Genomic DNA, 54036 nt, shown 5'->3' on the forward strand with positions numbered 1-54036 from the left:
GAAAAGTTCGAACGGACGAAGCCGCACGTAAACGTAGGTACTATCGGCCACGTTGACCACGGCAAGACCACCCTGACCGCTGCAATCACCACCATTCTGTCCAAGAAGTTCGGTGGCGAAGCCAAGGGTTACGATCAGATTGACTCCGCTCCGGAAGAAAAGGCGCGCGGCATTACCATCAACACCGCTCACGTTGAATACGAAACCGAATCCCGTCACTACGCTCACGTAGATTGCCCGGGTCACGCTGACTATGTGAAGAACATGATCACTGGCGCGGCTCAGATGGATGGCGCGATTCTGGTTTGTTCCGCTGCTGATGGCCCGATGCCGCAAACCCGCGAGCACATCCTGCTGTCTCGCCAGGTTGGCGTTCCGTACATCATCGTCTTCCTGAACAAGGCTGATCTGGTTGATGATGCTGAACTGCTCGAACTGGTTGAAATGGAAGTGCGCGAGCTTCTGTCCAAGTACGACTTCCCGGGCGATGATTGCCCGATCATTACCGGTTCCGCCCGCCTGGCGCTGGAAGGTGATCAATCCGAATATGGTGAGCCGGCGATCTTCCGTCTGGCTGATGCGCTGGATTCCTACATTCCGACTCCGGAGCGTGCTGTTGACGGCGCCTTCCTGATGCCGGTTGAAGATGTGTTCTCCATCTCCGGTCGTGGTACCGTGGTTACCGGTCGAGTTGAGCGCGGTATCGTCAAGGTTGGTGAAGAAATCGAGATCGTTGGTATCAAGCCGACTGTCAAGACTACTTGCACTGGCGTTGAAATGTTCCGCAAGCTGCTGGACCAAGGTCAGGCTGGCGACAACATCGGCGCGCTGCTGCGTGGTACCAAGCGTGAAGACGTAGAGCGTGGTCAGGTTCTGGCCAAGCCGGGTTCCATTACTCCGCACACCAAGTTCGGTGGCTCCGTGTACGTTCTTTCCAAGGAAGAGGGTGGTCGTCATACTCCGTTCTTCAATGGCTATCGTCCGCAGTTCTACTTCCGTACTACCGACGTGACTGGTGCTGTAGAGCTGCCGGCTGGTACTGAAATGGTAATGCCGGGTGATAACGTGGAAGTGACTGTATCGCTGATCGCACCGATTGCGATGGAGCAGGGTCTGCGATTCGCTATCCGCGAAGGTGGTCGTACCGTTGGTGCTGGCGTCGTTGCCAAGATCATCGAATAAGGGGTTTTGAGAATGCAAAGCCAGAAAATTCGCATCCGCCTGAAAGCTTTCGATTATCAGCTGATTGATCGCTCTGCTCAGGAAATTGTTGAGACTGCCAAGCGTACCGGCGCTGTTGTCAAGGGCCCGGTTCCCTTGCCGACAAAAATCGAGCGTTTCGATGTGCTGCGGTCTCCACATGTGAACAAAACATCGCGTGACCAGTTTGAAATTCGCACGCATCTGCGCCTGATGGATATTGTCGATCCGACAGACAAAACCGTTGATGCTCTGATGAAGCTGGATCTGCCGGCTGGTGTGGATGTTGAAATCAAGCTGCAGTAAATAACCTGTTTCGCGAGTTTTTCTTGCGGAATAGCTTCTTGCTGTGCTAGTATCGCGGGCTTATCACTTTAGGGTGGTAAGCCCGTTTATTTTTTCGATCATAGCCAGTCAATCGTAACTGGCCCTGTTAAAGGGAATAACTATGAGCTTAGGTCTTGTCGGTCGCAAAGTCGGCATGACCCGCATTTTTGCTGAAGATGGTGCATCCATCCCGGTGACTGTGCTGGACATGTCTGCTAATCGCGTCACGCAAATCAAGTCCGTAGAAACTGATGGCTACAATGCTGTTCAGTTGTCTTTCGGTGTAAAGAAGGCTAACCGAGTCAATGCTGCCGAGGCGGGTCATTTCCGTAAGGCTGGTGTTGAGGCTGGCCGTGGTCTTGCCGAATTCCGCGTTGATGCGGAAAAGCTGGCTGAGCTGAAGGCTGGTGATCAGCTTTCTGTTGAAGTGTTTTCCGTTGGTCAATATGTTGATGTGACCGGAACCACCCAGGGTAAGGGCTTTGCTGGTGCTATTAAGCGCCACCACTTCTCCTCCAATCGTGCTTCACATGGTAACTCCCGCTCGCATAATGTACCTGGCTCTATCGGTCAGGCGCAGGATCCAGGTCGTGTTCTGCCAGGTAAGCGCATGCCGGGTCACCTCGGCAATGCAAAGCGTACCGTGCAGAATCTTGAAGTCGTTCGTGTTGATGCTGAGCGTCAGTTGCTTTTGGTCAAGGGTGCAGTGCCTGGCTCCAAAGGTAATGATGTCATGGTGCGTCCGAGTGTGAAGGCAGGTGCGTAATGGAACTTAAAGTCATTAATGCAAGTGGCGACGCGCAAGCCGCTGTTGCTGCTTCTGACGCACTGTTTGGTCGCGAATTCAATGAGGCGCTGGTTCATCAGGTGGTTACTGCCTATTTTGCCAACGCCCGTAGCGGTAATCGTGCTCAGAAAGATCGTGCTGAAGTAAAGCACACGACCAAGAAGCCTTTCCGTCAAAAGGGTACTGGTCGTGCGCGTGCAGGTATGCCGTCCTCGCCGTTGTGGCGTGGTGGTGGCCGCACCTTCCCCAATAGCCCGGATGAAAACTTCAGCCAGAAGGTAAACCGCAAGATGTATCGCGCTGGTATTGCGACCATCCTGTCGCAGCTGGTGCGTGAAGATCGTCTGGTGGTGGTTGACGGATTTGCCGTTGAAACACCGAAAACCAAGGCTTTTGCTGAAAAGCTCGATGCAATGAAGCTCGAAAGCGTCCTGATCATTACCAAGGAGCTTGACGAGAATCTGTATCTGGCATCGCGCAATCTGCCAAACGTACTGGTTCTGGAGCCTTCTCAGGCTGATCCGGTAAGTCTGGTTCGCTTCAAGAAGGTTCTGCTGACTCGCGAAGCGCTGGCGGCCTTTGAGGAGATGTTCGCATGACGCAATTTACTGAAAATCGCCTGCTGCATGTTCTGCTGGCCCCGGTAGTGTCCGAAAAGAGCACTTTCGTTGCCGAGAAGAGTGAGCAGGTTGTGTTCCGGGTGGCCAAAGATGCGACCAAGGCTGAGATCAAGGCTGCGGTCGAATTGCTTTTCAAGGTTCAGGTTGAAGATGTAACCGTCCTGAATGTCAAGGGCAAGAGCAAGCGTTTCAGTCGTTTTGTGGGTCGCCGCAAAGACTGGAAGAAGGCCTATGTTAGTTTGGCAAAGGGTCAGGAAATTGACCTGGCTGCTGCGCAATAAGGAGACTGAGTCATGGCATTGGTAAAAGTTAAGCCGACATCGCCTGGTCGCCGCGCGGTTGTTAAGGTTGTTAGTCCTGATTTGCATAAGGGTGCGCCGTACGCGCCTTTGCTCGAATCGCAAAGCAAGACGGCTGGCCGCAATAATAATGGCCACATCACTACCCGTCATAAAGGTGGTGGTCATAAGCAGCATTATCGTGTTATCGATTTCAAGCGCAACAAGGATGGTATCGTAGCCAAAGTTGAGCGCCTTGAGTATGACCCGAACCGTACTGCGAACATTGCCTTGGTGTGTTACGCCGATGGCGAGCGTCGCTATATTATTGCTCCTAAAGGCCTGAAGGCTGGTGCAACTATCGTGTCTGGCTCGGATGCCCCGATCAAGACTGGTAACGCCATGCCGATCCGCAATATTCCGGTGGGTTCTACAATCCATTGTGTTGAGTTGCAACCTGGCAAGGGTGCGCAGATTGCCCGCTCCGCCGGTACTTCTGTGCAGCTGCTGGCTCGCGAAGGCGCTTATGCCCAGCTGCGTCTGCGCTCTGGTGAGATCCGCAAGGTTCACATCGATTGCCGCGCGACTCTTGGCGAAGTTGGCAATGAAGAGCATAGCCTGCGTTCGTATGGCAAGGCTGGCGCTAAGCGCTGGCTGGGTATCCGCCCGACCGTCCGTGGTACGGCAATGAACCCTGTAGATCACCCGCATGGTGGTGGTGAGGGTCGTACCGGTGAAGGCCGTGTTCCTGTTAGCCCGTGGGGTCAGCCTACTAAGGGCTTCCGTACTCGCAGCAATAAGCGTACTGACAATATGATTGTTCGTCGCCGTCATGCGAATAAGGGGTAATTAAATATGGCACGTTCTGTTAAGAAAGGTCCATACGTTGATCTGCATCTGATCAAGAAGGTTGATGCGGCGAAGGCGTCGAATGACAAGCGTCCGATCAAGACTTGGTCGCGCCGTTCCACTGTGCTTCCGGACTTCGTGGGTCTCACGATTGCGGTTCACAATGGTCGTCAGCATGTACCTGTGTATGTAAATGAAAACATGGTTGGTCATAAGTTGGGTGAGTTTGCGCTGACTCGTACTTTCAAAGGCCATGCCGCCGACAAAAAAGCCAAGCGATAAGGTGAAGAAATGCAAGTATCTGCTGTACTGAGCAACGCTCGCCTCTCCGCCCAGAAAGCTCGGTTGGTTGCTGATCTAGTCCGCGGCAAGCCGGTTGACCAGGCGTTGAATATTCTCGCTTTCAGCCCGAAGAAGGGTGCTGTTCTCATCAAGAAAGTGCTGGAGTCTGCTATTGCAAACGCCGAGCACAATGAGGGTGCCGATATCGACGCTCTTGTGGTGACGACAATTTTCGTGGACAAGGGGCCTTCCCTGAAGCGTTTTTCTGCACGAGCCAAGGGCCGCGGCAATCGCATCGAGAAGCAGACCTGCCACATCACCCTGACTGTTGGTGATTAAGGAGCGAGTAATGGGTCAGAAAATTCATCCGACGGGTTTTCGTCTTGCCGTTACCAAAAACTGGGCATCGCGCTGGTTTGCCAGCAGCCGCAATTTTGCGGGGATGCTCACTGAGGATCTGCAAGTACGTGAATTCCTCAAGAAAAAGCTCGCAAATGCATCTGTGAGCCGCGTGGTTATCGAGCGTCCTGCCAAGAATGCCAAGATCACTATCTTCACTGCTCGTCCAGGTGTTGTGATTGGCAAGAAGGGTGAGGATATCGAGCTGCTGAAGAAAGAGCTGCAGAACATCCTGAAGGTTCCGGTTCATGTGAATATCGAAGAAGTTCGCAAGCCGGAAATTGATGCGCAAATTATTGCTGATAGCATTGCTTCTCAGCTGGAAAAGCGTGTCATGTTCCGTCGTGCCATGAAGCGTGCGATGCAGAATGCAATGCGTCTCGGTGCTCAGGGTATCAAGATCATGTCCTCTGGTCGCCTGAATGGTATTGAAATCGCGCGTACGGAATGGTATCGCGAAGGTCGTGTGCCGCTGCATACTCTTCGTGCCGATATTGATTACGCCACCTCGGAAGCCAAGACCACCTACGGTATCATTGGTATCAAAGTCTGGGTTTATAAGGGTGATGTCAAGCCGGGCGAACGGGCTGTAGCTGAGCCTGTTGAAGCACAGAAGAAGCCGCGCAAGGGAGGCCGCAATGCTGCAGCCAACTAGACTGAAGTATCGTAAAGTACAAAAGGGGCGTAATACGGGTGTCGCTACTCGTGGCAATGCGGTTTCCTTTGGTACTTTTGGCCTTAAGGCCGTTGCTCGTGGTCGTTTGACCGCGCGTCAAATTGAGTCTGCTCGTCGTGCGATTACTCGCTACATCAAGCGTGGTGGCCGCGTGTGGATTCGCGTATTTCCGGATAAGCCAATTTCCAAGAAGCCCGCAGAAGTCCGTATGGGTGGAGGGAAGGGTAGTCCTGAGTACTACGTGGCTGAAATTCAGCCGGGCAAGGTTATTTATGAGCTTGATGGTGTTGCTGAGCCCGTTGCTCGCGAGGCGTTCCGCCTTGCGTCTGCTAAGCTGCCATTCGCTGTAACATTCGTATCTCGTCAAGTGGGGCAATAATGAAAGCAAACGAACTGAATCAAAAGTCCGTTGCCGACCTGAAGGCCGAGCTGACGGAATTGCTGAAGGCCAAATTCAGCCTGCGCATGCAGCATGCTACTGGTCAGTTGGCTAAAACCAGCGAAATCAAGCGTGTGCGCAAGGATATTGCGCGCGTTCGTACCATCCTGGCACAGAAGGCTGCATAACCATGAGCGAAGCTAAACTGAAGCGTACGCTGACCGGTCGTGTGGTCAGCAACAAGATGGACAAGACTGTGACAGTGCTTGTTGAGCACCTGGTTAAGCACCCGCTCTACGGCAAGATGGTCCGCAAGTCCAAGAAGTATCATGCTCACGATGAGTCCAATGCCTTCAATGAAGGCGATCTGGTTGAAATCGTAGAAACTCGCCCGGTCTCCAAGACCAAGAGCTGGGCAGTGAGCAAATTGCTGGAAAAGGCTCGCACAGTTTAAGGTGTGAGTTTTGGTTGCACGGGCATTATACCTTGGGTATAATGCCCGTTTTTCATCCTCATTTCCGCCTCCGGGCGGGGTGAGATTTTCCCAACCGGGATCCAAAACTAGCCGCTTTAACCCGGCATGCCGGGTGGTCCGGTGTCTGGACTTTGGCGGATAAAGTTGGAGGTAATTTCTCATGATCCAAATGCAATCCAAGCTGGAGGTTGCTGACAATACCGGTGCGCGTTCTGTAATGTGCATCAAGGTGTTGGGTGGCTCCAAGCGTCGCTATGCTTCTGTTGGCGATATCATCAAGGTCAGTATCAAGGATGCTGCCCCGCGTGGTCGCGTCAAGAAGGGTGACGTTTACAATGCTGTCGTTGTTCGTACTGCCAAGGGTGTTCGTCGCGCAGACGGTTCGCTCGTGAAGTTCGATGGCAATGCTGCTGTACTCCTTAACAACAAACTCGAGCCTATCGGTACCCGTATCTTCGGACCGGTGACACGTGAGCTGCGTACTGAACGATTCATGAAAATCGTTTCTCTTGCGCCTGAAGTTCTGTAAGGAGTTGGCAGATGAACAAGATTCGTAAAGGCGACGAAGTTATCGTTCTTACTGGCAAGGATGCTGGCAAGCGCGGTGCCGTTCTTCGTGTTCTTCCTGCTGAAGATCGCGTTGTTGTTGAGGGTGTCAATATTGCTAAAAAGCATGTGAAGCCCAATCCGATGCGTGGTGTTCAGGGTGGTATTGTTGAAATCACAGTGCCTCTGCATGTGTCCAACGTTGCAATCTTCAATGCTGCTACTGGCAAGGCTGATCGCGTTGGTTTCAAAGTGCTTGAAGACGGCAAGAAAGTGCGCGTATTCAAGTCCACTGGCGAAGTAGTTGGCGGCTAAGGGGGGCACGATGGCTCGTTTGCAAGAGTTTTACAATGACAAGGTTGTGCCTGAGCTGGTCAAGCAGTTCGGCTACAAGTCAATCATGGAAGTGCCGCGCATTGAAAAAATCACCATCAACATGGGTGTTGGTGAGGCGGTAGCTGACAAGAAGGTGATGGAATTTGCTGTTGGCGATCTCCAGAAGATCGCAGGTCAGAAGGTTGTTGTGACCAAGGCCAAGAAATCCATTGCTGGTTTCAAGATTCGCGACGGTTATCCGGTTGGCTGCAAGGTGACGCTGCGTCGTGAGCGTATGTTCGAATTCCTGGATCGTCTGGTTACCGTGGCTCTGCCGCGCGTGCGTGACTTCCGTGGCGTTTCTGCCAAGTCTTTTGATGGTCGTGGCAATTACAACATGGGTGTTCGCGAGCAGATTATTTTCCCTGAGATCGAATACGACAAGATCGACGCGCTGCGTGGTATGAACATTACCATCACTACGACAGCCAAAACCGATGATGAAGCGCGTGCTCTGCTCGCTGCTTTCAAATTCCCGTTCAAGAGCTGAGGCGAATCATGGCAAAAGTCGCACTAATCCAACGCGAGGAAAAGCGTGCAGCAGTCGTTGCTAAGTTCGCTGCCAAGCGTCAAGCGCTGATGGCTATCATCAACGACGCCAATGCAAGTGACGAAGATCGCTTTCAGGCTCGTTTGAAACTGCAGCAGCTGCCGCGCAATGCATCTCCGGTTCGTCAGCGTAATCGCTGTCAGCTGACTGGCCGTGCACGTGGTGTTTATCGTAAGTTTGGCCTCGGTCGTGGCAAGCTGCGTGATCTCGCTTTCAAGGGCGAGATTCCGGGGCTGGTCAAGGCAAGCTGGTAATCGGAACAGGAGATAGATTATGGCAATGCATGATCCGATCGCCGATATGCTGACCCGCATCCGCAATGCGCAACGTGCAGACAAGACGTCTGTCGCAATGCCGTCTTCCAAGCTGAAGATTGCAATCGCTGCAGTACTGAAGGATGAAGGTTATATCGAATCGTTCGCTGTAACAGGCGAGAACAAGCCCGAGCTCTCGATTGAGCTGAAGTATTATGCCGGCCGTCCGGTTATCGAACGCATCGAACGCGTATCGAAGCCAGGTCTGCGTATTTACAAGGGCGTGGGTGAAATTCCCCAGGTAATGAATGGTCTTGGTGTGGCAATCCTGTCGACATCCAAGGGTGTAATGACCGATCGCAAAGCTCGTGCCAATGGTGTTGGTGGCGAACTTCTGTGCATCGTTGCTTAATGAGGTGTTGATATGTCTCGTGTAGCAAAGAATCCGGTCGCTATCCCGGCGGGTGTTGAAGTCAAGATCGAAAATGGCGTACTGCAGGTCAAAGGTGCTAATGGCATCCTGTCCCAGCCAGTCGGAAGCGATGTTGCTGTAACGGTTGAAAACAACGCGATTGTTTTCGAGGCTCGTAGTGGCTCCAAGCAGGCTCGCTCCATGTCAGGTACTCTGCGTGCTCTCGCTAATAACATGGTTACTGGCGTGTCCAAGGGTTTTGAGCGCAAGCTGACTCTGGTGGGTGTTGGCTATCGTGCCCAGGCTCAAGGTGAAGTGCTTAATTTGACGCTTGGTTTTTCGCATCCCGTCGCCCACAAGATGCCAGCTGGTGTAAAGGTGGAAACCCCGACCCAGACTGAAATTATCCTGAAGGGTGCCGACAAGCAAGCAATTGGCCAGGTCGCCGCAGATATCCGCGCTTACCGCGCTCCCGAGCCGTATAAGGGCAAGGGTGTACGTTATGCTGATGAAGTGGTTGTTCTGAAAGAAACCAAGAAGAAGTAATCGAGGCTAAATCATGGACAAAAATATCACTCGACTCCGCCGTGCACGTAAAACTCGTGCCAAGATTGCGGAGCTCAAGGTTGTGCGCCTTGCAGTGCATCGCACTAATAGCCACATCTACGCTCAAGTCTTTGATGAGACTGGCAGCAAAATTCTTGCTGCTGCCTCGACTCTGGAAGCAGAAGTGCGTGGCCAGATCAAGCATGGTGGCAATGTTGACGCTGCTGTGTTGATTGGCAAGCGCATCGCTGAAAAGGCAAAGGCAGCAGGTATCACAAATGTTGCTTTTGATCGTTCCGGTTTCCAGTACCATGGTCGCGTAAAGGCTCTTGCAGATGCCGCTCGCGAAGCCGGTCTGGTCTTCTAATTCGGTTTGGAGTTGAAAATGGCAAAGAACGAAATTGAAGATCGCCAAGACGGCCTTCGGGAGAAAATGGTTAGCGTTAATCGCGTAACCAAGGTCGTTAAGGGTGGTCGTATTCTCGGCTTCGCTGCGCTGACAGTTGTTGGTGATGGTGATGGCGGAGTTGGTATGGGCAAGGGCAAGTCGAAAGAAGTGCCGGTTGCCGTACAAAAAGCAATGGAAGAAGCGCGTCGCAAGATGTTCAAGGCTCCGCTGAAGAATGGCACCGTACCGCATACCATTATTGGTAAGCATGGTGCGACTACTGTCTTCATGCAGCCAGCCCCGGAAGGTACCGGCATTATTGCTGGCGGTCCGATGCGTGCGGTATTTGAAGTAATGGGTGTTCACAACATTACTGCCAAGTGTCACGGCTCGACCAATCCGTACAACATCGTACGCGCAACACTGGACGGTCTCTCCAAGCTGCATACTGTTGGCGATATCGCTGCAAAGCGTGGCAAGACTGTTGCCGAGATCTTGGGGGTTGCAAATGACTGATGCCAAGAAATTCAAGGTGACTCTGGTCAAGAGTCTGATTGGTCGCCTCGAAAGCCATAAGGCTTGCGCGCGTGGTCTGGGCCTGAAGAAGATGAATTCGACTTCCGAGGTGCTTGATACACCGGCAAATCGTGGCATGGCTAACAAAATCAGCTATCTGCTGAAAGTTGAGGGCTAAATGGAACTTAATAACCTCAAGCCTGGTGTAGGTGCCAAGCATGCCAAGCGTCGCGTTGGCCGTGGTATTGGTTCTGGTCTGGGTAAAACTGCAGGTCGCGGCCATAAGGGGCAAAAGTCCCGTGCTGGCGGCTTCCACAAGGTTGGCTTCGAGGGCGGTCAGATGCCGCTGCAACGCCGCCTGCCGAAGCGCGGTTTTGTTTCCCTGACCAAGGCTCGCAATGCTGAAGTGACTCTGTCCGAACTGAATCTGCTGCCGATCGATCAGATCGATGTGCTGGCTCTGGTTCAGGCTGGTCTCGTTTCACAGCGTGCACTGGTAGTTAAGGTAATCCAGTCCGGCAAGATCGAACGTGCAGTTACCCTGTCTGGTATCCAGGCAACCAAGGGTGCTCGTGCGGCGATTGAGGCGGCTGGTGGCAAAATCGCCGAGTAAACACGGCTAAGGACAGGGCAGTAACGTGGCTAATCCCGCTCAAGCAAGTGGCAGCAAATTTGCCGATCTCAAGAAGCGCATCTGGTTCCTGATTGGTGCGCTGATTGTGTATCGTATCGGTGCGCATATTCCGGTTCCCGGTATTAATCCCGATGAACTGGCTAAGCTTTTCGATAGCTCGCAGACAGGTCTGCTGAACATGTTCAACATGTTCTCCGGTGGCGCCCTTTCGCGCTTCACGGTTTTTGCGATCGGGATTATGCCGTATATTTCGGCATCCATTATTTTGCAGTTGGCTGCCGAAGTGCTGCCCAGTCTGAAACAGTTGAAGAAAGAGGGTGAGCAAGGTCGTCGCAAGATAACCCAATACACCCGTTATGCAACTGTCGTGCTGGCGACATTCCAGAGTATTGGTATTGCCTCGATGTTGCTGAAGCAGCCTAATCTGGTGGTTATCCCTTCTGCAGGTCTTTTCGTTGGGTTGGCTGTTATTACTCTGGTTACGGGGACAATGTTCCTGATGTGGCTTGGTGAGCAAATCACCGAGCGCGGCATCGGCAACGGAATTTCCATTATCATCTGTGCGGGTATTGCCGCTGGCGTGCCCTCGGCCATTGGCAAGACTTTGACACTGGCTAATCAGGGGCAGCTGCCTATTCCCCTTGTGCTAGTGCTGTTTATCGGCGTTGTGCTGCTGACAGCCGGTGTCGTCTTTGTCGAGCGCGGTCAGCGCAAGGTACCGGTGCATTATGCGAAGCGCCAGGTTGGCAATCGTGTCATGCAGGCGCAGAGCTCACACCTTCCGCTCAAGGTGAATATGGCCGGCGTAATTCCGCCGATCTTCGCTTCATCAATCATCCTGTTTCCGGCTACCGTGCTTTCCTGGACCGGGAATAGTGACAAGCTCGGGTTTTTGAAGTCGATTGGTGACATGCTCCATCCAGGTCAACCGCTCTATGTGTTCCTGTATGCGGCGGCAATCATCTTCTTCTGCTATTTCTATACGGCGCTTGTATTCAGCCCGAAGGAAACGGCCGATAACCTGAAGAAGAGTGGTGCGATGATTCCTGGCTATCGTCCGGGTGAGCATACCGCCAAGTACATTGAAAAGCTGATTCTGAAGCTGACCCTGATTGGTGCTGTTTATATTACTGTGATCTGTTTGATCCCCGAGTTCCTCATTCTCAAGTGGAACGTACCTTTCTACTTCGGCGGTACTTCTTTGCTGATCATGGTCGTGGTGACGATGGATTTCATGGCTCAGATGCAGTCGTATGTGCTGTCGCATCAGTACGAAGGCTTGCTGAAGAAAGCGAATTTCAAGGGCAACTGAAACCGCACTTAACTGTGGCGTGACCTGAGGTTGCGCCATTCAGATCCTGAGCAGGGTGTTTGAAACGTTCCCGAATGCAACGTTTCGTACCGGGCTCGATAACGGACATGTGGTTCTTGGTCGTGTTTCCTGCTGGGTGTGGATGCTTTGATTCATACCTCTGCCAAGAAACTTGATTGCTGTGGAGTTTACTCCCTGTGGTCTGAGCAAGATCTGCATCGTATTCCGGACCAGTTAAGTCCGGAATTTCATTTTGATCGAAAAGGAAAGACGATGAGAGTTCAAGCATCGGTCAAGAAAATCTGCCGCAACTGCAAGATCATTCGCCGCAACCGTGTTGTGCGTGTGATTTGTACAGATCCGCGGCACAAGCAACGCCAGGGCTGATTGAGTCAATCAGCTTCTGGTGGTAGAATCCACCTCTTTTTCAACCTGGGGTAAGTAATATGGCCCGTATTGCTGGGGTTAATATTCCTAATCATCAGCATACTGTGATCGGCCTTCAGGCTATTTATGGTATTGGTCGCACCCGTGCATATGCACTGTGTGCTACTACTGCCATCGAGCCTACTAAGAAGGTTAAGGATCTCAGCGATGCTGAACTTGACAAACTGCGCGACGAAGTCGGCAAGTACACCGTAGAAGGTGATCTTCGCCGTGAAGTCACGATGAGCATCAAGCGTCTGATGGACCTTGGCTGCTACCGTGGTTTCCGTCACCGCAAAGGCCTGCCGGTTCGCGGTCAACGCACTCGCACCAATGCTCGTACCCGCAAGGGTCCGCGCAAGGCGATTGCCGGCAAGAAGTAATTAAGGATTAAATAATGGCTAAAGCAAACACAGTACGTGTACGTAAGAAAGTCAAAAAGAGCGTGTCTGAAGGTATCGTGCATGTGCACGCATCCTTCAATAACACGATCATAACCATCACCGATCGCCAAGGGAATGCTTTGTCTTGGGCTACCTCGGGTGGTGCTGGTTTTAAGGGCTCTCGTAAAAGTACACCTTTTGCAGCTCAGGTAGCTGCAGAAGCTGCTGGTAAAGTTGCCCAAGAATATGGTGTAAAGAACCTCGAAGTTCGCATCAAGGGTCCGGGTCCGGGTCGTGATTCCGCAGTGCGTGCACTGAACGCACTCGGCTTCAAGATCACCAGCATCTCGGATGTGACGCCCATTCCGCACAACGGCTGCCGTCCGCCGAAGAAGCGTCGTATCTAATCCCGGAGTAAGTTATGGCACGTTATATTGGACCCAAGTGCAAGCTCGCACGTCGCGAAGGTACTGACCTTTTCCTGAAGAGTGCTCGCCGTTCTCTGGACAGCAAGTGCAAGCTGGAACAAGCCCCAGGCCAGCATGGCGCAAAAACTCCGCGTCTGTCTGACTTCGGTGTGCACCTGCGTGAAAAGCAGAAAATCCGTCGCATCTACGGCGTTCTCGAACGCCAGTTCCGTCGTTATTTCGAAGAAGCAGCCCGTCGCAAGGGCTCGACAGGTGAAAACCTGCTGAAGCTGCTCGAATCGCGTCTGGACAATGTTGTTTATCGTATGGGTTTTGGCTCGACTCGCGCCGAATCCCGTCAACTGGTTTCCCACAAAGCGATTACCGTTAACGGTCAAGTGGTCAACATTCCGTCTTACTCCGTTAAGGCTGGTGATGTCGTTGCTGTTCGCGAGAAATCCAAGAAGCAAGCGCGCGTTGTTGAAGCTCTGGCGCTGGCTGAAGGTATCGGCTTTCCTGGCTGGGTACAGGTTGACAGCAAAAAGATGGAAGGCGTGTATAAAAACATGCCGGAGCGTTCCGATCTGTCCAGCGACATCAATGAGTCGCTGGTGGTGGAATACTATTCCAAGTAATAACCTGACCCCGGTAAGGCAAGGGATACTGACTTATGCAAATTAACACAAACGAGTTGCTCAAGCCTCGCATCATTGATGTGCAAGCGCAAGGTGCGGCCCATGCCAAAGTGGTGATGGAGCCGTTCGAGCGCGGCTATGGCCACACGCTTGGTAACGCATTGCGCCGGATTCTGCTGTCCTCGATGACGGGTTATGCCCCCACCGAAGTCAAGATTGACGGTGTAGTGCATGAGTACTCCGCACTGGATGGTGTACAGGAAGATGTCGTCGACATCCTGCTGAATCTGAAGGGTGTCGTGCTCAAGCTGCATGGTCGGGACTCTGTCACGCTGAACCTCGTCAAGGAAGGTGAAGGCATCGTGACTGCGGCTGATATTCAGTTGCCGCACGATGTCGAAGTCATCAATCCGGAGCATGTGATTGCCCATCTGTCCGCAGGTGGCAAACTGAGCATGGAAATCACGGTCGAATCCGGCCGTGGTTACCAGCCTGCTCCGGCGCGCCTTGACAAGGAAGAAGGCCGCACTATTGGCAATATCGTTCTGGACGCCTCGTTCAGCCCGATCCGCCGTGTCAGCTACCAGGTTGAAAGTGCGCGTGTTGAACAGCGTACCGATCTGGACAAGCTGATCATCGACGTAGAAACCAATGGTGTGATCGAGCCTGAAGAAGCTGTGCGCCAAGCCGCACGCATGCTGATTGACCAGCTGTCGGTCTTTGCCGACCTGGAGGGTACGCCTGTTGAAGAGCCGGCTCCGCAAGCGCCGCAGATCGATCCGATCCTGCTGCGCCCGGTTGATGATCTTGAGCTGACGGTTCGTTCTGCGAACTGCCTGAAGGCCGAGAACATCTATTACATCGGCGATCTGATTCAGCGTACTGAAACCGAGCTGCTGAAGGCCCCGAACCTGGGTCGCAAGTCCTTGAATGAAATCAAGGAAGTGCTGGCCTCGAAGGGTCTCAGTCTTGGCATGCGTCTCGAAAATTGGCCTCCGGTCGGCTTGGAAAAGCCCTGATCGTTGGTTAAAGCTAAGGAACTGACAAATGCGTCACCGTCTTTCTAATCGTAAACTGAATCGCACGACATCCCATCGTCTGGCGATGCTGCGCAATCTGGCTAACGCCCTGTTGCGCCACGAGATGATCAAGACAACTCTGCCGAAGGCCAAGGAATTGCGCCGTGTGGCTGAGCCGCTGATCACTCTGGGCAAAAAGCCGTCGCTGGCAAACCGCCGTCTGGCTTTCTCCCGTACCCGTGACCGCGATATCGTGGTCAAACTGTTCGACGTTCTTGGTCCGCGTTATTCCGCCCGCAATGGTGGCTATCTCCGTATCATGAAGTGTGGCTTCCGCGTTGGTGACAATGCACCGATGGCCTACGTTGAACTGGTGGATCGTCCGGAAGATGCTGAAGTGGTTGAAGCAGCTGAATAACGCTGCCGTTACCCGACAAAACGCCCGCAATTTGCGGGCGTTTTGTTTTTCATGTCTTGGGTGTGCGGCTGTATCCCTTTGCTGATAAGGGCTGTAGGCATATAGTGGCGAGGGTATTGTCCGGTGGTCCGTATGGTTTATTTTGTCTCGGTGCAAAGCAATGGACGTATGCATGCCTTCGAGTGCCAGGAGGCTCGTGTGGGAATTGAACCTACACGCTGGATGAATGAGCAGCCAAAGCCGCTTTTCCACCGATCGAATTGCTGTTCTCTTGCAAGGGAGGGGGGGCTGCAAGAGGATGGTATTAGCGGCTCGTGTGTCTGCGGAAGTCGCGCGGGCGATAGCCAAGCGCGGCAAGGCTAACGAAATAGCTAAGAGCGCCGGCAACCACCAGAATCGATAGCCATCCAGTGCGCGCAAGCCGTGAGGCGTGCTCGAAGGTGGGGAGGAAGTGCTGCAGAATGATCAGTACGGCAGCCATGGACAGAACCGCAATTGTGAGTTTGCCCATGAAGGGGAGCCAGCCCGTCTGTGGAACGAAGTAATTTTTGCTGCGCAGGGTGGTGTAGAGCAGCCAGGCGTTCAGGCATTGCCCTAATGCAATGCCTAGCGTAAGTCCGGCCTGCTTGTAGGGCAGAGTGGTAATGAAAACGAGGTTGATTGCTAGCGTGCTGCCCAGCGTGATGCAGGCAATGCGTACCGGAGTGCGGATGTCCTTGCGGGCGTAGAAGCCGGGAGCAAGGATTTTCACCAGAATCATGCCCATCAGCCCGATGCTGTATCCGGTTAGGGCTTGCTGCGTCATCACGGCGTCGTGCAGGGTGAACTTCCCGCTCTGGAATACCGTCAATATCAGTGGTTTGGCCAATAGTCCCAGTGCAATGGTGGCGGGCAGGCAGAGTAGCAGGCACAGGCGTAGCCCCCAGTCGAGCAGGCGCGAATATTCGGCCTGGTCGTCGCTGGCGATGCTTTTCGACAGACTGGGCAGCAGGATGGTCCCAAGTGCAACGCCAAGTACACCGACCGGGAACTCCATCAGTCGATCGGCATAGAAAATCCATGAGATGCTGCCTGCCTCAAGAAATGAGGCCAGGTTGGAGTTGATCAGGATGCTGATTTGCGCGACCGACACAGCAAACAGTGCGGGCAGCATGTTTTTCATGACTTGCCGAACCGCTGGGTCGGCAAGATCCAGACGGGGCATGACCAGCATGTTGCAGCGGGCAAGCCATGGCAACTGGAAGGCGAGTTGGATCACTCCGCCGATCAGCACGGCAATCGCTAGCGCAAAGATGGGTTGTTCGAGATGAGGTGCCAGAAAGATGGCGCAGCCGATGAAGGACAGGTTCAGTAGCGTCGGAACAAAGGCCGGGATGGAAAAGGCATTCCAGGTGTTGAGAATGCTGCCGACGAAAGAGGCCAGTGAAATGAAGAGAATGTAGGGGAAGACCCAGCGCAGCAACTCGGTCGCTAGTGTGAATTTGGCGGGGTCACTGCTGAACCCTGCAGCCGACAGGTAAATGATGACTGGCGCGGCGATGATGCCAAGGGCTGTGATGACAAGCAGTGCCAGTGTCAGAGCTCCGCAGACCTTGGCTACGAAGATTCGGGTGGCTTCGTCACCATTGCGGGTTTTGTGTTCGGCAAGAATGGGGACAAAGGCCTGTGAAAAGGCGCCTTCGGCAAAAATGCGACGCAGCAGATTGGGAAGTTTGAATGCGGTGAAAAAAACGTCGGTGGCCGTGCCGGCGCCAAAGGTGTGCGAGATGATGATTTCGCGTACCAGCCCAAGGACCCGGGAGATCATGGTCATCGAGCTGACGGCGGCAAGGGCTTTGAGCAGGTTCATTGTGGCGCTTTCAGAAAATCAGGCGTGAATGATACCGTTATTGCTGCAGTTGATGTCGTGTGGTGTGGCGCTACTTGGTGGTTCTGCTTGCAAATGGTGGCGACTAACGCTATCATCGCGGGTTTCCGAGTCTGTGTGTCGGCTTTTGCAGTGGCAAACCGGCCGGGACACAAATTTCACAAATTCAGGAGTTTTACCATGGCAAACAGCGCCCAAGCTCGCAAGCGTGCGCGTCAGGCTGAAGTAGCCCGCCAGCACAACGCTAGCCAGCGTTCCGCTTTCCGCACCGCGATCAAGAAGGTGCTGAAGGCTATCGAGGCCGGTGACCAGTCCGCCGCCAAGACCGTATTCCAGGAATCGGTTGGTGTTATCGATCGCATCGCTGACAAGAAGATCTTCCACAAGAACAAGGCTGCCCGTCACAAGAGCCGCCTGTCTGCCGCAATTAAGGCCATGGCTGCCTGATTTGCGTTCACAGCTTGTAGGAAAGAAAAAGCCCCGCAATAGCGGGGCTTTTGTTTTTAGCGCTGCAGTGTTGGAGTAAAACGAAATTTTTGCATGACCGCGCGGTAGCTGGGTTCGTCCAGTATGTAGAGCTTGCCGTCCGGCGCCTCGTGCGGCGCAATGTCGATGCTGATGCAGGCAAAACGCCCCAAGGCCTGCCATATGCTGGCGGCTATCCGTTCGATGAACCAGTCAGCACTTTCGTCAACCCGCAGAAAGTCTTCATGCTGGACGGTCAGCAAGGCGATCATGTCGCCACTCAACTGCCGGTGAACACGGCTTGGCCGGCTCCAGCTGAGCCGGATTGCCTCAAGCGCCAGTTCGGCTTCACCCGGGCTAAGCATGGCGACACCCAGTTGCAGGCGATAAGTGCTTGCCATGAATGGTCTCCCGCAGGGAACGGTATTCCCTGCAGCGTACTCCAAATGCGCTTTTCCTGATAGCGCGAATATCGAGGTGTGACCGTCTGGCGGATTGTGCTAGATTGTCAGGGACTCACAATGGATTACGTGCCATGTCCCAGTCTCCTGATCTTGACCACCGTCCGCGGATTCTGATCGTCGATGATTCCCGCATCGTCCGGGCGACCATCCGCAAGCATCTGGGCGAGTTGTATGAATTGCTGGAAGAAGCTGATGGCGAAGCCGGCTGGCGGCGCTTGCAGGCAGATGAGGATATCAGTCTGCTGATCTCCGATCTGACCATGCCCGAGCTTGACGGGATGGGGCTGCTCTCCCGTGTGCGTCAGCAGCCCGAGGAACGTTTCCAGTATCTGCCCGTCATCATCATTTCCGGTGAAGAAGATGAAGAAACACGGCGGCATTGCGTCGAATCCGGTGCCAATGACTTCATCAGCAAATCTACGGATCGTAGCGAAATGCTCGCGCGAGTCCGGGCCAATCTTGATTTGGCTGCAACGCGCCGCGAGCTTGCGGCCAGCCGTGCGCTGCAGGAACAGCATGCACTGACTGACCATGCAACGGGTGTCGGTTCGTCAAACCTGATGGTGCTGCAGCTGGAGCAATCTCTGGCGTTTGCGATGCGCCACAACGGCGAAGTAACACTGCTGCTGCTTGAAGTGGATCATTTTCAGAGCCTGCGCGACAAGCTGGGCGAGCGGGCCGCCCAGCAGATGCTGGGCTTGCTGGCCAAGCTGCTTGAGGCCAAGCTGCGTCGTGAGGACACTCTGGCGCATCTCGAAGAAGCCCGTTTTGCCGTTGTATCACCCGCGACGACACTGACCGAGGCCCGCATTCTCGCCGAGCGTTTGCGGCTTGCCATGGCCAATGCCAGAATCAACTTCCGCAGCGAGCAGCTCAATATCACGGGCAGTGTTGCGGTAGCGAACTCGTGGCACGACGATGCCGCAACGGCTTCCAGCCTGATTGGGGTTGCCACGACCCGGCTGTATGCCGAGGCCGGCCAGGATCGGGTCATCATGCCGGATGTGACTGCCGTGCGTACGGCAACGCCGCTGGTGGCCGAGGCCATTGTGATGCTGCACAAGGGTATGCGCCAGGAGGTCAGGGAGCACTTGCCTGCACTCATGCATACCCTCTTGCCGCTGCTCGAGCTTGCCAATGAGGAAATGGACTTGGGGTGGTCCCTTGAGCGCCTGCGGGGTGGCGCCCGCTAGTTATGGGTGGCTCAGTGTGCCTGCAGGGCTGTATATTCAGTACCGGGAGTGTCGACAGGGAGGTAGCCTGTGCTGCCTGAGAGTGGGTGCCCGGTATGACTGCGCCGCTCGATAAAGAGACTGCATCCCTGTTGCCGTTTTGCCATCGTTTTGGCTGCACTGGCCTGGCTGGCCACTTCATGATGACTGCTTAAGGCGCTGCTGCGGATTTCCACTGCTCCCAGTGACAGGGCGGGCAGGGCGTGCCAGACTCGCTCGCCGCTGCGATTCAGCGCGTGATAGCCACCATCCTTGATGTGATCTTCCTGCAGGTGGGGCAGGATACTGCTGGCAAATTCCGCGAGAATGGCTTCACAACGCTCACGCCATTCTTCACTGCGCAGCAGCAGCACAAAATCATCGCCGCCGATATGGCCGACAAAGTCGGTGCCGGGCTCCACCGCCTTTTTCAGAATCTGGCCAGTCATCTGCAGGATGTCGTCGCCCTTAGCGTAGCCATAGAGGTCGTTGTAGGGCTTGAAATGATCAAGATCGGCGTACACCGCAACAAAGTCTTGCCCCTTGTCCAGTAGTTGCTGAATGTGATTCTGGATGGGGACATTACCGGGGAGGCCGCTCAGCGGGTTGGCATACCGTGCTGCGGTGATTTGCAGTTCGGTGATGGCGCGCATCAGATCGCGGCCGGTGCCCATTCCCAGATACATGCCCTGATCAACCAGAATGAAGCCGTCTGCCAGATAGCGGTGCTCCCCCGAGCTGACCAGTAGTGACAACTCCTGCAGGCTCAGATTGTGCTCAACCTGCAATGGCGCGGGATCCATCAGCATGGTGCAGGGGCGCTGACCATGCAGTTCGCGGCTGTAGGGGCGGGCAAAATGTTCGATGAATTGATGCCGTTTCAAAAGGCCGATCGCGCGCCCATGCTGCACAACAGGCAGGGCATTCAAGTCGCCGTGAGTGGCGAACAGTTCGCACACATGCAGATTGCTGTCCTTGGGGCTGACTGTCGGTACATGAACCAACAGGCTGCTGGCGATCACGGTGCCGGTGCGCTGCGGCGTCGCGGCCGGCGTACATATGTAACTGGTATTGAGCTCGGGTTTTTTCTGTGGCCGTCCCAGAAAATAACCCTGTCCAAGCCCTATCCCGATGCTGCGCACAACGTCCAGTTCCTGGGCGGATTCGATTCCTTCGGCGATGACCCGCGTGCCGGTATTGACCGCAATGTGCTGGATCGAGCGCACGAACTGTCGCTTCTGCGCGTCGCCGGGTAGTCCCTGTATGAAGTATTTGTCGATCTTGACGAAATCGGGCCTGATCTCGGACCAGAGACGCAGTGAGGAAAAGCCCTCGCCAAGGTCATCCAGTGCAATGCGGAATCCCATTTCCCGGTAGTGGCGAACAGCCTCGCGCAGCAGATCATAATTGGCGATGGGCTGTGTTTCCGTCAGCTCGATGACTACGCGCTGCGGTGGCAGGCCAGCCTCTTGCAGCAGCTCCAGCGTTGCACCGGGGCGGTAATTCGGCAGGGTCAGGCAAACCGGGTTGATGTTCAGAAACAGCTTGCCGGGAAGATTTTCAGTCACGAAAGCACGGATGATCGCGCGGCGACAGGCGAAATCGAGTTCCGGTAGCAGACCGGTTTCTTCCGCGGTACGGAACAGATTGATCGGCGAATGCAGAAAGCTGTTCGACGGCCCGCGTATCAGGCCCTCGTGGCCGTAGGCGCGAGCCTCGTTCATGGCGGCAATGGGCTGGAAAAAAGCCGTCAGCTGCTGCCGGTCCAGAATGTTGATCAGGTCCGCGCGCAAATGTTCAATACTGGGTACCGGTGTCATTCCTGCCGATTTGTCATATAACCGTAAAGGCATACCGTAACAAATCAGCATGACGGAGCGATGACAGTTCGGCATGACGTGATCCTGCCGGACTGTCAGTTGCGGAAAACCCTTACTCTAGGTATTTGCTCGTGATCGGCATGCGCCAGTCCTTGCCGAAGGCCCGCTGGGTGACCTTCGGACCGACCGGTGCCTGGCGGCGTTTATATTCGTTGATCTTCAAGAGGCGCACGACTTTCTTCACGTCGGCTTCCGGATAGCCTGCCGCGATAATGTCGGCAATGCTGCGGTTTTCCTCGACATACATGGCGAGGATGGCATCCAGCACCGCATAGTCCGGCAGGCTGTCCTGGTCTTTCTGGTCGGGGCGCAGCTCGGCCGACGGCGGGCGGGTGATGATGCGCTCTGGGATCACGCTGGCCTGCGGGTAGGCACTGGTCCGGTTGCGCCAGTTGGACAGGCGGTACACCAGCGTTTTCGCTACATCCTTCAGCACGGCAAAGCCACCGGCCATATCACCGTACAGCGTCGCGTAGCCGGTGGTCATTTCCGACTTGTTGCCCGTGGTCAGCACGAGCTTGCCGGTCTTGTTCGACAGCGCCATCAGGAGCGTGCCCCGGATGCGGCTTTGCAGGTTTTCCTCGGTCGTGTCCATGTCACGGCCGGCGAATTCATTCGCCAGCCCGGCCATGAATGCTTCATACATCGGCCAGATTTCGATTTCGGAATACTTGCAGCCAAGGCGCGCGATCATCTCGCGCGAATCGTCGACGGAAATATCTGCGGTGTAGCGCGACGGCATCATCACAGCATGCACCTTGTCGGCGCCGAGCGCGTCGCAGGCGATCGCCAGCGTCAGTGCCGAGTCGATGCCACCCGACAGACCCAGCAGCACGCCGGGGAAGCCGTTCTTGCCTATGTAATCCCGCACGCCGAGCACCAGCGCGCGATACACGGCTTCTTCGTCGGCGAGATCGTCCGCGCGGCTGGCCGCCTGCAGGTCGCCAGCCACGAAGTCGAGCAGCAGTTGTTCGCTGGCAAAGCCGGCGGCCTGCGCGACCACCTCGCCGGCCTTGTTCAGCGCGAAGGACTGGCCGTCGAATACCAGTTCGTCCTGCCCGCCGACCAGATTGCAGTAGGCGATGGCCATGCCGGTTTCCTCGACGCGCTCGCGCACGACCTGCTGGCGGGTGGCTTCCTTGGCACGGTGGAAGGGCGAGGCATTCAGCACCAGCAGCAGTTCGGTGCCTTCATCGGCAGCGGCGGCCGCCGGCTCGGTGTCCCAGATGTCCTCGCAGATCGCGATGCCGACTTTCACTCCATTTTGTTCAAAGACCAGCGGCGCAAAGCCGGGGGTGAAGTAACGCACTTCATCGAATACCGCGTCATTGGGCAGCAGCATCTTTTCATAGCGGCCCAGCACATTGCCGTCGCGAATCACGGACGCGGCATTGAAGACCTCGTCACCGGCCGCGTGCGGATGGCCGACGACCAGGGTGATGCCGTCCAGCCGGTCGATGAATTCGCCGAGTTTCTGTTTGCACTCCGCCAGAAAGCTCGGGCGCAGCAGCAGGTCTTCCGGCGGGTAGCCGGTGAGCGCCAGTTCGGGCGTGACGATGATGTCGGCGCCAGCGGCGCGGGCTTGTTCCGCTGCGGCGAAAATCAGCGCGGTATTGCCGGCGAGGTCGCCAACGATGGGATTGATCTGGGCAAGGGCGATTTTCATCGTGTTCGTCCATGCAGCAATTGCTGCGTTATGTTGGGTATTGCTCTGTAGCCATTTAAAATAAATGGCTTTGGCTATATATGTTTATGGGTATTATTCGCGACCGGGTGCGAGTACCGTACGGTTGCCGTTGCTTTCCATGCCGCTGACAAGACCCGCAGCTTCCATCTGCTCGATCAGCCGTGCGGCGCGGTTGTAGCCGATTCTGAGCTGTCTTTGCACGCTCGAAATCGATGCGCGGCGGCTTTTCAGTACAAAGGCCACGGCTTCATCGTAGAGCGGGTCGCTTTCGTCTCCGCCCTCGCTACCGCCGGCCGATCCGCTCCCCGCGCTTTCGGCATCAAAACCACCATTCAGGATGCCGTCGACGTAGTCGGGCTCGCCGAATTGTTTCAGATACTCGACGACGTGATGCACCTCATCATCCGCGACAAAGGCGCCGTGCACGCGCTGCGGGTAGCCGGTGCCCGGCGGCAGGTAGAGCATGTCGCCCTGGCCCAGCAAGGCTTCCGCGCCCATCTGGTCCAGAATCGTGCGGCTGTCGACCTTGCTTGATACCTGGAAGGCGATGCGCGTCGGAATATTGGCCTTGATCAGCCCGGTGATCACGTCCACCGACGGCCGCTGGGTGGCGAGGATCAGGTGGATACCGGCCGCGCGTGCCTTTTGTGCCAGCCGCGCGATCAATTCCTCGATCTTCTTGCCGGCCACCATCATCAAGTCGGCGAACTCGTCGACCACCACCACGATAAACGGCAGGTGCTCCAGCGGCTCCGGATTATCCGGCGTCAGCGTGAACGGGTTGGTGAGCTTCTGGCCCAGCTTTTCGGCGTCCTTGATCTTGGCGTTGTAGCCGGCCAGATTGCGCACGCCCAGATGGCTCATCAGCCGGTAGCGCTTTTCCATCTCGGCCACGCACCAGTTCAGCGCATTGGCGGCCAGCTTCATGTCGGTGACGACCGGCGCCAGCAGGTGCGGGATGTTGTCGTAGATGGACAGCTCCAGCATCTTCGGGTCGATCATGATGAAGCGCACTTCGTCCGGCGTCGCCTTGTAGAGCATCGACAGGATCATCGCATTCACGCCGACCGACTTGCCCGAGCCGGTGGTGCCGGCGACCAAGAGGTGCGGCGCCTTGGCCAGATCGGTGACGATGGGTTTGCCGGTGATGTCCTTGCCGAGCGCCAGGGTGAGTTTGGAGTGCGAGCCGGCGAACACCTCGTCGCGCAGGATTTCCGAGAGGCGGATCATCTGCCGGGTCGGATTGGGCAATTCCAGCCCCATGCAGGTCTTGCCAGGGATGGTTTCCACCACGCGGATCGACACCAGCCCCAGCGCGCGCGCCAGATCCTTCATCAGGTTGACGATCTGGCTGCCGCGCACGCCAGTGGCCGGCTCGATTTCGTAGCGGGTGACGACGGGGCCGGCGATGGCGTCGAGTACGCTGGCTTTCACCTTGAACTCGGCGAGCTTTTCTTCGATGACGATGCCACGCTCGATCAGCTCGTCATCGCTCATGCGTGTGAGCTGGGCGCTGGCTGCCTGCAGCAGATCCAGCGGCGGCAGGATGCTGTCGTCGTAGGACGGACGCGGCGCAAGAGGTGTTGCCGGCGCTGTGTCGAGTACGGTGAAAACAGGCGTGCTGGCGACAGGAAATTCGGCCAGGCTGCTTTCGAGTTCGGCAATCCGGTGGCTGATTTCCGCCGTTCCCGGCTCGGGCGCAGCCTGACGCACTAACGGAGCCTGAGGGGGTATTTCCGTCAACGAGCTGGCTGGATGGACATGGGGGGGCTGCGAAGGGGCGGGGTGCCCTACGGTCGCCGCGAAGAGGGGCGCGACGGGCGTGTCCATTGCCGGCGCGAATCGTGGTGTTACAGGTTCTGCTGCCAGGGGGAGCTCGTCGGGCAATTCCGGCGGAGCCAGTTGCAGCTCCGGGCTGGTGGGTGCAAGCAGCAGCGTGTCCGCGATGAGGGTTGGTGCCGGCTCCTGCGGCAGCAGGCTGAGTTCCGCGGCCTGTGCGGCCTGTGAGCTGACCGGTTCCGGCGCGGCGGGGGGGGCGGGAGGCGGAGTCAGGACACGGCTGATCGTCACGATTTCCCGTTTTGAGGGTATCGGGCTGGACACTTTGTCCGGCAAGGGCTGTGGCGCGATACGTGGTTTTGTCTCTGCCTTGCTCTGCGCAGGTTCCGGCGGCCGGCGGCCGTGTATGGCGTTCAGGCGCTGGCGCACTTCGTTCGGATCAATCAGCGGGAGCGGCGCCTGGCCTGCCGGCTTGGCGCTGGTCGGCCGGGTGCCTCGCCGGCTGAGGCTGACCTGTTCCATGTTGCTGACAATCTGGCGATGATCAATAACAGGGAGTGGCTTGCTGTTCGTCGCCGACGTTTCCGTCACGCGCGCGGTGGTTGGCCGGGCTTGGGGTACGCTGATTTCTGCCAGCGTCAATTCCGGTGCTGGTGGCGGTGTTACTGCTGCGGGTTGTGCGGGGTGGCCGGTGCGCACAGGTGTGGCTGTCGTGCGCCGCTGCGGGCGCGATTCCGTTGCCGTCCTGGGGGCTTCAGGCGTGACGGGGCGCATCGCTGGAGCGGGGCGTGGCGGTGCCGGTTTCATGGGCTTGGCGGCTGGCGGTTTAATTGCTGCTGAAGTCGCTGCGGCAGCCGGTTTTGTTTTTTCTGGAGTGAGGGGTAAATCTTTTGGCTTGCGACTGGCAATGCTGCGCACTCCGCGCCAGCCGTCTTCGCACAGAAAGCCGATTTCTTCGATGATGTGTGCCCAGTCGCGCTGGCGCCAGAGCGGGACAGCCAGAGCAAATGCGGCCCCCAGCAGAACCAGCCCGAGCAGACGGCTTGAGCCATTGTGGCCGTTGCTCAGCCAGGCTGTCAGAATGGGCTCGCCACTGGTGCGCAGCATGCCTTCGCCGATCAGTAGCCCGCAAAACAGTACCATGACGCCGCAAGCGGCACGCCAGTCGCTCCGGCGTGTGTGCTGACGCGGATAGGCGCGCTCAGCCAGAACGACGACCAGCAGCCAGCCGCTCCAGCCCAGCCAGTGGTTCAGTCCGAAGCCCATCAGCACGACCAGCAGCAGGCTGAGTGCCAGCCATAGCCAGCGAGGGCTGGGCGGGCGGGCGGGGGAGGGCAGGTGAGGCGCGTCGTGCATGAAAACCCGGTGCAGGCGAAAAACAACCCGGTATTATCCCCCGCCGATGGCGGGCTGCCAATCGCCGCCGGAGATGTTGCCGAACTTGCCACGTGACAGTCAGTAAGCCTACCATCGAAGAGAGGCTCGGGCGCGTGCCCTGGTCGCCAACGTCAAAAGAAGAACGGCCATGATCAATTCCTACAATAAACCGATCGGTGTCATCGACGATGACGAAGCCCTGAACATTGTCAACAATGCTGTCCTGCGCCTGTGGGATACCGTTGATGAACTCTCCCGGCTGCGCCCTGCGCATACGCCGGACTACCATGTGACCATTTTTGGTTCTGCCCGCATCCAGGAAGGGACGCCGGCCTACGAGGCGGTCAAGCAACTGGCCAGCGAACTGGCTGCGATGGGATGCCGCATCGTCACCGGTGGCGGCCCCGGCCTGATGCAGGCTGCGAATGAAGGCGCCTGTCATGGCGCACCGGATCACCCGGAGGCCTCGGTGGGTATCCGCATTGATCTCGACTTCGAGCAGGAAGTGAATGATTTTGTCGGCCATGTGTTCGAGCACAAGACCTTCTTCTCGCGCCTGCATCACTTCATCATGCGCTCGAACGCCTTTATCGTGACGCCGGGCGGCATCGGTACGCTGCTGGAGCTGTCGATGGTCTGGCAGCTGCTGCAGGTGCGCAAGCTCTACGACACGCCGCTGATTCTGGTTGGTGAAATGTGGCACGAGCTGGTCGACTGGTCGCGGCTGTTCATGGTGGACAATGGTGCCGGTCTTGCCAGTCCGGTGGATATGCAGATTCCGGTCGTGGTCGACAGCATCGAGGATGCGGTACACCTGATCCGCGAGCATCATGCCAAATGGCAGGCGGTGGATCGCGAGCTGAAGCCGTTGCGGACTTCACCACCGCGTTAAGCGTAATATTGGAGTGGGATACAAGACAAAACCCCGCCAAGGCGGGGTTTTGTCTTCGGTGTGTGCCGGATCAGTTATTGATGACCAGCAGGGTTCCGGGTTGCAGAGTGGTCTTGCGGCTGGCGTTATTCCAGCGCAGCAGGTCATTGGTTGCAACGTTGTAGCGTTTGGCGACCGAGCTGAAGGTGTCGCCGCGGCGGGCAACATACTGCTTGCTGTCATTGGCGGATTTGCTGCTCTGCGACGCGTTGCTGTTGGCGGCAACCTTGAGTATCTGTCCACTGGACAGTCGGGTGGATTTCATGCCGTTCAGCTGCTGTAGTTCGTCCAGGCTCATGCCGTGGCGTCTGGCAATACTGTATGCCGTGTCGCCTTTGGCAACCCGGTAGGTGGCCGTGCTGCTGCGCTCAGCCTGGACAATCGGCTGAACCTTGCGGGGCGCATCGTTGGCGCCGGTATCCACCGGCTCCGCCTTGCGGTTGGCAGACAGTGCGGCCAGGGTCTGGCGATCGGACACGTCGAGGTGGTCGACCTTGGGTACCAGAATGGTCTGACCGCGCGCGATATTTTCCCGTTCGGCGATTTCATTGATGTCGCGCAGCTCGTCAACGGTAATGCCGAACTGGGTGGCCAGTGCCGCAAAGCTTTCGCCCTGGTGGGTGACATACGGCTGCCAGCTCAGCAGCGGTTTGTCATAGGTGCGCAGGTTTTCGTTGAAAATGGCGACGCGATCCAGCGGCAGCACCAGCTGACGGTCATCCTTGTGGGCGATGACCGGCCGGATGAAGCCTGGGTTGAGCTTCAGCAGTTCGTCGACCGGAATCTGTGCCAGCTCGGCGGCAACTTTCACATCCATGTGCTTGCCGGGCTGCAGTGTGGCGAAATAGGGCTGGTTGGGAATGCTCTTGAGCGTGACGCCATAGGCTGCCGGGTTGGCAATGATGTTGCGGATGGCCAGCAGCTTCGGGACATAGTTGCGGGTTTCGTCCGGCATGCGCAGGTCGGCGAACGACGTGGGGTTGCCCGCGCTGGCATTGCGGTCCACCGCGCGCTTGACGGCATTTTCACCCCAGTTGTACGAGGCCAGCGCCAGTTGCCAGTCATCGAACATGCCGTGCAGCGTATCGAGGTAATCCAGTGCAGCGCCGGTGGCGGCAACGACGTCGCGGCGGCCGTCATACCACCAGGTTCGTTCGAGCCCGTAGTGCTTGCCGGTTTCCGGAATGAACTGCCACATGCCCGCCGCGCGGGCTGGTGATTCGGCGCGCGGATTGTAGGCGGACTCGATCATTGGCAGCAGGGCGATTTCCATCGGCATGCCGCGTTTTTCGACTTCATCGACAACGAAGTACAGATAGCGGTTGCCGCGCTCGACAATCCGGTTCAGATAGTCTGGCCGGGCGGCATAGTAGTTTTCCCACTTTTCAACCAGCGGGTGATCCAGTTCGGGAATCTGGAAGCCCACGCGGATGCGGGCCCAGAGGTCGTCGTAGCGGGCGATGTCGGCGCTGCCGAAGAGGGCGTCACGCACAGCCAGGGTGTCCGAGCCGATGACGAAATTCGGGTTTTTCAGCTGGTAATCCAGACGGATTGGGGCATCTTCGGCGTGACCCGCGCTCGCCACGAAGGCAAGCAATGCACCGGTCAGGATGGAAGTCAGGCTGGCGCGCATGGTGCAGGCTCGCTGAGTGTACAAAATGACACCGATGTTAAGGGGGGCTTTCGAGGCAGTCAATCCGTCTGCGTGCCGCGCATCAGGAAAAATCATTTTTCCACTGGCGAAGCGCCAGAAAGACGTTCTCAGCCTGGGTATCGACTGCGCCATGCTGCCGCGCTGCCAGAATGACCGCAGCCCGGTCGAGGCGCAGGAACGGGTTGGTTGCGAGTTCTTCCGCCAGCGTGAATGGAACACTGGGTTGCCCGTTGGCACGCAGTGTGGCGACGGTGCGGCTGCGAGCGGTAATGGCCAAGTTGTCTGGTTCGACCGCAGCGGCAAAGCGCAGGTTGGCTGCCGTGTATTCGTGCGTGCAGTAGACCTGTGTTGCTGCGGGCAGGTTAGCCAGTTTCTGCAGGCTGGCGTGATAACTAGCGGCTGGGCCATCGAACATGCGCCCGCAGCCGGCACCAAAAAGCGTATCGCCGGAAAAAAGCATGCCGGTCGTGGCGCAGTAGTAGGCAAGGTGTTCGCGCGTGTGCCCCGGAACGGCGAGGACTTCCCAGTCCTGCCCGAGAAGGTTGATCGTGTCCCCCTCGCCTACTGGCGTGGTGACAAGATCAATTTCGCGCGGCCCATGCACCGGCAGGCCGGGCCGGTCACGGCACAGGGCCGGAACGCCGCCGATGTGGTCGGCGTGACGATGCGTGAGCACAATGCCTGCCAGGTCAAGCGAAGTTTCGGCCAGCCAGGCGTCGAGGGTCTCGCTTTCGCCGGGGTCAACGGCAATCGCCTGCCGGCTGTCGTGCAAAACCCAGATATAATTGTCCGAGAAAATCGGCAGTGCACTGATAGTCAGCATGGATGCGATCCCGATGAATACGAAGCAGGCATTTGAACAGTTTGCCGACTGGCTGGCCACCCCGCTGGGGCAGTATCTGCTGCAGGCGGAGGCCGAGTGGTACGACCGCACCAGTACCGATATTTTCGGCTACAAGGCGCTGCAGTTTGCCCTGCCCGGTCTGGACGCCCTGCGGGCCAACCGGATCGTCTGGCATTGCCGCGCGGGAACGAGCGGTGATGTCGCCGTGCAATGCAGGGCTCATGCCCTGCCATTTGCCGAGCAGAGCCTTGATCTGGTGGTGCTGCCGCATGTGCTGGATTTTGCCGAAGATCCGCATGGTGTCCTGCGCGAGGTGGATCGCGTGCTGGTGCCGGAAGGACGTTTGCTGATCACGGGTTTCAACCCCTGGAGCCTGTGGGGCTTGCGCCGTTTGCAGCGCAAGGGAGAGGTGCCCTGGCAAGGGAATTTGCTGGCGCTGCCCCGTGTGAAGGACTGGCTGGCATTACTGGGGCTGGAGGCCGTGCGCGACGATTTCCTGTGCTATCGCCTGCCCGTGCAGCGCGGGCACTGGCTGGAGCGCAGCCGCATTCTGGACTTGGCCGGTGATCGCTGGTGGCCGGGCGGTGGCGGTGTTTATTGCCTCGATGCGGTAAAGCGGGTGCGCGGCATGTGCATCATCGAGCCGCAATGGCGCAGGGTTACTGCGTCGGGCGTGACGCCGGCTGGCGTTACCGAGCGAGTGTCAGGTTCTGATTTTTAGGTTTTGTATGGCAGGGTATCCTTCTGTAGCCCTTATGAATAATGACGTATATGGATATACCTGAGTAATGACTGAAGTCGAGATTTATACCGATGGAGCCTGCAAGGGAAACCCGGGGCCCGGAGGCTGGGGGGCACTGCTGCGCTGCAACGGGCAGGAAAAGGAGCTGTTCGGCGGCGAGGCAACGACGACCAACAACCGCATGGAGTTGCAGGCCGTGATCTCGGCGCTGAATGCCCTGACCCGGCCTTGCAAGATTGTGCTGTGGACCGATTCGCAGTATGTGAAAAACGGCATCCAGACCTGGATTCATGGCTGGAAGCGCAATGGCTGGAAGACGGCGGACAAAAAGCCGGTGAAGAATCTTGAGCTGTGGCAGGCGCTGGATGCCGCTCAGGCGCGCCATGATATCGAATGGCGCTGGGTCAAGGGCCATGCCGGTCACGAATTCAATGAACGTGCCGACCAGTTGGCCAATCGCGGCGTTGATTCTCTATAACGCTGAGTCGGGGTGCTGCATGCTGTGCCGCATTTCCTGTTCGATCAGGCGGGTGATTTCTTTGCGCGATTCCGGCAGGCCGCAGCGTGGCGACAGGTAGTCGAGCTCGGCGACCGTATAGGGCTCGCAGGCCAGTTGCCAGATGCATGACAGTAGCGAGACTTCGTCAATGTATGCCGCAGCCATGCTGCGCTGACCATTCTTGCTGCGGTATTGCAGCAGTACCGGCTGGATGATGATGCCGTGATCCAGCGCAGACTGGATCAGTCCGCCGCGAAATGGCTTGAGCGTGCTGCCGTCCGTGGTGGTGCCTTCGGGGAAAAAGGCAACACAATCACCGGCTTTCAGGTGGCCGTCGATTTCCTTTTTCGCGTGGCTGGTTGCCCGGCGGCTGCCGCGCTCGATGTAGAGTGTGCCGGCAAAGGTGACCAGCTTGCCGATCAGTGGCCAGTGGCGGATTTCCGATTTGGCTACGAAGCGACAGGGGGAGCTGCTGTTGATGACGAAAATATCGAGCCAGGAAATGTGGTTGGCAACGATCAGCCGCCCGGCGGTGTGCAGTTCTGCGTTGTCATGCAGGCCCCGCTCGCGCACACGAATATCCAGAATGTTGAGCAGGTGGCGGGACCAGCCTTGCAGCAATTCGTTGCGTTCGGCTTGTGGCCGCTGTGCAAATTGCGAGCGGGTGAGCCACAGGCCTTTCAGCAGATGGAATGCCAGTCGCGCAATCCGGAATATCGCCAGAGCATACTGACGGGGGCGTAGACGAGGCAATGGCTGGGCGGGGTGCGCAATATGCATGCCGGGTAGTTTACCGGCTTTGGCGTGGCTTGACATGCTCTGACTCGTGGTAATGGTTGTCTGCCCGCACGTTATTCGTTGCGCAGGAAATGTCTGGCATAGCGCGGGTTCAGCCGACTCATGGGCAGAATCATCAGGAAATCTGCCGTATTGAAGTCCGGATCCCAGGCTGGTTCCCCGCACACCATGGCGCCTGCGCGCAGGTAGCCTTTGACGAGTGGAGGGATATCGCCGCTGGCCAGTTCCTGGCGCCCCGAGACGAGAGTCAGTGGGTGTCGCGGGAACACCCGCCACTCGATCGGTGCGTGGGCTTTTTCCAGCATCTGGTGGCGTAATGCCGTGGCCAGATGACCCCCGTCACGCAACGATACGCTCACACAGCCGATCAGGTATTCGTAGCCGTTTTTGTGCATGTAGTCGGCTAGCCCTCCCCACAGCAGGGCAATCGTGCTGCCCGAGCGGTAATCCGGATGTACGCACGAGCGGCCCAGCTCGACCATTTTGTGGCGCAAATGCTGCAGCCGGGTCAGGTCGAATTCGGTTTCGCTGTAATAGGAGCCTACCTTGCGGGCCTGATGGGGCGGAAGAATGCGATAGGTGCCCACCACTTCGCCGTTCTGCTCATCCTGTACCAGCAAGTGATCGCAGTAATTGTCAAAGAAATCCTGGTCAACGCCAGCGGTGCGGGAGTTCAGGCGTGCGCCCATCTCTTCGGCGAAAACCCGATAGCGCAGAACCTGGGCTGCCCGGATTGCGTCGGCCGAATCGGCCAGGTAAGCGCGGAGCTGATCGTGATGACGGGGTGTGCGGGTTTGGTGCAGTTCCAGCATGAATATCCTCCTCGTGGCGAGAAAGACAGTAGACGGCTGGCATGACGGCTTCATTGCGGCGCGGTGAAGCTATTGTTGCACCGGGAGGCAGAATCGCCGGCTGGTTGCTACAGGTTGCAATAACCCAGAGTGAACGCAATGTCCGTATCGATCTGTCGTGAGCGTTCTCCGGAGGTGGAGGGAACGATGAAGCGGATGTTGATTGCGTAACGGTTGGCTGACAGCTCGGGAACAGCCGGAACGTCGGACGGAAGGGTAATCTTCAGCAACTGCACGGTCTTGCCGCCGGACATCTGCTGGAAGTTGCCCTGCTTGGCAACAAAGTGGCAAGTGCGGGCAGAGTCGCGCAGCAGTCGCAACACGATGTCGATGCCTTGCTTGATGGGGAGTAGCGGACTCAGCCAGCGCTCCAGGTCGGCAATCCTGCGCTCGGGTGCTTGTTCTTGCCAGTAATGATAGGAAGGAAGGTCAAACTCGCTGGCGCCACCCGGGATGGTGACGCGCTGCTTGATGGCCATCAGCCAGTCGTTCTCGCGCAGATACTGGCCGAATTTGCCTGTCATCTCAAGCAGCCGGGAATGAGTACCTTCAATGTCGCCCAGAACGCGCTCCAGTGCTTCTTCCGAAATCTGCGGGTTGTTGCGCAGGGCGGCCAGTGCCTGGCGTTGCCGATCCAGCTCCTGGATCAGATCAGATTTGAGGTCGGCGCGGCTGGCGACTTCCATGATTTCAAAGATGCCCAGCAAGGCCGTGTGATGATCCTGTGCATGCGTTCTTCCGGCGTAACACTGCGTGCGCTCGTAAAGCTTCTCGAGGCGCAGCAGAGTGCGGATTCGTTCATTGACAGGAAATTCGTAACTGATCACGGGTGCAGTCACCTAGGGTGGATGCGCAATTCTGCAGCAAGGTCAGGCATTTGAAAACCCATTCCTTACTTTGGCGGCGATTAAATAGCGGTCATGTAACGTTTTTATCTGTTTTGCAAGTTCAGGCAGGCTGCCGGTATTGAGAATCAGATCATCGCAAAGCTGTTGCCGTTGCTGCCTCGACATCTGATTCGCCATTATTTTTCGTACATCAGCTTCGCTAAGCCCACTCCGTTGCATGACGCGATGGATCTGTAATTCCTCAGGGCAGTCAATCAGCATTGTTCGCTGTGCCAGTGCCCGGAAATCCGCTTTTTCAAACAGCAAAGGGACGACCACTATGCAATAAGCAGAAGTTTGGCTGCTTATCCAGTCGCGCATTTTTTGCAGGATCAGGGGGTGAAGGATGCTTTCCAGTTCCTGCTTGAGTTCCGGGTTCGAGTAAACGCGCCGCCTGGCAAAAGTTCTGTCAAGTGCGCCCTGCCCGGTCACCCAGTCTGTACCAAGCCGGGCAGCGATCTGCCTGGTCGCCATCGTGTCGTGGCTAGTCAGTTCGTGCGCGATGTCATCGGCATCCCGAACTGGTATGCCCAGTTCGGTGAACAGACGGGCTGCCGTTGATTTGCCGGAGCCGATTCCGCCGGTCATGCCGATGATCATCTGAGTCCAGTATTAAATGGGGAAAACCAGTTGCTGGATCTGGGGGCCGGCAAACATTGTAATGATGCCAGCCAATGCAAGGTAGGGGCCAAAGGGAATGGGTTTGCTGAGACTGCGCCCTTTGCCAAGTGCCGTGATGATGCCGATGACGGCGCCGGAAAGAGAGGCAATAAGCAGTATGCTGGGCAGACTCTGCCAGCCCAGCCAGGCACCGAGAGCTGCCAGCAGTTTGAAGTCGCCAAATCCCATGCCTTCCTTGCCAGTGGCCAGTCTGAATGCCCAGTAAACCGACCAGAGCAGCAGGTATCCGGCTACAGCACCTATTACTGCGCTGCTTAGCGAGGTATACGTATCAGATAGATTGAAGAGCAAACCTATCCACAGTAGTCCGAGAGTCAGGCTGTCCGGTAACAGGAAGCAGTCAAGGTCGATCAGCGTGAGCGCAATGAGTATCCATACGAAGAGAAGCGAACCAAGCAATGCCGGCTGTGGCCCGAGGTGCCAGGCAAGCAGGGTGGAGGCACATGCCGTAATAAGCTCGACCAGTGGGTAGCGGGCAGATATGGGGGCGTTGCAGCTTCTGCATCGGCCGCGCAGCCACAACCAGCTCAGAACCGGGATGTTTTCGAGAGCGCTGATCTGGTGTCCGCACTTGGGGCAGGCCGAGCGCGGAACCATGAGATTGTAGCGGGGGGGCGCAGGGAGGGGAGTGCCATCGTCCAGATCAAGGCATGCACACTCATGGCGAAAGTCCTGCTCCATCATCAATGGAAGTCGATGGATTACCACATTCAAAAAACTGCCGATGCACAAGCCAAGTAAGCCTACAATTACAGGTAGGGAGAGGTGTGAGACTTCCATTAACATTTTAGACCGCGGCACCCATTTTAAAGATTGGGAGGTACATGGCGATTACAAGGCCGCCAATTAGTGTGCCCAGTACAACCATGATGATTGGCTCCATCAGGCTGGACATGGCTTCGACTGCATTGTCGACTTCCTCTTCATAGTAGTCGGCAACCTTGCCTAGCATCGAGTCGAGCGAGCCGGATTCTTCCCCAATCGAAACCATTTGGAGAACCATGTTCGGGAAGACGTTGCTGTTTTGCATGGCAATTGTCAGGCTAGTGCCGGTGCTGACTTCAGACTGAATCTTCTTGGTGGCAGAGCGATATACATAGTTGCCCGATGCGCCTCCTACCGAGTCAAGTGATTCGACGAGAGGGACGCCAGCCGCAAACATGGTCGCGCAGGTGCGAGCCCAGCGGGCGATGGTTGCATTCTTGACGATTTCTCCGATGACCGGTAGTTTCAATAGCCAGCGATCCATTGCGATTTGTACTGTTTCACTTCGTCGCCACAGAGTTAAAAGCGCATAAATTCCGCCGCCAATTCCACCAAAAATCAGATACCAATAAGAAACAAATATGTCTGAAATTGCAATAACTACCTGAGTAGGTCCAGGTAAATCGGCTCCAAAACTTGTGAAAAGCTCTTTGAATGTTGGGATTACAAATATCATGATGATTGCTGTAATAACAAAGGCTGCAATCAGTACGGCAGAAGGATAGAACATTGCTGACTTGATTTTCTTCTTGACTGCCAGGATTTTTTCTTTGTAAGTGGCGAGTCGAGCAAGGAGAGTATCCAGAATACCTGCTTGCTCACCAGCCTGTACTAAATTGCAGTACAGCGCGTCGAAGTACTTCGGATGTTTTCGGAACGCTTGAGTGAGTGATGAGCCAGTTTCGATATCTGTTTTTATTTCCATGAGTAGTTTGGTTACGGAGGGGTTGCTGTGCCCCTTGGCAACAATATCGAACGAAGTGAGTAAAGGGACGCCAGATTTCAGCATGGTTGCCAGTTGGCGAGTGAACATCGTAATGTCCACTTCACCAATTCTACCCCCTGCACTTATGCGCTGTTTTTTTACTCTGGTGACATTGATACCCTGCCGCCGCAACGTGCTGCGCACCAGGTTTTCACCTGCCGCGCGCATTTCCCCACGTACGGTTTTTCCGCCGCGATCCTTGCCTTCCCATAGGAAAGTAAACTCCTTGATGGCCGGTGCTTTTCTTGGGGTTGCCATGTGTTTGTTCCTGGTTTTGCGGTTATTCGTTGGTGCAGGCCATGACTTCTTCGAGCGAGGTCATGCCTTGACGTACTTTCCATAGGCCGGACGCTCGCAGGTCGCGTACACCCTCTCGGCGTGCTTGATCTGCAATGTCAATGGCGTTCCCTTGTTGCATGATGATGCGGTTCATTTCGTCTGAAATGGGCATGACCTGATAAATGCCTACACGGCCTTTATAGCCAGAGCCTTTGCAAATGTCACAGCCAACCGCTCGATAAGGGGTCCACGAACCATCCAACTCATCTTCCTTGAAACCAGCCTGCAGCAATGCTTCGCGCGGAATGTCGGCGGGAGCTTTGCAGCTGCAGAGGCGCCTGGCAAGGCGTTGAGCGGTAATCAAGATGACAGAAGAAGCAATATTGAAGGGGGCGACACCCATGTTCATCAGTCGGGTGAGTGTTCCTGGCGCATCGTTGGTGTGAAGGGTAGAAAACACCATGTGGCCTGTCTGTGCCGCCTTGATTGCGATATCTGCTGTTTCGAGATCTCGGATTTCCCCGACCATGATGACATCGGGGTCCTGACGCAAGAATGCCTTTAGCGCGGATGCAAAGGTCAGGCCGGCCTTGTCATTGACGTTGACCTGATTGATGCCTGCCATGTTGATTTCGGCGGGATCTTCGGCTGTCGAGATATTGATGCCTGGTTCGTTCAGAATGTTGAGGCAGGTATAGAGAGAAACTGTCTTGCCTGAGCCGGTTGGCCCGGTAACAAGTACCATGCCGTAAGGACGGTGAACCGCGTTCAGTAGCGCTTCTTTCTGGTCGGGTTCGTAACCGAGGGCGTCAATTCCGAGTGTGGCGGAACTGGGATCCAGAATCCGCATACAAATTTTTTCGCCGTGCAGAGTCGGGAGTGTTGAAACGCGGAAATCGATTGCGCGATTCTTGCTTAGGACCAGTTTCATCCGGCCATCCTGCGGGATGCGCTTTTCCGAAATGTCCAGCTTTGAAATGACCTTGATCCGGGAGGCGATTTTTTCCTTGATGGCCAGTGGTGGTTGAGCAATCTCGCGTAGTACCCCATCTTTGCGGTAACGGATGCGGTAAAATTTCTCGTAGGGCTCAAAATGGACGTCTGACGCCCCTTCCTGAATTGCGTCCATCAGCACTTTCTGGATGTACTTAACAACGGGGGCATCATCGACGTCGGCATTTGTCGCGTCGGCCGCCTCTTCTTGCCCACTGTTCATTTCCAGTGATGCTTCGTCGACCATCAGGTCTTTCAGTTTTGCGCCACTGGCTTCGATCAGCCGATCAAGCAGAACTGCAAGCTTGTCGTCTTCGACAACAATCGGTTCGACTTGCAGGCCACTCTGGAATCTAACTTCTTCAATCGCCTGAAGGTTGGTGATGTCCGAGATACCAATGAATAGCTTCGTATTGCCGCGCTTGTAGAGCGGGACAATGCGCTGCGATGTCATCAGCTTGTTGTCGAGTGCACCTGCCTGGATATAACTTGGATCATATTGGGCAAGGTCGAGCAGTGGAAAGCCAAAGGTTTGCGAGGAAAATTCCGCGATTTCTGCCGCAGTCAGTTTTTTGCTTTTGCTGAGCTGCTCGATAAAGCTGATTTTGGATGCGATGGCTGCAGCCTGGAGCGCGTCAGCATCTGCCTCATTCAGGCGGCCGTGTTGAACCAGAAGTCTGGCCAGGCCAGAAAGTGGTGCAGCGCTCATGCGTGTATCAACTCCGCTTTTTGATTTGAATGTTTGAGGCTTTATTTGTGTTGGGCACGATAGGTTTATCGCTCAGTCTAGCAGATTGGTTTTCTTGCCGCATAATCTGCAGGTGGAGAAGGTGGCTTTTCGCTCTGTCTGTTGTCGCTTAGCGCTGCAGAACGGCCTCCAGCACTAATCGTGTGCCGATATAACCAAGAAAGAGAAAAGCAGAGCCTGTCAGAGTCCAGTTGGCAGCTTTGCGACCCCGCCAGCCGAAACGATGATGGCCGAGTAATAATGTGCCCAGGATTCCCCAGGCCAGAGTCGAGAAAATTACCTTGTGGCTCAGTAATCGGACCGCGCTGGATGCTTCCCGTGATGCAATCATTCCTGAGACAAGTGCAATGCTTAGAATCAGGAATGTGCCGCTGACTGTTACGAAGAGCAGGCGTTCGAGTGTTAGTACGGGGGGGAGGTTGCGGGTGAGCGCTCCGCGTGCCGTGCTGTGCAGTTGCCTGTCACTGAATTTGATCAGGATTGCGATGCCAGTGGCGTTGATCAGCAGGGGTTGCGTCAATAGTGCGGTTGCGAAGTGCAGTTGACTGAAAATGCCGGGGCTTGTCTGGATCTGGTGTCCGGTGGGAAGGAGTAGGCTGATTCCAAGCAGTAGTGCCGCAAAACCGGTGAGAGGGGGTTCGATGCCTTTTAGCGGTAGAAGCGGTAGAGCGGCAAAGTAAGTTGCAATGGACAGTAGTGCGGTCAGGCTGAGTGCTTCGGAGGCGCCGAAGTGCCATGGATGCAGATGGAAGGCGAGAGTGATTGCCGTCGCGTGGCAGGTCAAGGCAATAACGAGAGTTGTTGTCGCGAGGGTGTTGAAGCGAAGTGCGTGAGCTTCGGCCCTTGATATTCTGTTGAAATAAAACCAGCTCAGTAGACAGTAACCAAGCAGTGCGAGCAGTGCGAGCCAAGTCACGATGCTGTGCTTCAGGGTAGAATGGGATAAATAGTCTAACAGAGCAGAATTGAAACGTGGCTGCTCGTTCGAAAATCAGTTCATGACAGGACCTCTTGATGTTTGAAAATCTCTCCAGCCGCCTTTCGGGGGTGGTGAAAACCCTGCGGGGGCATTCTCGTCTCACCGAGGAAAATATCCAGGACGCAATGCGCGAGGTGCGGATGGCTCTTCTGGAGGCAGATGTGGCCTTGCCAGTGGTCAAGCAATTTGTTGCTGAGGTCAAGGAGCGTGCCCAGGGGAAGGAGGTGGTGGGCAGTCTGACTCCGGGGCAGGCGTTCATTGGTGTGGTTTACGAGGAATTGACCCGTTTGATGGGGGCGCAGAACGACGCGCTGAATCTTGCTGCCGTGCCTCCCGCGATCGTGCTGATGGCTGGTCTTCAGGGGGCAGGCAAGACGACCACGTCGGGCAAGCTGGCCAAATTCTTGAAAGAGACGCAGAAAAAACGTGTTTTGCTGGTCTCGACGGACGTATATCGCCCCGCGGCAATCGAACAGTTGAAGACGCTGGCCGCGCAGATCGAGGTTGAGTGGTTTCCGTCTGATATTTCACAAAAGCCGGTCGATATCGCCCTGGCTGCGCTGGATTATGCCAAACGTCACTTTCATGATGTGCTGATTGTCGATACGGCGGGGCGTCTGGCGATCGATGAAGCGATGATGCAAGAAATCCAGGCGTTGCATGTTGCTGTAAAGCCTGTCGAGACGCTGTTTGTCGTTGATGCCATGCAGGGGCAGGATGCGGTAAATACCGCTCGTGCATTTGGTGACGCGTTGCCGTTGACCGGTGTTGTGCTAACCAAAATGGATGGTGATGCGCGTGGCGGTGCAGCCCTTTCTGTTCGGCATGTGACTGGCAAGCCAATCAAATTCCTCGGTGTTGGTGAAAAGCTGGCGGGGCTTGAGCCCTTTTATCCGGATCGGCTGGCTAGTCGCATACTCGGCATGGGCGATGTACTGACCCTGATCGAGGATGTGCAGAAGACGGTTGATCAGGATGAAGCCCTGCGGATGATGAAGAAGGTCAAGTCCGGCAAGGGGTTTGATCTGGAAGACTTCAAGGCCCAGATTCAACAGATGAAGAAAATGGGCGGAATGGGCGCGCTGCTCGACAAATTGCCGGGGCAATTGAGTGCTGCGGCGAGCGGGCAGGTGACCGACAAGGCGGTTGCCCGCATTGAGGGGATCATCAACTCGATGACCCCGCAGGAGCGGCAAAAGCCCGAGTTGATCAAGGCGTCGCGCAAGCGCCGGATCGCGGCGGGGGCGGGTGTGCAGGTCCAGGAGGTGAACCGCCTGCTGAACCAGTTCGAGCAGACCCAGAAGATGATGAAGCAGTTTTCCAAGGGCGGGATGGGCAAGCTCATGCGGGGCATGAAGGGCATGCTTCCGGGGATGTGATGCAATTGCGACAGGAGGTTGCTGCGCTCCGCTTGCCTCCTGCTTTGAATTCGCGGATAATCGCGGGTTTCGTGCAAACCTGAATACTGGATTTTCAGCTATGGTAGTTATTCGTCTTGCTCGTGGCGGCGCAAAAGACCGTCCGTTCTACAATATCGTTGTTGCTGATTCGCGTAACCGTCGTGACGGTCGCTTTATCGAGCGCGTTGGTTTTTATAACCCGGTAGCTCCGGAAGGTACCGAGTCCCTGCGTTTTGCGCTGGACCGTGTCAGCTACTGGCAGAGCGTTGGCGCGCAGGCGTCCGACACGGTTGCCAAGCTGCTGAAAGGCTACAAGGCCGCTTGAGCTTTACTGTGCTGAAATCCCAACAGCCCCGACTGAATTCCGCCGTGCCGGTGCCAGATGATCTGGTGACGATGGGCTACATCAGCGGGGCTTTTGGCATACATGGCTGGGTCAATGTGGTGGCCGATACCGAGTATGCCGATAGCCTGTTTGATTACCAGACATGGTGGCTTGGGCGGGATGGGCAGTGGCAGGCGTATCAGCTGGATAAAGGCCAGGCGCACGCCAAGAAATTGGCCGCAAAGCTGGATGGTATTGCTGATCGCGATGTTGCGCATGCCTTGCGGGGCTGTGTCATCGCGGTGCCGCGCAGTGCGATGCCCGAATTAGGCGAAGACGAGTTCTACTGGGCCGATCTGGTCGGGATGAGCGTTGTCAACACGCGTTCGGAAGTGCTGGGAACCGTTGCCAATCTCCTGTCTACCGGCGCCAATGACGTGCTGGTTGTTCGTGACGGGCAAGACGAACGTCTGTTGCCATTTGTCAGTGCGGTTGTTCTTACTGTCGATAAGACAGAAAAGCTGATTACTGTGGACTGGGGTCTTGACTACTGATTCGGCGCGTTCCTCCGAGGTGCGCAAGCTGTTTGACGTGGTGACGCTGTTTCCGGAAATGTTCGACGCGGTCACCCGTTTTGGTGTCACGCGCAGGGCTGTCGAGCTGGGAATTTTCGATCTGCAGGCATGGAATCCGCGCGATTTCACCAGCAACAATTATCGTACTGTCGATGATCGCCCATTTGGGGGTGGTCCCGGCATGCTGATGATCCCCGAGCCGCTGGAAGCCGCGCTGGAAGCTGCAAAAAGCAGGCAGCGTGAAGTCGGACAGGCGGCCTGGACCATCTATCTGTCTCCGCAAGGGGCACAGCTTACGCATGAAAAGGTATTGGAGCTGGCCGCAAGGCCCGGTCTGGTCCTGTTGTGCGGAAGGTATGAAGGCATCGACGAGCGCGTTTTGCAGCGTCAGGTCGATGAAGAAATATCAATTGGTGACTATGTGCTATCGGGCGGCGAGCTGCCCGCCATGGTTCTGATTGATGCCATCAGCCGCCATTGGCCTGGTGTTCTGAACACCGCAGCCAGTGCGGAAGAGGATTCATTTGCGGACGGGCTGCTGGATTGCCCGCATTACACCCGTCCGGTGGAATACCGTGGCATGACGGTTCCGGAAGTACTGCTTTCGGGAAATCATGCCAATATCCGACGCTGGCGGTTAAAGCAGGCCCTGGGACGCACCTGGTTGCGTCGCCCGGACTTGCTGAAACAGCGTCCACTTAGCAAAGAAGAAGCTCGTCTTCTGGCTGAATTCAAGGCGGAGCACGGTGAAAAGACCGGCTCTCCCCAAGCCGCGGGGCAGAAGGAACAGGCATCTAATGGAGTAAAGCAATGAATCTGCTGCAACAACTCGAACAAGAAGAAATCGCTCGTCTGGGCAAAACCGTTCCCGCATTCGCTCCTGGTGACACCGTTGTCGTCAGCGTGAAGGTAAAGGAAGGCAACCGCGAGCGTCTGCAGGCTTACGAAGGCGTAGTTATCGCCAAGCGTAACCGTGGCCTGAACAGCTCCTTCATCGTCCGCAAGATTTCGTCCGGCACCGGTGTTGAGCGTACCTTCCAGACTTACTCCCCGCTGGTTGCTGCTATTGAAGTGAAGCGCCGTGGTGATGTTCGTCGCGCCAAGCTGTACTACCTCCGCGATCGTTCGGGCAAGTCCGCGCGCATCAAGGAAAAGCTGCCGGCACGCAAGGCTGTTGCTGCTGCCTGATTGGCACACAGCGCTGCTGCTTGAAAAACGCGGACCTGAGGTCCGCGTTTTTTTATGCATCTTCCGGCAGATTGTCATGCTCTGCTAGCATGTGGGTCGAGTGAGGGGGCATTGAATGCGGGACCTTTGGAAACTGGATCAGTATCAGGCCATTCTGGCTGTACCGTTTGGGCGCATCGGCGTGGTGCACGATGGCAGTGGCTTGCAACGACTGGATTTTCTGCCGCCGGACACTGCGCTGCACATACAGCCGCATCCCTTGCTCGACGAACTGTGCGAGCAGCTGGAATGTTATTGGCAGGTGCCGGCATTCAGGTTTGAACTTCCATATACGCTGCAGGGTACTGCTCATCAGCTCAATGTTTGGAGGGAGATTTCTGGCATACCCAGTGGTTCTGTGCGGAGGTATGGTGATATTGCCAGAAAAATAGCCTCTGCACCGCGCGCAGTCGGGCAGGCTTGTGGTCGTAATCCTTTGCCCTTGCTGATTCCCTGCCACAGGGTGGTGGGTAGCGCCGGTGCGCTGGGCGGATTCAATTCCGGGCGCAATGGATTTGACTGGTTACCGGTCAAGCGCTGGCTGCTGCGGCACGAGGGAGTGATTGCGGGTGAATGAGTTGCTTGCGGCCTGCCTCGACTCCAGTCGCCGGGAGCTTGATCTCTTTCTTGATCAGATCTGGCTGGGCGACGGACTGTCGGCCAACACGCTCAGCAGTTATCGCAACGACTTGTCGGTGTGGCTGCAATGGCTGGCGCAGGAGCGGCAGACTGACCTGCTGGGGGCGGGGCGTGATGATGTCCAGGCTTTCCTGGCACGGCAGTCGCGCGACCTGAAGGCTGCCTCGCTGGCGCGGCGCATGGCCAGCCTGCGGCGCTTTTACCGTCATCAAATCCAGTCCGGCCGATTGGCAGATGACCCGGTCGCCGAGTTGCAAGCCCCGAAACGGGTTCGGCCACTGCCTAAGGTATTGTCCGAGAAAATGGTGGCGGATCTGCTTGCCGCCCCCGATTTGTCCACCGCGGCCGGGCTGCGGGATCGCGCGATGTTCGAGCTGATGTATGCCTGCGGCCTGCGCGTCTCCGAGCTGGTGACTTTGCCGCTGGCACAGTTGCACCTGCGCGAGCAGTTCGTGCAGGTGCTGGCAGGCAAGGGCGGCAAGCAGCGCCTGATTCCGTTAGGCGAGTTTGCGGCCGAAGCGCTGGCTACATATCTGGTTGAGGGGCGGCCGGAATTGCTGGGGGGGCGCAGTGAGGCCATGCTATTTGTGAACCAGCGTGGAGAGCCACTGACCCGGCAAGGCATGTGGTACATCATCAAACAGTATGCCATCCATGCCGGCATTCCGGCGGCAACACTGAGTCCGCATGTGCTGCGCCACGCCTTTGCCACGCATTTGCTTGCGCACGGCGCTGATTTGCGTGCTCTGCAGATGTTGCTGGGGCATTCCGACATCAGTACGACCCAGATCTATACGCATGTAGCCCAGGCCCGCCTGAAGGGGCTGCATCGTTCGCATCATCCACGGGGTTAATACGCGACAAATCCATTATTGCTGCGCTACCATGAGTTGAGCCTTAATTTGGGCTGACATTAAATTCACTGGATGGGGTGTTAACCATGGATGCGACAGTAATCCAGAAATACCAAGATATTGCCCTTGGCTATGTGGCCGAGTTCGGCGTCAGAATACTGGCTGCAATTGCCTTTTGGGTGATCGGCCGCTGGCTGATCCATATGGCAGTCGGTATGGTGCAGAAATCGCTGGAGCGGCAGAAAGTTGATCCGACCGTGCTCCGCTATGTCGGTTCGGTCACCGCGGTTACGCTGAATATTCTGCTGGTTATCGGCATTCTGGGCTATTTCGGCGTACAGACCACGACGTTTGCTGCCTTGATTGCCGCGGCCGGTGTCGCGATCGGGATGGCATGGTCGGGCTTGCTGGCCAATTTTGCCGCTGGCGCCTTCATGATCGTGCTGCGCCCGTTCAAGGTGGGTGATTTCGTTTCTGCTGCGGGCGTGGTCGGGACGATCAAGGAAATCGGCCTGTTCTCCACCGTGGTCGTGACCCCCGACAACGTCGTGACCTACCTCGGCAACAACAAGATTTTTGGCGATACCATCCAGAACTTCTCGCTCAACCCCTTCCGTCGCGTTGACCTGAAGGCCCAACTGGCTGGCAGCGCCGACCACAATGCGGCTCGCGCCCTGCTGAAGGAGAAAATTGCGCTGATCCCGAATGTGCTGCCCGAACCGGCGGTCGATGTCGAGATTCTGGAGTTCAATCTGGTGGGACCGGTACTGGCTGTACGGCCTTATTGCCATAATGATCATTACTGGCAGGTCTATTTCGACACCAACCGCGTGATCAAGGAGGCGCTGGGCGAGGCGGGTTTCCCTGCCCCGACGCCATCACAGATCGTTACCGTGAAGCAGGCATCCTGATTGCCTGCAATGGCAGAAAAGAAAAGGGCAGCCGGAAGGGCTGCCCTTTTCTATACATGCATGCCTATAAGGCTGCAGCCATTTCTTTGCTGTGGATGTGGAGGTATACCTTGCCATCCTTGTCCAGATCGATGGTGACTTCCCCGCCATTGGCCAGCTTGCCGAACAGCAGTTCGTCGGCCAGTGCCTTGCGAATGGTGTCCTGAATCAGGCGGGCCATCGGTCGCGCCCCCATCAGCGGGTCGAATCCCTTCTCGGCCAGCATGTCTTTGAGGGCAGCGGTGAAATGGGCTTCGACCTTTTTCTCGTGCAGCTGTGCTTCCAGCTGCATCAGGAATTTGTCGACGACCTGCAGGATGATCTCGTGCGTCAGGGATGCAAACGGAATCACTGCATCGAGGCGGTTGCGGAATTCCGGTGTGAAGAGGCGCTTGATTTCCTGCATCTCATCGCCGGTTTCCTTTTTCGCCGTAAAGCCGATCGCCGGCTTGTTCAGTGCTTCCGCCCCAGCATTGGTCGTCATGACGAGCACGACATTGCGGAAATCGGATTTGCGGCCGTTGTTGTCGGTCAGCGTGCCATGATCCATGACCTGCAGCAGGATATTGAAAATGTCAGGATGGGCTTTTTCGATTTCATCCAGCAGCAGCACCGAGTAGGGGTGCTTGTTGATGGCTTCGGTCAGCAAGCCGCCCTGTTCGAAACCGACATAGCCGGGAGGCGCGCCGATCAGGCGGCTGACCGCATGGCGCTCCATGTATTCGGACATGTCGAAACGGATCAGCTCGATTCCCATCGTGTAGGCGAGCTGTCGCGCCACCTCGGTTTTGCCGACGCCGGTCGGGCCGGAGAACAGGAAGGTACCGATCGGTTTTTGCGGGTTGCCAAGGCCGGCTCGAGCCATCTTGATGGCGCTCGCCAGGGCCTCGATGGCCTTGTCCTGGCCGAACACGACGTTCTTCAGATCGCGTTCCAGTGTTTTCAGCGTGTTCCTGTCGTCGCTAGAGACACTTTTCGGCGGAATACGGGCGATCTTGGCAACAATTTCCTCGATTTCCTGCTTGCCAATGGTTTTTTTCTGCTTTGAACGCGGCAGGATCTTCTGTGCCGCACCTGCTTCGTCAATCACGTCAATGGCCTTGTCGGGCAGGTGACGGTCATTGATGAACTTGGCAGAAAGCTCAGCAGCCGAATTGAGAGCCGCCGCAGTGTATTTCACGCCGTGATGACTTTCGAACTTGTCCTTCAGTCCTTTCAGGATTTCCACGGTCTGTTCGACGGTCGGCTCGACGATATCCACCTTCTGGAAGCGACGGGAGAGCGCGTTGTCCTTCTCGAAAATACCGCGGTACTCGGTGTAGGTCGTTGCGCCGATGCATTTCAGCGAGCCATTCGATAGCGCAGGCTTGAGCAGGTTGGATGCATCGAGCGTGCCGCCCGAAGCTGCTCCGGCGCCAACCAGCGTGTGAATCTCGTCGATGAAGAGGATGGCGTTGCGCTCTTCGGTCAGCTGCTTGATGACGGCTTTCAGGCGCTGTTCGAAGTCACCGCGATACTTGGTTCCGGCCAGCAGGGCGCCCATGTCGAGGGTGTAGACGGTGGCATCCGCCAGAATATCCGGCACATTGCCTTCGACCACGCGACGCGCCAGGCCCTCGGCGAGAGCGGTCTTGCCGACGCCAGCCTCACCAACGAGCAGCGGATTGTTCTTGCGGCGGCGGCACAGGATCTGGATCATCCGTTCCAGCTCCATTTCGCGGCCGATCAGCGGATCGATGCGCCCGGCAAGTGCGACATTGTTCAGGTTGAGGGTAAAGCTCTCCAGCGCGCCGCCAGCGCCTGGCTCACTCTCGCTTTCTTCCTGTGGCTCGTTGCGGTGGCTGTGCGGTGGCGGTGTATTGCTCGCCTGCTTGGCGATGCCGTGGGCGATGAAATTCACGACATCAAGCCGCGTGATGCCCTGCTGGTGCAAGAAATACACGGCATGGCTGTCTTTCTCGCCAAAAATGGCGACCAGTACATTGGCTCCGGTCACTTCCTTCTTGCCCGAGCTTTGCACGTGCAGAATGGCACGCTGGATCACGCGCTGGAAGCCGATGGTCGGCTGGGTTTCGACATCATCACTGCCGGATACCACCGGCGTGTGCTCTGCCACGAAATCGCCCAGCGCCCGTTTCAGCTCGTCCATGTTCGCGCCGCAGGCGCGCAGGACTTCGGTGGCGGACGGGTTTTCCAGCAGGGCCAGCAGCAAGTGTTCGACCGTGATGTATTCGTGGCGCTTTTGCCGCGCCTCCATAAACGCGAGATGGAGGCTTACTTCAAGTTCCTGAGCGATCATTTTCCACCTCCATGATGCATTGCAGCGGGTGCTGGTGCTCCCGAGCGTAATCACTTACCTGGGCGACCTTGGTGGCCGCAATGTCCTTGGGGTAGGTGCCGCAGATGCCGCGTCCTTCGGTATGGACCTGCAGCATGATGCGTGTGGCACGTTCCTCGCGGATGTTGAAGAATTTCATCAGGACATCCACCACGAAATCCATCGGGGTGAAGTCGTCATTCAGTAGAACCACGCTCCAGAAGGGAGGGGGAGCCAGTTTGGCTCGCTGCTCCAGCAATTGGGCGTCGTGTTGCTGCTGTGTGGTCATGGAGTTGTCGTGTGTTGCGTCTACCCTTCATTTTGGAGCTATGGCCGGGCTTTTCAAGCATCCAGCTGAAAACAACATAATTATCGGCAGCATTGACGTAGTGCTTGACCTTGCTCGGCCACTTCGCGTAAAAACATGACTCGAGTTTGATGTACAAGTTTCATGCAGTACCGGCTTGGACCTGTTTTGCTGGTCTTGCACACAAACCTCAAGGTTGGCCTGGGCGAGCCAGGCCGGTTTGAATCGTTTTATTGGAAGACCAAACAAGATGGCTCTAGGTACTGTTAAGTGGTTCAATGATTCCAAAGGCTTCGGTTTCATTACTCCGGACGAAGGCGGCGACGATCTCTTCGCTCATTTCTCCGCAATCAACATGCCGGGCTTCAAAACCCTGAAGGAAGGCCAGCGCGTCTCCTTCGAAATCACGACCGGCCCCAAGGGTAAGCAAGCTGCCAATATCCAGGCTGCTTGAGCATTTACCGCTTGTGAAAAACCCCGCTTCGGCGGGGTTTTTCATTTTGGCTTACCCTATTTCAGTCATTTCAGTGTTTCGATGGCGGTACCTGCGGGCGTGTTTCCGGTGTTGGTCTGGGGTGGGGACGTTCGGGCCGGATGGGTGGGCGTGGTCGAGGCCGGATCGGTGTGCCAATCCAGTAATTGTCGACAACCCCGGTTTCTGCGCTGCTATCATGGTCGTCATCGCAATCGCTGCCGGTGCAGCCAGCCTCGCTGTCACTCTGGCGGCTGCGACGCGGGTCGCTGATGGTGCCAACGGCAGGACTGTTTTCTTCAGGACCTCCTTCCGGTACCAGTGTCGGCATGGGAATGCTATTGACCGTCGTCTCGCTGCTGAATGCTTCTGCCTGGGTGCCTGCCGGGCAGCTGGAATCGGTGAAAACCAGCGAGCCATCGGCCTTGCGGCATTTGCTGACTTCGGCGGCGCTGCTGCAGGCCAGGATGGTCAGTAGCAGAATGGACAGAGAGCGCGGCATGGCAGGGAGGCCCGGGCTGATGTTGTGTTTCCAGTGTAGTACCGGGCGCGCTATACGGAGAGGCTGATCGACAGGATGGCAGAGGCAGGGTGAGGCAGAGCGAAATGTGATCTATGCTGGAAATCAGTTCGTTATGACCAAGGAGTTCCGGCATGTCACGCCATTTCCTGTTCATGCTGCTGTTTTTCTCGGCAGTGGCCTCGGCCGGAGAAGTCAACAAATGCCGCAAGGCCGATGGTTCGCTCGCATTTACCGACCTGCCGTGTCCTGCGGGCAGCACCAAAGAAGCGCTCAGCCCTGGAGCAACCATCAGCGTTGTTCCTGCCCCGGATATTCCAGTATCGGCGCCGGTAGAGCGGAACGATGATGAGCGTCCGTCCGTAACAGGCACAAAGACTGAAAAGCCCGGTCCAGCGGAACGGAAATGTGCCAAGGATGATGATCACTGCGTGGATGACTGGCCTGGTCCCAATGATGTGCCGACGGATTACACCTACGGTGGAAGTGATGCAGACGACGGCCGCATCATTGATGGCGACCGCATTCGTCCGCCAGTACGGCCACGGCCAAAGGTCGGCAGGTAGTCTTGCAAACTGTGGTGGTAAACAGGAAGCCGCAAGTGTTTAGCCTGCCACATGGACCGTAAAACAACAGACCCCGCCTAAGCGGGGTCTGTTGTTTTGCATGAAGCCTGTGGCTTACATGCGGGCGATCATGGCGCGGCCGAAGTCCGAGCAGGATACTTCGTTGGCGTCGTCCATCAGGCGGGCGAAGTCATAGGTGACTTGCTTGTCACCGATGGCTTTTTCCATCGCTGCGATGATCAGGTCGGCGGCTTCCTTCCAGCCCATGTGGCGCAGCATCATTTCTGCCGACAGGATCAGCGAACCCGGGTTCACCTTGTCCTGGCCCGCGTACTTCGGTGCGGTGCCGTGGGTGGCTTCGAAGCAGGCAACGTTATCGGAGAGGTTGGCACCCGGGGCGATACCGATGCCGCCAACTTGCGCGGCCAGCGCGTCGGAAACGTAGTCGCCGTTCAGGTTCAGGGTGGCGATCACATCGTATTCGGCTGGACGCAGCAGGATCTGCTGCAGGAAGGCGTCAGCGATCACATCCTTGATCACGATGCCGTTCGGCAGTTGCAGCCACGGGCCGCCGTCGATTTCCACGCCACCGAATTCCTTCTTGGCCAGCTCGTAGCCCCAAGTGCGGAACATGCCTTCGGTAAACTTCATGATGTTGCCCTTGTGAACCAGGGTAACGCTCTTGCGGTTGTTGTCGATGGCGTACTGGATGGCCTTGCGTACCAGACGCTCGGTGCCTTCCTTGGAAACCGGCTTGATGCCAATCGAAGAGGATTCCGGGAAGCGGATCTTCTTCACGCCCATGGTGCCTTGCAGGAAGTCGATGACTTGCTTGGCGCCTTCAGTCTGGGCTTCCCACTCGATACCGGCGTAGATGTCCTCAGTGTTTTCACGGAAGATCACCATGTCGGTCAGGTCCGGGCGCTTCACCGGCGACGGTACGCCGTTGAAGTAGCGCACCGGGCGCAGGCAGACGTAGAGGTCGAGTTGCTGGCGCAGGGCCACGTTCAGCGAGCGGATGCCGCCACCGACCGGCGTTGCCAGCGGGCCTTTGATGGAGACCACGTATTCCTTCAGCGCATCCAGGGTTTCCTGCGGCAGATAGGTATCATTGCCGTACAGGCGGGCAGCCTTTTCGCCGCAGTAGATTTCCATCCAGTGGATCTTGCGGGCGCCACCGTAGGCCTTGGCCACGGCTGCATCAACCACGTCGATCATCACCGGGGTGATATCCACGCCAATGCCGTCACCTTCGATGAACGGGATGATGGGATTATCCGGAGTGGCCAGATTCGGCACAATCTTGGTGCCGCCTTGGGGTACTTTGATCAGGCTCATCGTTCTTTCCTGTTTTGCTGTCGCTGAGGTGTATACGATTTTCGTCGCGGCGATTCTTGTGCAAATGTTGGCGCGCTGACGAAAAAACGCCCTATTATCGCCGGTTTAGCCTCATCTGGACAAGGGAGACGATATGGCGCGTCTGATTCTGTTGAACAAACCTTACGGCGTGATCTGCCAGTTCAGCCCCAGCCCGCCGCACCAGTGCCTTGCCGACGTGTTGCCCGTGCCCGATGTCTATCCCGCCGGGCGGCTGGACACCGATTCGGAGGGGCTGCTGCTGCTGACCGATTCGGGGGCGCTGCAGGCCAGAATCGCCGATCCGAAGCACAAGCTGCCCAAGGTGTACTGGGTGCAGGTCGAAGGTGTACCCACCGATGCCGAGCTGGAGCCGCTGCGCCATGGCGTCGACTTGGGGGACTTCACCTCCCGTCCGGCGCAGGTTCGCATCATCGCTGAACCGGAGGGGCTGTGGCCACGCAATCCGCCTGTACGTTTTCGTGCGGCCATTCCAACCTCATGGCTGGAAATCACGATCAGCGAAGGCAAGAACCGCCAGGTGCGCCGAATGACTGCAAAGGTCGGGTATCCAACGCTACGCCTTGTAAGGTATGGGGTGGGTGGCTATACCCTGGACAACTTGCTGCCGGGGCAATGGCGGGAGCTGCGGGTTGCGGCGCCTGTTGTACCCAGAAAGGCAGATGGCGAACGCGCCTCGTCCGGCCGGCCCAAGCAAAGGGGGCGGCGCGGACCGAACAAGGCCCGCTAGCCTGAAGTAGCCCGGCCTGTCAGCTTTAGCACCGTATCGGCCTTGACGCATCGAGTGCTGCTGCCCATAAACCAGTCAACTACTCGTGGTGAGCGGGTGGTCCGCAGGAGGGGCTGATCATGCGACATTTCTGGCAAGCCATGCAGTTGCGCACCAAGGTGCTCAGTGCGTCAGCACTGGCTATCGTGCTGGGTTTTGGCGTGATGATCACGGTGATCAGCGCCGGCATCTACAGCAATGCAGAGAAAAGCGGTCTGCAGCAACTCGAACTGGAGGCTGCCAGCCAGGCCAGGCAGGTCGAGGCTCAGTTTGATCTTGGCTATGCCTTGCCGCGTCAGCTGGCGGGAGCGATTGATGGCATGCGGGCAGGCCAGATGCCGGATCGCAAAACGCTGGACAAATTGCTGATGAGCCTGCTCGCCGGCTACAAGCCTGCATCCGGTCTGTGGATGCTGATGGAGCCCGGTGCGCTGGACGGCAAGGATGCGCAGTATGCGCAGGACTGGCCGGTTCATGATCCGACTGGCCGTTACATGCCGTATATCACTCGTTCCGGCGACAAGATCGCGCAGGACACCATGCTGGGAGCGGACCAGCAGAAGCGTGCCGAGCCCTACCGCAACAACCCTGCCGGCTATCAGCCCGAGTACGAAAAGGCCGGCTGGGGGGATTTCTATTTTGTTCCCAAGCAGCGGGGGCGGGACACCGTTACCGAACCCTATGCCTATGACGTGCAGGGACAGCAGGTGCTGATGTCTTCGCTGGTCGTTGTCATGCGCGATGCCACAGGCAAGTTTGCCGGTGTCGCGGCAGTGGATCTGCCACTGCGCTCGCTGCAGGAAAGCCTGAGCAGGCAACAGCCGTTTGGCGATGGCAGGCTGAGCCTGGTTTCTGCCGGCGGTTTGCATGTAGTGGCGCAGGATGCCGCCTTGCTGGGCAAGCCGGTGGATGCGGCGGCTTTTCCGCCGAATTTCCTGGCGCAACTGGCCAAGGGTGAAAAGATCCGCTTCGAGCGCGATGGCGTCATCCAGCTCTGGCAGCCGGTGCGCATGGGCAGTAGCGGTCAGTTCTGGGCGCTGGGGCTGCAGGTTCCCAAGGCGACGATCATGGCCGATGCTGTCGCAGCCAGAAACAGTGCCGTGCTGGTTGGCGCGATCGCAGGCCTGCTGTTGCTGGCGGTCATTGCCGGCCTGCTGACCGTGTTGACGCGGCCACTGGCTACCCTGGCGCGGGCGATGAGCACCCTGGCCGATGGAACGGGCGATCTGACCCGCCGTCTGACTGTCCAGTCTCGGGATGAAATCGGCCGCAGCAGCGAGGCCTTCAACCAGTTCATGGAGCGCCTGCGCAGCATGTTCGTACAGGTACGTGAGGAAAGTGAGGCCGTCGGTGCCGCAGCTGCCGCATTGACCGGCAGTGCCGAGTCCGTCGGGCAGGCTTCGCGCCAGCAGGCCGAAGCTGCCAGTGCCACGGCAGCCAGCGTGGAGGAGGTGACGGTCAGTATCCAGCACATTGCCAGCACGACTGCGGATGTGAGCCGCCTGGCGCACACGGCCAGCAGCAGCATCAGCGAAGGGCAGCAACAGGTCAGCCGGGTGGCCGGCGAGATTGCCGCCGTCAATCGCAGTGTCGATGCGCTGGCCAAAACCGTTGCAGGCCTGACTGCCGAGCTGGGGAATGTCGATCGCATTGTCAGCGTGATCAAGGATATTGCCGACCAGACCAATCTGCTGGCCCTCAATGCCGCCATCGAAGCCGCGCGTGCCGGCGAGCAGGGGCGGGGTTTTGCGGTCGTTGCCGATGAAGTGCGCAAGCTGGCAGGGCGAACCGCCGAAGCCACGGTCGAGATCGGGCAGATCGTGCTGGGCATTCAGCAGGAAGTTGGCACGGCGGGCAGGGAAATGCAGGCCACGCGCGGGTTCATCGGCAGTTGCGTCGAGTTGTCCGGCCAGGCTAGCCAGTCCATCGGCGCAGTCTGCAATGCCAACGACGAGCTGGTCAGCCATGTCGAAATGATTGCCTCATCGACCCGCGAGCAGGCCGCCGCCAGCAGCGAGATTGCCCAGAATATCGAACGCATCAGCGCGATGGCTGCGGGCAATGATCGCGCCATGGCAGAGGTGATGCGGGCGGTTAGTCAGCTGGAAGGCCTCTCGGCCAGTCTGCGTGAGCTGGTTGCGCGTTTCCGGACCTGATTTTTTAAGGGTATATGAATGAGGCTCAATAAAATAAATGGCTGTGATTACATGGGGTGTTGGGTATTGGTGCGCCGTGTGAATATGTCACAGCCGTTTGCCGGGGGGGGCTTCTTATCGTGCAAGGTTATGATTTTTCAGGGCTTTGTTTCTGCGTGGCGGATCGGCTTGCCTGCCTCTGGGCGCCTGCTTGTGAGATTGCCTACAGCACAATGTCGCCGACTGTGATTAGATAATGCTTATCAAGTGCGTAATACCAAAGGATGCTGCGACCATGAAAAAACGTATTCTCTCTCTGGGCCTGATTCTGGTGATGACCGGCTGTGCCAACGGGCAGCTCACCTCGACCGGGCAAGGCACGCTGCTGGGGGCACTGGGGGGCGCGGCAGCTGGCGCGGCCATCGGTGGTGTTTCGGGTAGCAACCACATCGGCCGCGATGCAGCCATCGGCGCAGCCGTTGGTGCGATCGGCGGCTTCATCTGGTCGTCGCAGATGGAAAAGCAGCGCCAGGAAATGGAGCAGGCGACAGAGGGTACCGGTATCGAAGTCAGCAAGACGCCGAATAACGAGCTGAAGCTGGAAGTGCCGAGCGACTTCTCCTTCGATACGGGCAAATACGTTATCAAGCCGAACATGCGCCCGGTGCTCGACAAGTTCGCCCAGACGCTGAACCAGAATCCGGTGACGACCATCAAGATCATCGGTCATACCGACAGCACCGGCAGCGATGCCATCAATAACCCGCTCTCGGTCAACCGTGCTTCGGCCGTGCGCGATTACCTCAGCAGCCGTGGTGTTTCCTACAGCCGCATGACCATTGATGGCCGTGGCGCGCGCGAGCCGGTGGCCGACAATGGCAGTGCGGCCGGGCGTGCGCAGAACCGCCGTGTGGAAATCTTCGTGGCCGAGCCGGCGAGGCAGTCGCAACCCAGCCAGTACTGAAAGCCGGCAAATTTCCACAGCATTAAAAAACCCGCCAGTCGGCGGGTTTTTTAATGGGCGAAATGCAGGCTGGCCTCCAGCAAGTCGAGAAACGCGCGGGTTTTCAGCGGCATCAGACGGCGCTCGGCAAACACCGCCCAGGCTGTGACCGCAGGCAGATGCCAGTCCGGCAGAATGGCC

At 57.0% G+C, this 54036-nt stretch carries 66 protein-coding genes and 1 pseudogene (1 of these 67 only partly in view); 47 read left to right on the forward strand and 20 right to left on the reverse strand.

Features of this window, described 5'->3' with window-relative positions:
- The 29 genes from tuf to rplQ form a co-directional block, all read left to right on the forward strand.
- On the forward strand, positions 1-1182 hold a 1182-nt coding region (tuf, locus tag H559_RS0110705; RefSeq protein WP_028452704.1), incomplete at its 5' end, for an elongation factor Tu.
- A 12-nt stretch (positions 1183-1194) separates the two neighbouring features.
- On the forward strand, positions 1195-1506 hold the full coding sequence (gene rpsJ, locus H559_RS0110710; RefSeq protein ID WP_028452705.1) for a 30S ribosomal protein S10: 312 nt from the start codon (positions 1195-1197) through the stop codon (positions 1504-1506).
- Positions 1507-1648: 142 nt separating this feature from the next.
- Positions 1649-2293, forward strand: coding sequence for a 50S ribosomal protein L3 (rplC, locus tag H559_RS0110715; RefSeq protein WP_028452706.1), 645 nt, complete (start codon positions 1649-1651; stop codon positions 2291-2293).
- Complete coding sequence (rplD, locus tag H559_RS0110720) at positions 2293-2913, forward strand: 50S ribosomal protein L4 (protein WP_028452707.1); 621 nt, start codon at positions 2293-2295, stop codon at positions 2911-2913. Before rplC ends, rplD begins: the two co-directional genes overlap by 1 nt.
- On the forward strand, positions 2910-3215 hold the full coding sequence (rplW, locus tag H559_RS0110725) for a 50S ribosomal protein L23 (RefSeq protein WP_028452708.1): 306 nt from the start codon (positions 2910-2912) through the stop codon (positions 3213-3215). Before rplD ends, rplW begins: the two co-directional genes overlap by 4 nt.
- Positions 3216-3227: 12 nt before the next feature.
- Positions 3228-4061: a 50S ribosomal protein L2 gene (rplB, locus tag H559_RS0110730; protein WP_028452709.1), complete on the forward strand. Its 834-nt coding sequence runs from the start codon at positions 3228-3230 to the stop codon at positions 4059-4061.
- Between the two features lie 6 nt (positions 4062-4067).
- Entirely contained in the window at positions 4068-4343 is a 276-nt protein-coding gene (rpsS, locus tag H559_RS22210) for a 30S ribosomal protein S19 (protein WP_028452710.1), read from the forward strand.
- A 9-nt stretch (positions 4344-4352) separates the two neighbouring features.
- Positions 4353-4682, forward strand: a complete 330-nt coding sequence (gene rplV, locus H559_RS0110740; RefSeq protein ID WP_028452711.1) for a 50S ribosomal protein L22 — start codon at positions 4353-4355, stop codon at positions 4680-4682.
- A gap of 10 nt (positions 4683-4692) precedes the next feature.
- A complete protein-coding gene (gene rpsC, locus H559_RS0110745) occupies positions 4693-5397 on the forward strand; it encodes a 30S ribosomal protein S3 (RefSeq protein WP_028452712.1) in 705 nt (234 codons plus the stop codon).
- Entirely contained in the window at positions 5381-5797 is a 417-nt protein-coding gene (gene rplP / locus H559_RS0110750; protein ID WP_028452713.1) for a 50S ribosomal protein L16, read from the forward strand. Before rpsC ends, rplP begins: the two co-directional genes overlap by 17 nt.
- A complete protein-coding gene (gene rpmC, locus H559_RS0110755) occupies positions 5797-5985 on the forward strand; it encodes a 50S ribosomal protein L29 (protein ID WP_028452714.1) in 189 nt (62 codons plus the stop codon). The genes rplP and rpmC overlap by 1 nt, the downstream gene beginning before the upstream one ends.
- Positions 5986-5987: 2 nt before the next feature.
- Entirely contained in the window at positions 5988-6251 is a 264-nt protein-coding gene (gene rpsQ, locus H559_RS0110760) for a 30S ribosomal protein S17 (RefSeq protein ID WP_028452715.1), read from the forward strand.
- Between the two features lie 181 nt (positions 6252-6432).
- Complete coding sequence (gene rplN, locus H559_RS0110765) at positions 6433-6801, forward strand: 50S ribosomal protein L14 (protein ID WP_028452716.1); 369 nt, start codon at positions 6433-6435, stop codon at positions 6799-6801.
- 11 nt (positions 6802-6812) lie between these two features.
- Positions 6813-7133 carry a 50S ribosomal protein L24 gene (gene rplX / locus H559_RS0110770; protein WP_028452717.1) on the forward strand — a complete coding sequence of 107 codons (321 nt, stop codon included), beginning with the start codon at positions 6813-6815 and terminating at the stop codon, positions 7131-7133.
- Between the two features lie 10 nt (positions 7134-7143).
- Positions 7144-7683 (forward strand): 50S ribosomal protein L5, encoded by a 540-nt coding sequence (rplE, locus tag H559_RS0110775; RefSeq protein WP_028452718.1) that lies wholly within the window; start codon positions 7144-7146, stop codon positions 7681-7683.
- An 8-nt stretch (positions 7684-7691) separates the two neighbouring features.
- Positions 7692-7997, forward strand: coding sequence for a 30S ribosomal protein S14 (gene rpsN / locus H559_RS0110780; RefSeq protein ID WP_028452719.1), 306 nt, complete (start codon positions 7692-7694; stop codon positions 7995-7997).
- 19 nt (positions 7998-8016) lie between these two features.
- Entirely contained in the window at positions 8017-8409 is a 393-nt protein-coding gene (gene rpsH / locus H559_RS0110785; protein WP_028452720.1) for a 30S ribosomal protein S8, read from the forward strand.
- A gap of 12 nt (positions 8410-8421) precedes the next feature.
- Positions 8422-8955 carry a 50S ribosomal protein L6 gene (gene rplF / locus H559_RS0110790; RefSeq protein ID WP_028452721.1) on the forward strand — a complete coding sequence of 178 codons (534 nt, stop codon included), beginning with the start codon at positions 8422-8424 and terminating at the stop codon, positions 8953-8955.
- 13 nt (positions 8956-8968) lie between these two features.
- Positions 8969-9322 carry a 50S ribosomal protein L18 gene (gene rplR / locus H559_RS0110795; protein WP_028452722.1) on the forward strand — a complete coding sequence of 118 codons (354 nt, stop codon included), beginning with the start codon at positions 8969-8971 and terminating at the stop codon, positions 9320-9322.
- An 18-nt stretch (positions 9323-9340) separates the two neighbouring features.
- Positions 9341-9859, forward strand: coding sequence for a 30S ribosomal protein S5 (rpsE, locus tag H559_RS0110800; protein ID WP_028452723.1), 519 nt, complete (start codon positions 9341-9343; stop codon positions 9857-9859).
- On the forward strand, positions 9852-10037 hold the full coding sequence (rpmD, locus tag H559_RS0110805; protein WP_028452724.1) for a 50S ribosomal protein L30: 186 nt from the start codon (positions 9852-9854) through the stop codon (positions 10035-10037). Before rpsE ends, rpmD begins: the two co-directional genes overlap by 8 nt.
- Positions 10038-10472 (forward strand): 50S ribosomal protein L15, encoded by a 435-nt coding sequence (gene rplO / locus H559_RS0110810; protein ID WP_028452725.1) that lies wholly within the window; start codon positions 10038-10040, stop codon positions 10470-10472.
- 25 nt (positions 10473-10497) lie between these two features.
- On the forward strand, positions 10498-11805 hold the full coding sequence (gene secY / locus H559_RS0110815; protein ID WP_028452726.1) for a preprotein translocase subunit SecY: 1308 nt from the start codon (positions 10498-10500) through the stop codon (positions 11803-11805).
- 273 nt (positions 11806-12078) lie between these two features.
- On the forward strand, positions 12079-12192 hold the full coding sequence (gene rpmJ / locus H559_RS0110820; protein WP_018748524.1) for a 50S ribosomal protein L36: 114 nt from the start codon (positions 12079-12081) through the stop codon (positions 12190-12192).
- 59 nt (positions 12193-12251) lie between these two features.
- Positions 12252-12614 carry a 30S ribosomal protein S13 gene (rpsM, locus tag H559_RS0110825; protein ID WP_028452727.1) on the forward strand — a complete coding sequence of 121 codons (363 nt, stop codon included), beginning with the start codon at positions 12252-12254 and terminating at the stop codon, positions 12612-12614.
- Between the two features lie 14 nt (positions 12615-12628).
- A complete protein-coding gene (gene rpsK / locus H559_RS0110830) occupies positions 12629-13021 on the forward strand; it encodes a 30S ribosomal protein S11 (RefSeq protein ID WP_028452728.1) in 393 nt (130 codons plus the stop codon).
- A 14-nt stretch (positions 13022-13035) separates the two neighbouring features.
- On the forward strand, positions 13036-13656 hold the full coding sequence (rpsD, locus tag H559_RS0110835; RefSeq protein ID WP_028452729.1) for a 30S ribosomal protein S4: 621 nt from the start codon (positions 13036-13038) through the stop codon (positions 13654-13656).
- A 35-nt stretch (positions 13657-13691) separates the two neighbouring features.
- Entirely contained in the window at positions 13692-14675 is a 984-nt protein-coding gene (locus H559_RS0110840) for a DNA-directed RNA polymerase subunit alpha (RefSeq protein WP_028452730.1), read from the forward strand.
- A gap of 28 nt (positions 14676-14703) precedes the next feature.
- Positions 14704-15093: a 50S ribosomal protein L17 gene (rplQ, locus tag H559_RS0110845; RefSeq protein ID WP_028452731.1), complete on the forward strand. Its 390-nt coding sequence runs from the start codon at positions 14704-14706 to the stop codon at positions 15091-15093.
- 304 nt (positions 15094-15397) lie between these two features.
- Here the strand turns inward: rplQ and murJ are convergent, their stop codons facing one another.
- On the reverse strand, positions 15398-16942 hold the full coding sequence (murJ, locus tag H559_RS0110850; RefSeq protein WP_028452732.1) for a murein biosynthesis integral membrane protein MurJ: 1545 nt from the start codon (positions 16940-16942) through the stop codon (positions 15398-15400).
- A gap of 198 nt (positions 16943-17140) precedes the next feature.
- Between murJ and rpsT the strand changes: the two genes are divergently transcribed.
- Entirely contained in the window at positions 17141-17407 is a 267-nt protein-coding gene (gene rpsT / locus H559_RS0110855; RefSeq protein WP_028452733.1) for a 30S ribosomal protein S20, read from the forward strand.
- A 56-nt stretch (positions 17408-17463) separates the two neighbouring features.
- On the opposite strand, the gene H559_RS0110860 is transcribed toward rpsT, so the two are convergent.
- A complete protein-coding gene (locus H559_RS0110860) occupies positions 17464-17826 on the reverse strand; it encodes a hypothetical protein (protein ID WP_028452734.1) in 363 nt (120 codons plus the stop codon).
- Between the two features lie 134 nt (positions 17827-17960).
- On the opposite strand from H559_RS0110860, the gene H559_RS21735 reads away from it, so the two are divergent.
- Positions 17961-19082: a GGDEF domain-containing response regulator gene (locus H559_RS21735; RefSeq protein WP_051279305.1), complete on the forward strand. Its 1122-nt coding sequence runs from the start codon at positions 17961-17963 to the stop codon at positions 19080-19082.
- A gap of 11 nt (positions 19083-19093) precedes the next feature.
- Here H559_RS21735 and H559_RS19945 read toward each other — a convergent pair whose 3' ends face one another.
- The 3 genes from H559_RS19945 to H559_RS19950 form a co-directional block, all read right to left on the reverse strand.
- Positions 19094-20920 (reverse strand): GGDEF domain-containing protein, encoded by a 1827-nt coding sequence (locus tag H559_RS19945; protein WP_081413006.1) that lies wholly within the window; start codon positions 20918-20920, stop codon positions 19094-19096.
- A gap of 112 nt (positions 20921-21032) precedes the next feature.
- The gene (locus H559_RS0110875; protein ID WP_028452735.1) at positions 21033-22646 is read right to left on the reverse strand and encodes an NAD+ synthase; all 1614 of its coding nucleotides are present in this window, start codon (positions 22644-22646) and stop codon (positions 21033-21035) included.
- 93 nt (positions 22647-22739) lie between these two features.
- Positions 22740-25802 (reverse strand): DNA translocase FtsK, encoded by a 3063-nt coding sequence (locus H559_RS19950; RefSeq protein WP_081413007.1) that lies wholly within the window; start codon positions 25800-25802, stop codon positions 22740-22742.
- A 169-nt stretch (positions 25803-25971) separates the two neighbouring features.
- Between H559_RS19950 and H559_RS19955 the strand changes: the two genes are divergently transcribed.
- Positions 25972-26715, forward strand: a complete 744-nt coding sequence (locus H559_RS19955; protein ID WP_034640863.1) for an LOG family protein — start codon at positions 25972-25974, stop codon at positions 26713-26715.
- Between the two features lie 70 nt (positions 26716-26785).
- Here H559_RS19955 and H559_RS19960 read toward each other — a convergent pair whose 3' ends face one another.
- Both H559_RS19960 and gloB read right to left on the reverse strand, forming a co-directional pair.
- Positions 26786-28387 carry a LysM peptidoglycan-binding domain-containing protein gene (locus H559_RS19960; protein ID WP_051279307.1) on the reverse strand — a complete coding sequence of 534 codons (1602 nt, stop codon included), beginning with the start codon at positions 28385-28387 and terminating at the stop codon, positions 26786-26788.
- A gap of 82 nt (positions 28388-28469) precedes the next feature.
- Positions 28470-29231, reverse strand: a complete 762-nt coding sequence (gene gloB / locus H559_RS0110895) for a hydroxyacylglutathione hydrolase (protein WP_034640865.1) — start codon at positions 29229-29231, stop codon at positions 28470-28472.
- Between the two features lie 13 nt (positions 29232-29244).
- Between gloB and H559_RS0110900 the strand changes: the two genes are divergently transcribed.
- The gene (locus H559_RS0110900; RefSeq protein ID WP_028452737.1) at positions 29245-29973 is read left to right on the forward strand and encodes a class I SAM-dependent methyltransferase; all 729 of its coding nucleotides are present in this window, start codon (positions 29245-29247) and stop codon (positions 29971-29973) included.
- 67 nt (positions 29974-30040) lie between these two features.
- Positions 30041-30472 (forward strand): ribonuclease HI, encoded by a 432-nt coding sequence (rnhA, locus tag H559_RS0110905; RefSeq protein ID WP_028452738.1) that lies wholly within the window; start codon positions 30041-30043, stop codon positions 30470-30472.
- Here the strand turns inward: rnhA and H559_RS19965 are convergent.
- The 8 genes from H559_RS19965 to H559_RS21740 all read right to left on the reverse strand — a co-directional run bounded on the left by H559_RS19965 (position 30467) and on the right by H559_RS21740 (position 38396).
- The gene (locus H559_RS19965) at positions 30467-31309 is read right to left on the reverse strand and encodes a lysophospholipid acyltransferase family protein (RefSeq protein WP_081413009.1); all 843 of its coding nucleotides are present in this window, start codon (positions 31307-31309) and stop codon (positions 30467-30469) included. The two genes, rnhA and H559_RS19965, sit on opposite strands and share 6 nt — an antisense overlap.
- Before the next feature lie 35 nt (positions 31310-31344).
- Positions 31345-32103, reverse strand: a complete 759-nt coding sequence (locus H559_RS19970) for a GNAT family N-acetyltransferase (protein WP_051279311.1) — start codon at positions 32101-32103, stop codon at positions 31345-31347.
- Between the two features lie 107 nt (positions 32104-32210).
- A complete protein-coding gene (zapD, locus tag H559_RS0110920; RefSeq protein WP_028452739.1) occupies positions 32211-32969 on the reverse strand; it encodes a cell division protein ZapD in 759 nt (252 codons plus the stop codon).
- A 42-nt stretch (positions 32970-33011) separates the two neighbouring features.
- Positions 33012-33629, reverse strand: coding sequence for a dephospho-CoA kinase (coaE, locus tag H559_RS0110925; protein ID WP_028452740.1), 618 nt, complete (start codon positions 33627-33629; stop codon positions 33012-33014).
- Positions 33630-33641: 12 nt separating this feature from the next.
- Entirely contained in the window at positions 33642-34496 is an 855-nt protein-coding gene (locus H559_RS0110930; protein WP_028452741.1) for a prepilin peptidase, read from the reverse strand.
- Position 34497: 1 nt separating this feature from the next.
- Positions 34498-35718, reverse strand: a complete 1221-nt coding sequence (locus H559_RS0110935) for a type II secretion system F family protein (RefSeq protein ID WP_028452742.1) — start codon at positions 35716-35718, stop codon at positions 34498-34500.
- A 22-nt stretch (positions 35719-35740) separates the two neighbouring features.
- A complete protein-coding gene (gene pilB / locus H559_RS0110940) occupies positions 35741-37441 on the reverse strand; it encodes a type IV-A pilus assembly ATPase PilB (RefSeq protein ID WP_028452743.1) in 1701 nt (566 codons plus the stop codon).
- A 148-nt stretch (positions 37442-37589) separates the two neighbouring features.
- A complete protein-coding gene (locus H559_RS21740) occupies positions 37590-38396 on the reverse strand; it encodes a cytochrome C assembly family protein (RefSeq protein ID WP_051279313.1) in 807 nt (268 codons plus the stop codon).
- A 98-nt stretch (positions 38397-38494) separates the two neighbouring features.
- Between H559_RS21740 and ffh the strand changes: the two genes are divergently transcribed.
- The 8 genes from ffh to H559_RS19985 all read left to right on the forward strand — a co-directional run bounded on the left by ffh (position 38495) and on the right by H559_RS19985 (position 44390).
- A complete protein-coding gene (gene ffh / locus H559_RS0110950; protein ID WP_028452744.1) occupies positions 38495-39838 on the forward strand; it encodes a signal recognition particle protein in 1344 nt (447 codons plus the stop codon).
- A 100-nt stretch (positions 39839-39938) separates the two neighbouring features.
- Positions 39939-40184, forward strand: coding sequence for a 30S ribosomal protein S16 (gene rpsP / locus H559_RS0110955; protein WP_028452745.1), 246 nt, complete (start codon positions 39939-39941; stop codon positions 40182-40184).
- 71 nt (positions 40185-40255) lie between these two features.
- Positions 40256-40738 (forward strand): ribosome maturation factor RimM, encoded by a 483-nt coding sequence (gene rimM / locus H559_RS0110960; protein ID WP_028452746.1) that lies wholly within the window; start codon positions 40256-40258, stop codon positions 40736-40738.
- Positions 40739-40766: 28 nt separating this feature from the next.
- The gene (trmD, locus tag H559_RS19980) at positions 40767-41573 is read left to right on the forward strand and encodes a tRNA (guanosine(37)-N1)-methyltransferase TrmD (RefSeq protein WP_281171370.1); all 807 of its coding nucleotides are present in this window, start codon (positions 40767-40769) and stop codon (positions 41571-41573) included.
- A complete protein-coding gene (rplS, locus tag H559_RS0110970) occupies positions 41570-41947 on the forward strand; it encodes a 50S ribosomal protein L19 (RefSeq protein ID WP_028452747.1) in 378 nt (125 codons plus the stop codon). Before trmD ends, rplS begins: the two co-directional genes overlap by 4 nt.
- Before the next feature lie 202 nt (positions 41948-42149).
- A complete protein-coding gene (locus H559_RS22220) occupies positions 42150-42563 on the forward strand; it encodes a methylated-DNA--[protein]-cysteine S-methyltransferase (protein ID WP_245579365.1) in 414 nt (137 codons plus the stop codon).
- Positions 42556-43479 carry a site-specific tyrosine recombinase XerD gene (gene xerD, locus H559_RS0110980; protein ID WP_081413012.1) on the forward strand — a complete coding sequence of 308 codons (924 nt, stop codon included), beginning with the start codon at positions 42556-42558 and terminating at the stop codon, positions 43477-43479. Before H559_RS22220 ends, xerD begins: the two co-directional genes overlap by 8 nt.
- A gap of 86 nt (positions 43480-43565) precedes the next feature.
- Entirely contained in the window at positions 43566-44390 is an 825-nt protein-coding gene (locus tag H559_RS19985) for a mechanosensitive ion channel family protein (RefSeq protein WP_034640869.1), read from the forward strand.
- Positions 44391-44454: 64 nt separating this feature from the next.
- On the opposite strand, the gene clpA is transcribed toward H559_RS19985, so the two are convergent.
- Together clpA and clpS are read right to left on the reverse strand one after the other, a co-directional pair.
- Positions 44455-46728 carry an ATP-dependent Clp protease ATP-binding subunit ClpA gene (gene clpA / locus H559_RS0110990; RefSeq protein WP_028452750.1) on the reverse strand — a complete coding sequence of 758 codons (2274 nt, stop codon included), beginning with the start codon at positions 46726-46728 and terminating at the stop codon, positions 44455-44457.
- Positions 46709-47035, reverse strand: coding sequence for an ATP-dependent Clp protease adapter ClpS (gene clpS, locus H559_RS0110995; RefSeq protein ID WP_028452751.1), 327 nt, complete (start codon positions 47033-47035; stop codon positions 46709-46711). The genes clpA and clpS overlap by 20 nt, the downstream gene beginning before the upstream one ends.
- Before the next feature lie 268 nt (positions 47036-47303).
- On the opposite strand from clpS, the gene H559_RS0111000 reads away from it, so the two are divergent.
- Positions 47304-47507, forward strand: a complete 204-nt coding sequence (locus H559_RS0111000; protein WP_028452752.1) for a cold-shock protein — start codon at positions 47304-47306, stop codon at positions 47505-47507.
- Between the two features lie 70 nt (positions 47508-47577).
- Here H559_RS0111000 and H559_RS0111005 read toward each other — a convergent pair whose 3' ends face one another.
- Complete coding sequence (locus H559_RS0111005; protein WP_028452753.1) at positions 47578-48027, reverse strand: DUF4124 domain-containing protein; 450 nt, start codon at positions 48025-48027, stop codon at positions 47578-47580.
- A gap of 152 nt (positions 48028-48179) precedes the next feature.
- Between H559_RS0111005 and H559_RS0111010 the strand changes: the two genes are divergently transcribed.
- Positions 48180-48611 (forward strand): DUF4124 domain-containing protein, encoded by a 432-nt coding sequence (locus H559_RS0111010; protein ID WP_028452754.1) that lies wholly within the window; start codon positions 48180-48182, stop codon positions 48609-48611.
- A 114-nt stretch (positions 48612-48725) separates the two neighbouring features.
- Here the strand turns inward: H559_RS0111010 and icd are convergent, their stop codons facing one another.
- Complete coding sequence (icd, locus tag H559_RS0111015; RefSeq protein WP_028452755.1) at positions 48726-49949, reverse strand: NADP-dependent isocitrate dehydrogenase; 1224 nt, start codon at positions 49947-49949, stop codon at positions 48726-48728.
- Positions 49950-50082: 133 nt separating this feature from the next.
- Here icd and H559_RS19990 point away from each other — a divergent pair.
- The 3 genes and pseudogenes from H559_RS19990 to H559_RS0111030 form a co-directional block, all read left to right on the forward strand.
- Positions 50083-50607 (forward strand): annotated as a pseudogene (locus H559_RS19990) (pseudouridine synthase); the annotation flags it as partial.
- Between the two features lie 230 nt (positions 50608-50837).
- Positions 50838-52913, forward strand: a complete 2076-nt coding sequence (locus H559_RS0111025; protein ID WP_028452756.1) for a methyl-accepting chemotaxis protein — start codon at positions 50838-50840, stop codon at positions 52911-52913.
- A gap of 274 nt (positions 52914-53187) precedes the next feature.
- Positions 53188-53856: a YiaD family glycine zipper/OmpA-like lipoprotein gene (locus tag H559_RS0111030; RefSeq protein WP_028452757.1), complete on the forward strand. Its 669-nt coding sequence runs from the start codon at positions 53188-53190 to the stop codon at positions 53854-53856.
- 50 nt (positions 53857-53906) lie between these two features.
- Here H559_RS0111030 and H559_RS0111035 read toward each other — a convergent pair whose 3' ends face one another.
- Positions 53907-54036: the 3' end of a LysR family transcriptional regulator gene (locus H559_RS0111035; RefSeq protein WP_028452758.1), read on the reverse strand. The gene runs 770 nt beyond the window's last position; 130 of the gene's 900 nt are visible here — the last part of the coding sequence; its start codon lies off the right edge, out of view; its stop codon occupies positions 53907-53909.

Source organism: Chitinilyticum aquatile DSM 21506, assembly GCF_000430805.1.
Lineage (GTDB): Bacteria > Pseudomonadota > Gammaproteobacteria > Burkholderiales > Chitinibacteraceae > Chitinilyticum > Chitinilyticum aquatile.

What these genes read in the sequence shown, in the direction of transcription:
- murJ (WP_028452732.1), bottom strand. Translation starts at nt 16,942, where the DNA reads ATGAACCTGCTCAAAGCCCTTGCCGCCGTCAGCTCGATGACCATGATC.
- clpA (WP_028452750.1), bottom strand. Translation starts at nt 46,728, where the DNA reads ATGATCGCTCAGGAACTTGAAGTAAGCCTCCATCTCGCGTTTATGGAG.
- rplD (WP_028452707.1), top strand. Translation starts at nt 2,293, where the DNA reads ATGGAACTTAAAGTCATTAATGCAAGTGGCGACGCGCAAGCCGCTGTT.
- H559_RS0111010 (WP_028452754.1), top strand. Translation starts at nt 48,180, where the DNA reads ATGTCACGCCATTTCCTGTTCATGCTGCTGTTTTTCTCGGCAGTGGCC.
- H559_RS0110860 (WP_028452734.1), bottom strand. Translation starts at nt 17,826, where the DNA reads ATGGCAAGCACTTATCGCCTGCAACTGGGTGTCGCCATGCTTAGCCCG.
- pilB (WP_028452743.1), bottom strand. Translation starts at nt 37,441, where the DNA reads ATGAGCGCTGCACCACTTTCTGGCCTGGCCAGACTTCTGGTTCAACAC.
- rplQ (WP_028452731.1), top strand. Translation starts at nt 14,704, where the DNA reads ATGCGTCACCGTCTTTCTAATCGTAAACTGAATCGCACGACATCCCAT.
- rpsN (WP_028452719.1), top strand. Translation starts at nt 7,692, where the DNA reads ATGGCAAAAGTCGCACTAATCCAACGCGAGGAAAAGCGTGCAGCAGTC.
- rpsT (WP_028452733.1), top strand. Translation starts at nt 17,141, where the DNA reads ATGGCAAACAGCGCCCAAGCTCGCAAGCGTGCGCGTCAGGCTGAAGTA.
- rpsJ (WP_028452705.1), top strand. Translation starts at nt 1,195, where the DNA reads ATGCAAAGCCAGAAAATTCGCATCCGCCTGAAAGCTTTCGATTATCAG.
- H559_RS19985 (WP_034640869.1), top strand. Translation starts at nt 43,566, where the DNA reads ATGGATGCGACAGTAATCCAGAAATACCAAGATATTGCCCTTGGCTAT.
- gloB (WP_034640865.1), bottom strand. Translation starts at nt 29,231, where the DNA reads ATGCTGACTATCAGTGCACTGCCGATTTTCTCGGACAATTATATCTGG.
- H559_RS19965 (WP_081413009.1), bottom strand. Translation starts at nt 31,309, where the DNA reads ATGTCAAGCCACGCCAAAGCCGGTAAACTACCCGGCATGCATATTGCG.
- rpsS (WP_028452710.1), top strand. Translation starts at nt 4,068, where the DNA reads ATGGCACGTTCTGTTAAGAAAGGTCCATACGTTGATCTGCATCTGATC.
- rimM (WP_028452746.1), top strand. Translation starts at nt 40,256, where the DNA reads ATGGGCTACATCAGCGGGGCTTTTGGCATACATGGCTGGGTCAATGTG.
- H559_RS0111030 (WP_028452757.1), top strand. Translation starts at nt 53,188, where the DNA reads ATGAAAAAACGTATTCTCTCTCTGGGCCTGATTCTGGTGATGACCGGC.
- H559_RS19955 (WP_034640863.1), top strand. Translation starts at nt 25,972, where the DNA reads ATGATCAATTCCTACAATAAACCGATCGGTGTCATCGACGATGACGAA.
- H559_RS0111025 (WP_028452756.1), top strand. Translation starts at nt 50,838, where the DNA reads ATGCGACATTTCTGGCAAGCCATGCAGTTGCGCACCAAGGTGCTCAGT.
- rplR (WP_028452722.1), top strand. Translation starts at nt 8,969, where the DNA reads ATGGACAAAAATATCACTCGACTCCGCCGTGCACGTAAAACTCGTGCC.
- rpsE (WP_028452723.1), top strand. Translation starts at nt 9,341, where the DNA reads ATGGCAAAGAACGAAATTGAAGATCGCCAAGACGGCCTTCGGGAGAAA.
- H559_RS0110900 (WP_028452737.1), top strand. Translation starts at nt 29,245, where the DNA reads ATGAATACGAAGCAGGCATTTGAACAGTTTGCCGACTGGCTGGCCACC.
- rplO (WP_028452725.1), top strand. Translation starts at nt 10,038, where the DNA reads ATGGAACTTAATAACCTCAAGCCTGGTGTAGGTGCCAAGCATGCCAAG.
- rpsQ (WP_028452715.1), top strand. Translation starts at nt 5,988, where the DNA reads ATGAGCGAAGCTAAACTGAAGCGTACGCTGACCGGTCGTGTGGTCAGC.
- H559_RS0110935 (WP_028452742.1), bottom strand. Translation starts at nt 35,718, where the DNA reads ATGGCAACCCCAAGAAAAGCACCGGCCATCAAGGAGTTTACTTTCCTA.
- rnhA (WP_028452738.1), top strand. Translation starts at nt 30,041, where the DNA reads ATGACTGAAGTCGAGATTTATACCGATGGAGCCTGCAAGGGAAACCCG.
- rpsM (WP_028452727.1), top strand. Translation starts at nt 12,252, where the DNA reads ATGGCCCGTATTGCTGGGGTTAATATTCCTAATCATCAGCATACTGTG.
- H559_RS0111000 (WP_028452752.1), top strand. Translation starts at nt 47,304, where the DNA reads ATGGCTCTAGGTACTGTTAAGTGGTTCAATGATTCCAAAGGCTTCGGT.
- rplV (WP_028452711.1), top strand. Translation starts at nt 4,353, where the DNA reads ATGCAAGTATCTGCTGTACTGAGCAACGCTCGCCTCTCCGCCCAGAAA.
- H559_RS21735 (WP_051279305.1), top strand. Translation starts at nt 17,961, where the DNA reads ATGTCCCAGTCTCCTGATCTTGACCACCGTCCGCGGATTCTGATCGTC.
- rplW (WP_028452708.1), top strand. Translation starts at nt 2,910, where the DNA reads ATGACGCAATTTACTGAAAATCGCCTGCTGCATGTTCTGCTGGCCCCG.
- rpmC (WP_028452714.1), top strand. Translation starts at nt 5,797, where the DNA reads ATGAAAGCAAACGAACTGAATCAAAAGTCCGTTGCCGACCTGAAGGCC.
- rplC (WP_028452706.1), top strand. Translation starts at nt 1,649, where the DNA reads ATGAGCTTAGGTCTTGTCGGTCGCAAAGTCGGCATGACCCGCATTTTT.
- clpS (WP_028452751.1), bottom strand. Translation starts at nt 47,035, where the DNA reads ATGACCACACAGCAGCAACACGACGCCCAATTGCTGGAGCAGCGAGCC.
- rpsH (WP_028452720.1), top strand. Translation starts at nt 8,017, where the DNA reads ATGGCAATGCATGATCCGATCGCCGATATGCTGACCCGCATCCGCAAT.
- rpsD (WP_028452729.1), top strand. Translation starts at nt 13,036, where the DNA reads ATGGCACGTTATATTGGACCCAAGTGCAAGCTCGCACGTCGCGAAGGT.
- H559_RS19970 (WP_051279311.1), bottom strand. Translation starts at nt 32,103, where the DNA reads ATGCTGGAACTGCACCAAACCCGCACACCCCGTCATCACGATCAGCTC.
- ffh (WP_028452744.1), top strand. Translation starts at nt 38,495, where the DNA reads ATGTTTGAAAATCTCTCCAGCCGCCTTTCGGGGGTGGTGAAAACCCTG.
- H559_RS19950 (WP_081413007.1), bottom strand. Translation starts at nt 25,802, where the DNA reads ATGCACGACGCGCCTCACCTGCCCTCCCCCGCCCGCCCGCCCAGCCCT.
- rplE (WP_028452718.1), top strand. Translation starts at nt 7,144, where the DNA reads ATGGCTCGTTTGCAAGAGTTTTACAATGACAAGGTTGTGCCTGAGCTG.
- H559_RS19960 (WP_051279307.1), bottom strand. Translation starts at nt 28,387, where the DNA reads ATGCGCGCCAGCCTGACTTCCATCCTGACCGGTGCATTGCTTGCCTTC.
- icd (WP_028452755.1), bottom strand. Translation starts at nt 49,949, where the DNA reads ATGAGCCTGATCAAAGTACCCCAAGGCGGCACCAAGATTGTGCCGAAT.
- rpsP (WP_028452745.1), top strand. Translation starts at nt 39,939, where the DNA reads ATGGTAGTTATTCGTCTTGCTCGTGGCGGCGCAAAAGACCGTCCGTTC.
- rpmJ (WP_018748524.1), top strand. Translation starts at nt 12,079, where the DNA reads ATGAGAGTTCAAGCATCGGTCAAGAAAATCTGCCGCAACTGCAAGATC.
- rplS (WP_028452747.1), top strand. Translation starts at nt 41,570, where the DNA reads ATGAATCTGCTGCAACAACTCGAACAAGAAGAAATCGCTCGTCTGGGC.
- H559_RS0110840 (WP_028452730.1), top strand. Translation starts at nt 13,692, where the DNA reads ATGCAAATTAACACAAACGAGTTGCTCAAGCCTCGCATCATTGATGTG.
- rplF (WP_028452721.1), top strand. Translation starts at nt 8,422, where the DNA reads ATGTCTCGTGTAGCAAAGAATCCGGTCGCTATCCCGGCGGGTGTTGAA.
- coaE (WP_028452740.1), bottom strand. Translation starts at nt 33,629, where the DNA reads ATGATCATCGGCATGACCGGCGGAATCGGCTCCGGCAAATCAACGGCA.
- rpmD (WP_028452724.1), top strand. Translation starts at nt 9,852, where the DNA reads ATGACTGATGCCAAGAAATTCAAGGTGACTCTGGTCAAGAGTCTGATT.
- rpsC (WP_028452712.1), top strand. Translation starts at nt 4,693, where the DNA reads ATGGGTCAGAAAATTCATCCGACGGGTTTTCGTCTTGCCGTTACCAAA.
- H559_RS0111005 (WP_028452753.1), bottom strand. Translation starts at nt 48,027, where the DNA reads ATGCCGCGCTCTCTGTCCATTCTGCTACTGACCATCCTGGCCTGCAGC.
- H559_RS19945 (WP_081413006.1), bottom strand. Translation starts at nt 20,920, where the DNA reads ATGACACCGGTACCCAGTATTGAACATTTGCGCGCGGACCTGATCAAC.
- rplX (WP_028452717.1), top strand. Translation starts at nt 6,813, where the DNA reads ATGAACAAGATTCGTAAAGGCGACGAAGTTATCGTTCTTACTGGCAAG.
- H559_RS0110875 (WP_028452735.1), bottom strand. Translation starts at nt 22,646, where the DNA reads ATGAAAATCGCCCTTGCCCAGATCAATCCCATCGTTGGCGACCTCGCC.
- rpsK (WP_028452728.1), top strand. Translation starts at nt 12,629, where the DNA reads ATGGCTAAAGCAAACACAGTACGTGTACGTAAGAAAGTCAAAAAGAGC.
- rplP (WP_028452713.1), top strand. Translation starts at nt 5,381, where the DNA reads ATGCTGCAGCCAACTAGACTGAAGTATCGTAAAGTACAAAAGGGGCGT.
- H559_RS0110930 (WP_028452741.1), bottom strand. Translation starts at nt 34,496, where the DNA reads ATGTTAATGGAAGTCTCACACCTCTCCCTACCTGTAATTGTAGGCTTA.
- rplN (WP_028452716.1), top strand. Translation starts at nt 6,433, where the DNA reads ATGATCCAAATGCAATCCAAGCTGGAGGTTGCTGACAATACCGGTGCG.
- rplB (WP_028452709.1), top strand. Translation starts at nt 3,228, where the DNA reads ATGGCATTGGTAAAAGTTAAGCCGACATCGCCTGGTCGCCGCGCGGTT.